The organism is Streptococcus sp. 20925_1_77 (genome assembly GCF_041432125.1).
GTDB lineage: Bacteria > Bacillota > Bacilli > Lactobacillales > Streptococcaceae > Streptococcus.
On sequence record NZ_JAPVZB010000018.1, the window covers coordinates 1 to 41,709 of the forward strand.

At 41.8% G+C, this 41,709-nt stretch carries 40 protein-coding genes, 1 tRNA gene and 1 rRNA gene; 3 read left to right on the forward strand and 39 right to left on the reverse strand.

The annotated features are described in order from the left end of the window. From O3626_RS08860 to O3626_RS08885, 6 genes are all read right to left on the reverse strand, one after another. Positions 1-204 (reverse strand): 16S ribosomal RNA (locus O3626_RS08860); the annotation flags it as partial. Between the two features lie 251 nt (positions 205-455). Further along, positions 456-1,382, reverse strand: coding sequence for an ATP-binding cassette domain-containing protein (locus tag O3626_RS08865; protein ID WP_003010296.1), 927 nt, complete (start codon positions 1,380-1,382; stop codon positions 456-458). Positions 1,383-1,392: 10 nt separating this feature from the next. After that, a complete protein-coding gene (locus O3626_RS08870) occupies positions 1,393-2,460 on the reverse strand; it encodes an ABC transporter ATP-binding protein (protein ID WP_003004369.1) in 1,068 nt (355 codons plus the stop codon). 11 nt (positions 2,461-2,471) lie between these two features. Then, entirely contained in the window at positions 2,472-3,398 is a 927-nt protein-coding gene (gene oppC, locus O3626_RS08875; RefSeq protein WP_049488657.1) for an oligopeptide ABC transporter permease OppC, read from the reverse strand. Then, positions 3,398-4,897 carry an ABC transporter permease gene (locus O3626_RS08880; RefSeq protein WP_021154493.1) on the reverse strand — a complete coding sequence of 500 codons (1,500 nt, stop codon included), beginning with the start codon at positions 4,895-4,897 and terminating at the stop codon, positions 3,398-3,400. The genes oppC and O3626_RS08880 overlap by 1 nt, the downstream gene beginning before the upstream one ends. Before the next feature lie 73 nt (positions 4,898-4,970). Next, on the reverse strand, positions 4,971-6,956 hold the full coding sequence (locus O3626_RS08885; protein ID WP_061590699.1) for a peptide ABC transporter substrate-binding protein: 1,986 nt from the start codon (positions 6,954-6,956) through the stop codon (positions 4,971-4,973). A 205-nt stretch (positions 6,957-7,161) separates the two neighbouring features. Between O3626_RS08885 and O3626_RS08890 the strand changes: the two genes are divergently transcribed. Next, positions 7,162-8,403 (forward strand): serine hydrolase, encoded by a 1,242-nt coding sequence (locus O3626_RS08890; protein WP_371496467.1) that lies wholly within the window; start codon positions 7,162-7,164, stop codon positions 8,401-8,403. A gap of 56 nt (positions 8,404-8,459) precedes the next feature. On the opposite strand, the gene sufB is transcribed toward O3626_RS08890, so the two are convergent. The 9 genes from sufB to O3626_RS08935 form a co-directional block, all read right to left on the reverse strand. Beyond that, positions 8,460-9,872 (reverse strand): Fe-S cluster assembly protein SufB, encoded by a 1,413-nt coding sequence (gene sufB, locus O3626_RS08895; protein WP_003010279.1) that lies wholly within the window; start codon positions 9,870-9,872, stop codon positions 8,460-8,462. Between the two features lie 32 nt (positions 9,873-9,904). Beyond that, positions 9,905-10,339, reverse strand: coding sequence for a Fe-S cluster assembly sulfur transfer protein SufU (gene sufU, locus O3626_RS08900; protein WP_371496469.1), 435 nt, complete (start codon positions 10,337-10,339; stop codon positions 9,905-9,907). Beyond that, complete coding sequence (locus tag O3626_RS08905) at positions 10,326-11,552, reverse strand: cysteine desulfurase (protein WP_371496471.1); 1,227 nt, start codon at positions 11,550-11,552, stop codon at positions 10,326-10,328. The genes sufU and O3626_RS08905 overlap by 14 nt, the downstream gene beginning before the upstream one ends. Before the next feature lie 9 nt (positions 11,553-11,561). After that, positions 11,562-12,824: a Fe-S cluster assembly protein SufD gene (sufD, locus tag O3626_RS08910; protein WP_049485794.1), complete on the reverse strand. Its 1,263-nt coding sequence runs from the start codon at positions 12,822-12,824 to the stop codon at positions 11,562-11,564. 66 nt (positions 12,825-12,890) lie between these two features. After that, entirely contained in the window at positions 12,891-13,661 is a 771-nt protein-coding gene (sufC, locus tag O3626_RS08915) for a Fe-S cluster assembly ATPase SufC (protein ID WP_003004238.1), read from the reverse strand. Between the two features lie 135 nt (positions 13,662-13,796). Continuing rightward, positions 13,797-14,954 (reverse strand): glycosyltransferase family 4 protein, encoded by a 1,158-nt coding sequence (locus O3626_RS08920; RefSeq protein WP_023919310.1) that lies wholly within the window; start codon positions 14,952-14,954, stop codon positions 13,797-13,799. Next, complete coding sequence (gene mecA, locus O3626_RS08925; protein WP_003004768.1) at positions 14,951-15,688, reverse strand: adaptor protein MecA; 738 nt, start codon at positions 15,686-15,688, stop codon at positions 14,951-14,953. Before mecA ends, O3626_RS08920 begins: the two co-directional genes overlap by 4 nt. A gap of 135 nt (positions 15,689-15,823) precedes the next feature. Next, the gene (locus O3626_RS08930) at positions 15,824-16,660 is read right to left on the reverse strand and encodes an undecaprenyl-diphosphate phosphatase (protein ID WP_254733163.1); all 837 of its coding nucleotides are present in this window, start codon (positions 16,658-16,660) and stop codon (positions 15,824-15,826) included. 108 nt (positions 16,661-16,768) lie between these two features. Further along, positions 16,769-18,676 carry a DUF2207 domain-containing protein gene (locus O3626_RS08935; RefSeq protein ID WP_371496474.1) on the reverse strand — a complete coding sequence of 636 codons (1,908 nt, stop codon included), beginning with the start codon at positions 18,674-18,676 and terminating at the stop codon, positions 16,769-16,771. Between the two features lie 117 nt (positions 18,677-18,793). Between O3626_RS08935 and O3626_RS08940 the strand changes: the two genes are divergently transcribed. After that, on the forward strand, positions 18,794-20,356 hold the full coding sequence (locus tag O3626_RS08940; RefSeq protein ID WP_315377520.1) for an ABC transporter substrate-binding protein/permease: 1,563 nt from the start codon (positions 18,794-18,796) through the stop codon (positions 20,354-20,356). Beyond that, a complete protein-coding gene (locus O3626_RS08945; protein WP_049498720.1) occupies positions 20,356-21,096 on the forward strand; it encodes an amino acid ABC transporter ATP-binding protein in 741 nt (246 codons plus the stop codon). The genes O3626_RS08940 and O3626_RS08945 overlap by 1 nt, the downstream gene beginning before the upstream one ends. Positions 21,097-21,215: 119 nt before the next feature. On the opposite strand, the gene O3626_RS08950 is transcribed toward O3626_RS08945, so the two are convergent. The 24 genes from O3626_RS08950 to O3626_RS09065 form a co-directional block, all read right to left on the reverse strand. Next, positions 21,216-21,431, reverse strand: a complete 216-nt coding sequence (locus tag O3626_RS08950; protein WP_003004771.1) for a hypothetical protein — start codon at positions 21,429-21,431, stop codon at positions 21,216-21,218. 108 nt (positions 21,432-21,539) lie between these two features. After that, complete coding sequence (locus tag O3626_RS08955; protein WP_049490463.1) at positions 21,540-22,433, reverse strand: SPFH domain-containing protein; 894 nt, start codon at positions 22,431-22,433, stop codon at positions 21,540-21,542. Positions 22,434-22,543: 110 nt separating this feature from the next. Next, on the reverse strand, positions 22,544-23,794 hold the full coding sequence (gene ilvA / locus O3626_RS08960; RefSeq protein ID WP_049490461.1) for a threonine ammonia-lyase IlvA: 1,251 nt from the start codon (positions 23,792-23,794) through the stop codon (positions 22,544-22,546). Positions 23,795-23,870: 76 nt separating this feature from the next. Then, the gene (ilvC, locus tag O3626_RS08965; RefSeq protein WP_003004157.1) at positions 23,871-24,893 is read right to left on the reverse strand and encodes a ketol-acid reductoisomerase; all 1,023 of its coding nucleotides are present in this window, start codon (positions 24,891-24,893) and stop codon (positions 23,871-23,873) included. A 68-nt stretch (positions 24,894-24,961) separates the two neighbouring features. Beyond that, positions 24,962-25,438, reverse strand: coding sequence for an acetolactate synthase small subunit (gene ilvN, locus O3626_RS08970; protein ID WP_003010242.1), 477 nt, complete (start codon positions 25,436-25,438; stop codon positions 24,962-24,964). After that, positions 25,431-27,131, reverse strand: coding sequence for an acetolactate synthase large subunit (locus O3626_RS08975; RefSeq protein ID WP_049490459.1), 1,701 nt, complete (start codon positions 27,129-27,131; stop codon positions 25,431-25,433). The genes ilvN and O3626_RS08975 overlap by 8 nt, the downstream gene beginning before the upstream one ends. Positions 27,132-27,319: 188 nt before the next feature. Beyond that, positions 27,320-27,919 (reverse strand): response regulator transcription factor, encoded by a 600-nt coding sequence (locus O3626_RS08980; protein WP_049485788.1) that lies wholly within the window; start codon positions 27,917-27,919, stop codon positions 27,320-27,322. 1 nt (position 27,920) lies between these two features. Next, entirely contained in the window at positions 27,921-29,018 is a 1,098-nt protein-coding gene (locus tag O3626_RS08985; RefSeq protein WP_049490457.1) for a sensor histidine kinase, read from the reverse strand. Beyond that, positions 29,015-29,755: an ABC transporter permease gene (locus O3626_RS08990; protein ID WP_371496478.1), complete on the reverse strand. Its 741-nt coding sequence runs from the start codon at positions 29,753-29,755 to the stop codon at positions 29,015-29,017. The genes O3626_RS08985 and O3626_RS08990 overlap by 4 nt, the downstream gene beginning before the upstream one ends. Next, the gene (locus tag O3626_RS08995; RefSeq protein ID WP_371496480.1) at positions 29,724-30,641 is read right to left on the reverse strand and encodes an ABC transporter ATP-binding protein; all 918 of its coding nucleotides are present in this window, start codon (positions 30,639-30,641) and stop codon (positions 29,724-29,726) included. The genes O3626_RS08990 and O3626_RS08995 overlap by 32 nt, the downstream gene beginning before the upstream one ends. A gap of 72 nt (positions 30,642-30,713) precedes the next feature. Then, positions 30,714-30,905: a hypothetical protein gene (locus O3626_RS09000; RefSeq protein WP_014712940.1), complete on the reverse strand. Its 192-nt coding sequence runs from the start codon at positions 30,903-30,905 to the stop codon at positions 30,714-30,716. Positions 30,906-31,040: 135 nt separating this feature from the next. Continuing rightward, a complete protein-coding gene (locus tag O3626_RS09005) occupies positions 31,041-31,595 on the reverse strand; it encodes an SP0191 family lipoprotein (RefSeq protein ID WP_049471754.1) in 555 nt (184 codons plus the stop codon). Between the two features lie 284 nt (positions 31,596-31,879). Further along, on the reverse strand, positions 31,880-33,544 hold the full coding sequence (locus O3626_RS09010) for a DAK2 domain-containing protein (protein WP_014712937.1): 1,665 nt from the start codon (positions 33,542-33,544) through the stop codon (positions 31,880-31,882). A gap of 2 nt (positions 33,545-33,546) precedes the next feature. Further along, complete coding sequence (locus tag O3626_RS09015) at positions 33,547-33,912, reverse strand: Asp23/Gls24 family envelope stress response protein (RefSeq protein ID WP_003004393.1); 366 nt, start codon at positions 33,910-33,912, stop codon at positions 33,547-33,549. Positions 33,913-34,224: 312 nt separating this feature from the next. Continuing rightward, a complete protein-coding gene (gene rpmB / locus O3626_RS09020; protein ID WP_001140948.1) occupies positions 34,225-34,413 on the reverse strand; it encodes a 50S ribosomal protein L28 in 189 nt (62 codons plus the stop codon). 118 nt (positions 34,414-34,531) lie between these two features. After that, positions 34,532-35,227, reverse strand: a complete 696-nt coding sequence (locus O3626_RS09025) for a hypothetical protein (protein WP_371496483.1) — start codon at positions 35,225-35,227, stop codon at positions 34,532-34,534. 4 nt (positions 35,228-35,231) lie between these two features. Next, complete coding sequence (locus O3626_RS09030; RefSeq protein ID WP_003004160.1) at positions 35,232-35,678, reverse strand: LytTR family DNA-binding domain-containing protein; 447 nt, start codon at positions 35,676-35,678, stop codon at positions 35,232-35,234. 299 nt (positions 35,679-35,977) lie between these two features. Continuing rightward, positions 35,978-36,289 (reverse strand): hypothetical protein, encoded by a 312-nt coding sequence (locus O3626_RS09035; protein ID WP_371496490.1) that lies wholly within the window; start codon positions 36,287-36,289, stop codon positions 35,978-35,980. A 199-nt stretch (positions 36,290-36,488) separates the two neighbouring features. After that, a tRNA-Thr gene (locus O3626_RS09040) sits at positions 36,489-36,561 on the reverse strand. A 100-nt stretch (positions 36,562-36,661) separates the two neighbouring features. Continuing rightward, entirely contained in the window at positions 36,662-37,447 is a 786-nt protein-coding gene (locus tag O3626_RS09045; protein WP_371496486.1) for an ABC transporter permease, read from the reverse strand. 1 nt (position 37,448) lies between these two features. Next, complete coding sequence (locus O3626_RS09050) at positions 37,449-38,267, reverse strand: ABC transporter permease (protein ID WP_371496488.1); 819 nt, start codon at positions 38,265-38,267, stop codon at positions 37,449-37,451. A 1-nt stretch (position 38,268) separates the two neighbouring features. Further along, on the reverse strand, positions 38,269-39,261 hold the full coding sequence (locus tag O3626_RS09055; RefSeq protein ID WP_347113104.1) for an ATP-binding cassette domain-containing protein: 993 nt from the start codon (positions 39,259-39,261) through the stop codon (positions 38,269-38,271). Positions 39,262-39,620: 359 nt separating this feature from the next. Continuing rightward, positions 39,621-40,559 (reverse strand): alpha/beta fold hydrolase, encoded by a 939-nt coding sequence (locus O3626_RS09060; protein ID WP_371496492.1) that lies wholly within the window; start codon positions 40,557-40,559, stop codon positions 39,621-39,623. Between the two features lie 84 nt (positions 40,560-40,643). Beyond that, a complete protein-coding gene (locus tag O3626_RS09065) occupies positions 40,644-41,525 on the reverse strand; it encodes a class II fructose-bisphosphate aldolase (protein WP_003004573.1) in 882 nt (293 codons plus the stop codon). Positions 41,526-41,709: the final 184 nt, after the last annotated feature.

The window sequence follows — 41,709 nt, forward strand, 5'->3', positions numbered from 1 at the left end:
CAAATGTCATGCAACATCTACTGTTATGCGGTATTAGCTATCGTTTCCAATAGTTATCCCCCGCTACCAGGCAGGTTACCTACGCGTTACTCACCCGTTCGCAACTCATCCGCTCGGTGCAAGCACCAAGCTTCAGCGTTCTACTTGCATGTATTAGGCACGCCGCCAGCGTTCATCCTGAGCCAGGATCAAACTCTCATTAAAATAATTGTTTGTCTTAAACTCATTCTGTCACTGACAGATTTATTGTTTTTTTATTGTTCAGTTACTATAACCTTAGTTATAGTGCCCTGCACATTGGTTCGTCTTGTTCAGTTTTCAAAGGTCTTTGTCGCTCTCGCGCGACAACTATATTAGTATATCATGACCTACCCTTACTGTCAACACTTTTTTAAAAAATTTTTTATTTTTTTGAAAGTTTTTTTGAAATAAAGAAAATAGAGAGGATATCCTCTCTATTTATATTCTTGTCTGTATTTGTTTTCTTCAGCTTTGTTAGCCCATACATAATGACCTGGTTTAATTTCAACCATTTGTGGTTTATCTTCAGAGTAATCATGTTGTTCTGGATCGTAGATTTTTAGAACTTTTTTACGTTCTAGAATTGGATCTGGAATTGGGACCGCTGAAAGTAGGGATTGTGTGTACGGATGGATTGGGTGGTTAAATAGCTCTTCAGTTTCTGCTACTTCTACAATAACCCCTTTATAGATAACTGCAATACGGTCAGAAATGAAGCGCACAACTGACAAGTCATGGGCGATAAAGAGATAGGTCAAGCCTAATTCTCTTTGGAATTTTTTCAACAGGTTCAAGACCTGTGCACGTACTGAAACGTCAAGGGCTGAGATTGGTTCATCCGCAATGACAAATTCTGGTTCCATAACAAGTGCACGGGCAATACCGATCCGTTGACGTTGACCACCTGAGAATTCGTGAGGGTAGCGTGTCAAATGTTCTGCAAGAAGCCCAACTTCATGCATAATATTTTTTACTTTTTCCTGACGTTCTTCTTCACTGTTGAACAAATGGTGGTTGATCAAACCTTCAGAGATAATATAATCAACTGTTGCACGTTCATTCAAACTTGCTGCTGGGTCTTGGAAGATCATTTGAATCTTACGGATCAACTCTGATTTTTCACTGTGAGAGTTTTTTCCGTTGATCTTGCGACCGTCATAAATAATTTCTCCAGCACTTGTATCATTCAGACCGATGATCGCACGTCCAATTGTTGTCTTCCCACTTCCTGATTCACCAACAAGAGAGAACGTTTCTCCCTTATTAATGAAGAAGTTGGCGTTCTTTACAGCAACGAATTTTTTACTTCCTTCACCGAAGGAAATTTCTAAATCTTTAATTTCAACTAATTTTTCAGTCATTTCCTTCCTCCTATTCTGTAATGTGAGTGAAGCCCATTTTTGAGCCAATCTTTTCGTGAAGGTTTTCGATTACTTCTGGTTTATGAACTGTTGGTGCATCTGGATGGAGCAACCATGTCTTAGCCCAGTGAGTATCGGTTACTTTGAAAGCAGGTGCCTCTTCTTCAAAATCAATTTGCATCGCATAGTCTGAACGAAGTGCGAAGGCATCTCCTTTAATTGGAGCATACAATGATGGTGGAGTCCCTGGAATAGAGTAAAGATCACCATCTGAGGTTGACAATTGAGGCAAGCTTGAAAGCAAGCTCCATGTGTATGGATGTTTTGGATCGTAGAAAATTTCTTCTACTTTACCAAACTCAACAATTTCTCCAGCATACATAACGGCTACTTTATCTGCAATACTTGCAACCACACCTAAGTCGTGGGTGATAAAGATAACTGTAAATTGGTATTCTTTTTGAAGGGATTTCAACAAATCAATGATTTGCGCTTGAATGGTTACGTCAAGGGCTGTTGTTGGTTCGTCACAGATTAAGATATCTGGACGGCAGGCCAAGGCGATGGCAATAACGATCCGTTGACGCATCCCACCTGAATATTGGAATGGATACTCATCAAAACGACGTTCAGCATCTGGAATTCCAACTTTCTCCATATAGTCCAAAGCCATTTCTTTGGCTTCTTTAGCTGTTTTCCCTTGGTGTTTGATAATGACTTCTGTAATTTGTGAACCAATTGTGTTGATTGGATCCAAACTTGTCATTGGGTCTTGGAAAATTGTAGCGATCTTAGATCCACGAATATTTTCCCAATCTTTATTCGATTTCAAATCTGTCAATTCTTGACCACGGTATTTAATCGAACCTTGGGCAATACGGCCATTATCTTCTAACATTCCGGTGAACGTCTTTGTCAAAACTGATTTCCCTGAACCTGACTCACCAACCAAGGCAAGCACTTCACCTTCTACTAGCTCAAGCGATACGCCACGAATAGCTGTCAGTACGCGATCGCGCACGTCAAATTCCACTACGATATCTTGAGCAGATAAAATAATATTGTTATTTGATGTCATATCTACTCCTCCTATCTATGTGTACGTGGGTCGCTGGCATCGGCCAAGTTTTGTCCGACGATAAAGAATGACAAGGATACTAAAATCAAAACAGTAAGCGGAATCCAGAATAGGTAGGCATTTGTAGTTACGTTTTGAGAATAGTCAGAAATCAACCGTCCTAAACTTGGAACTGTAATTGGAAGACCCAGTCCGAAGAAGGAAAGGAAGGCTTCGTAAGAAATAAAGCTTGGAAGCAACTGTGATGTTTGTGTCACGATAACAGATACCAATTGAGGTAAAATATTTTTCGTAACAATTTTCATTGTTGGTGTTCCTAATGTTCGGCTGGCAAGGTTGTACTCCAAATCACGGTAACGCATGATTTGGACACGAATGGTATAAGCAATTCCGATCCATCCTGTTAAGGACATGGCAAGAATCAAGTTCCAGAAACCAGATCCCATTGAGTAAGTCAAGACGATAACGATCAACATAAATGGAATGTTTGAAATAACGTTATAAACTTCCATCATGATACGGTCGATAGATTTTGAGATCCCCCAAATTCCACCAACGATAACTCCGACTACCACGTTAATAACAGTGGCGATGAAGGAAATGATAATTGAATTCCGAGCACCAAACCAAACTCCATCAAAGAGGGATTTACCGTTATTATCTGTACCAAAGAAAGCTTTGGCACTTGGTGGATTCAAACGTGCTGAAAAGTCATTTACCTTACTTACGTCGTTGTAATCAAAATTTGAAAACATCGGGTAGACAAAACTCATCAAGAGAATCCCAATCAAAATAGCAAGCATAATGATCGTGGTTCTTTTTTTCAAGAATTGTCTGAATACAGATTTCCAGTATGAATACGCTGGAGCATCGATTACTTCAGAGGCAAAGTCATCGCGTTTTACAAACTGAAATTTATTTTTATCGATTGTAGCCATTATTTGCCTCCTTTCGTATTCGTTAATTTAATTCGTGGATCAAGCACTGTCATCAAGATATCACCTAACATGGCAGCAAAGATACCAAGTGATGTGAAGATGAAGACAAGTCCGATGACCATGGTGTTGTTTGATGCTTTAATAGAGTCAATCAACATTTTACCCATACCTGGGAAAGCGAAGACTGTTTCAGTAAGTGTCGCACCTGAGATAACTCCAATGATAGAACCTGGAATACCAGATACCAATGGAACCATCGCATTTTTGAAGATGTGTTTTCTCGAGATCTCACGTTCTGACAATCCTTTTGAACGAGCAAAACGGACGAAATCTTGCGAATGGATATCGATCATGTAACGACGAATCCAAACTGCGATAAATGGCGCACTCAACAAACCAAGAATCAGAGACGGCAATACATATGAACGCCAGTCCTGTGCTCCAAGTACTGGGAATGAGTCTGGAAGTCCAACAAATGAACCTGCTAGACGCACAATGTAAACAAGGGCAATAGTTGGAAGAGACATCATAAATGTCAAGGTTGCTGTTGAGATGCTATCAAACCATGAGTTCTTGAACAGAGCCATGTAAGACCCTAATGGGATCGCAATCAAGTAAGCAATCGCAATACCAATCAAACCAATGATTGAAGAAGATGCAATCATGGATGGATTCTCATAGTTGCTCAACGTTGCTGTATAAGCGTCCCCTTTACCAAATCGACTGATGTCTTGTGAGTCTGCCTTACTTGGTGATTTGTAGGTACGTGAGTAGATATCAATTGAAGATGTCTTTTTACCTGTCGGGAAGTTCACTTCACTCTTCTTAGTCGTTCCTTGTCCTTGTGTAATAACTTGAAGAACTGGGGTATTAGAATAAGTTGGATATGAATTTCCAAGGTTTAAGGTCACAAAGTTTTGGTGTACATATGGGAATTGACCATTAAAGTACAAGAGGTATTTGTGTTTCGTACCAGAACCTACAACTGACCAACCAATAGATGGATCATTTTCAATACGGATATAGCGTTTGAGGTTTGGATTTGAGGCATCTTTCACCCAACCTGGATGATCAAACTGAATCAAATTTGCATAGAAGCTGATGACACGTTCAAAAACCGGAATTTCACGCACCGCATAAAAAGACTTACTTTCTGGGAAACGTTTCAACTGCCAACCATGACCTAATTTGTTAATGTATTCTTTATAGATCTTTTCATTAGCAGTAGTCGCATCAACTGTTACAGAAGAATCTTCTTTACTTGCTTTTTGTTGCAAGCTCTTTGAATCCATGTATTCCAAATAACCCATGCGATCATAGACTGTATTTTCGTAGTTGATCTTCGAATCTTTTGTCTTCGCTACTTTATTGTAGTTGGGGTCATTTTTAAAGATGAGATTTCTCGGTGTTAGCGTATAGATAATCATGTAGGTTAATGTCGTGACGAGAAAGATCGACACTAACGAACGCAAAATACGCATAAAAACATATTTTTTCATATTTCATTCCTTTAATGTCCAAAAGAACTTTCTCCCCTAGAAGAGAAAGTTCTAATGAAAATCAATAATTTAATTATTTAACGTGTTTTTCAAGATCTTGTTGAGCTTTTTTGTTTGACTCAGCTTTTTCTTTTTGCCATTTCTTAAGGGCTTCATCGTATTGTTTCTTAGTAACCGGCTCATCTTGAACTTCAACGTATTTCAAGTATGTTGAACCTTTGTTACCTGTTTGTGATGATGGTTCAGAGAATGGAACTACCTTAGAAACAACTGTTGCAGCACCTGTACTTGACATCGTTGGAATAACAATCGCACTATCTGTCAACCAAGCTTGAGCTGCTGCGTATTTTTCATAACGTTTCACAACATCTTGTGTTTCGTTGTTTGCATCGTCAAGAAGTTTTGCAAACTCATCCAAACCTACAGCTTTTGCTGATGGGTTATCTACACCACCTGCAAAACCAAGGTAAACTTTTGTTTGGTCCTCAGAAGCTGGTTGAAGAGTATCAAGGTAAGTTGATGGATCATCATAGTCTGGGTTCCATCCTACCATTCCTTGAAGATCCCAGTCTGCGTCTGCAGCTGATGGCACATTCAAAGTAATATTCAACACTTCGTCTGAGTCCATCATTTGAAGATCAAGAACGACATTGTCTTTACCAAGAGTATCTTCCACAGTTTGTTTCAGAGATTGCATCCGTGAAACAAAGTTTGTAGAATTTTGTGCTACCGGTACATCAATATGAATTGGGAATTGAACACCATCTTTTTGAAGTTCAGCTTTGGCTTTTTCAAGTTGTGCTTTCGCTTTATCTTTGTTGTAAAGACCATCTTGACCATCTGCAAGGTTGATACCCTTCCATTGGTCTCCATAAGTAGTCAACTTATCTGCAACTACATTTCCGAAGTCTTTTCCATCTACTTGTACGAACGCAGGTGCAACATATGTATTACGGATAGCTGGTTTAGCAAATTCTTTACCATTGACTTGTGCTGAGTAGCTTTCACGGTTCAAGGCAAAAGTGACGGCCTGACGGAAATCTTTGTTCAAAATTGCTTTCTTAGTAGAAGATTTTTCAGCATCGGATTTCTTTGCAGTGTGTTTGTAAGATTGACGATCAAGGTTAAAGCCAAGAACTGCTACACCTGATCCTGCTGGTGTAGTAAAGATATCGTCTTTATATTTTTTCTCTACAGTTGCAAAGTTTGAACTTGCAGGGAAAAGGCGAGCTTTTGTATAAGCACCATCAGAGAATCCACGTGCCAATGAATCTTGGTCTGATCCATCGTAATAAGTATATTTTACTTCTTTCAGGTGAACGTTTTTCTTATCCCAGTAGTTGTCATTCTTTTCAAATACAACAGATGATTTTGAAGTGATTGATTTAAGAAGGAAAGGTCCGTTTGCAAGGATTGACTTCACATCGTTTGGTTGACCAAAATCATCTCCCTTACTCTTCAAGAACTCTGTGCTTATTGGGAACAAAATTCCGTTAGTCGTTTTAGAGTTCCAGAAAGTTTCAGGTTTGTTCAATGTGTATTGAAGTGTGTAATCATCAACCGCTTTGACACCAACTTGGCTGAAGTCTGTAGTTTTTCCTTGCACATAATCATCCAAGCCTTTGATTGAGCCTTGAACTAGTGGAAGTTCTTCTGATTTTTTATCAGCAGCGTGTTTCAAACCAGTCACGAAGTCTTTGGCAGTCACTTCGCCGTGTTCTTCACCATCCGCATCATACCATTTGACACCTTTACGAATCTTGTAGGTATAAGTCAAACCGTCTTTAGAAACAGACCAGTCTTCCGCAAGTGAAGGTACAAGGTTACCGTATTTATCATTTTCTAACAAACCGTCTACCACATTTGTAGTGATGTCATGGGTAGCAGCTTTAGAAGAAATTGTATAGTCCAAAGTTGTTGGATCTGAAGTGTAGACATAACCATAGTTTTTGTCTTCGCCTGAGCTTGCTTTACTAGTATTAGAACCAGAACATGCAGCTAACAATCCAGCTGCAAGGAGTGTTACTCCGGCAACTGCGAATACTTTACCTTTTTTCATAGGAATTCTCCAATAGTTTTTTTAGATTTGTTTAAGATTATATCACAAGTAGAAAAAAAAGTAAACTAAATTTTCTGAATATTTGCTTCAACACCAGCCAAAAACCTTGCTATGATTGACTTTTTAGCCTAATTGATGATTTTACGATTTTCCATTGATCATTTGTATGATACAATAGAGAGGACTAAGCAACGAGGAAACAACTGTGAAAAAATTCTTTCTTTCTTTTTTTACCTTCATGCTGCTGTTATGCAGTTTACCTTATCAAGTCGTTCTAGCAGATGATCTGGATCTTCCTGCTCAAAGCGCTATTGCTGTTGAAGCTGATACAGGTAAAATCTTATATGAAAAGGATTCAGAGAAAAAGCGAGATGTGGGGGGACTATCTACACTCTTGACCACTTATCTGATTTTCGAAGCCATTCATGAAAAAAAACTTTCTCTAAAAGATCCTATCAAATTGTCTGAGAAAGCTCTGGCCTTAAATGATATCGAAGGTGCTGGTACTCTTCCTATGGAAGCGAACCAATATACAGTTGAACAGTTATTGACTGCTCTTTTAGTTGGAAATTCTAGCACTGCTGCCTTGGCCTTAGCTGAGAAAGTGGGGGGCTCCGAAAAAAGCTTCGTTGAAAAAATGAAGCAAAAACTTGCTGAATGGGGCATTCAATCTCCTCATTTAATCAATGCTACCGGGTTAAATACTCAAACCATCAGCGGAGATTCCGACGGGAAAGAAGACGAAAATCAATTGAGTGCTTATGATATTGCTGTTATTGCCAAGCACTTACTCCAGGATTTTCCTGAAGTGACCAAATATACTTCAAAGCCCACTGCTCTTTTTTCAAACACGCAGATTGAAAACCCCAACCTGATGCTAGAAGGCATGCCAAATTACCGTTCGGGCGTTGACGGCCTTCGGGTCAGCAACTCTACCAAAGGAGGCATCACCTTTGCTGCATCGACGACGCAAAATGGCATCCATATGATCACAGTTGTCCTAGGAGTGGAGGCAGTTGACGGTGATCCATATGCACGCTTTGTGGCTACTTCTTCTCTGATGAACTACGTGGTACGAACCTTTGTTTCTTCCATTGTCGTCAAAGAAGGAGATCCCTACGGAAAAAGTAAGGCAACTGTCATGGATGGGAAATCCGAGACTGTTTTAGCTGTTGCAAAAAAAGACTTCTATATCGTCGAAAAGCAAGGCAGTCAAGCGGAACCAAAAATTCAATTCAAAAGTAACCAAGAATCATTCCGAGCACCTGTCAAATCAGGCACAAGTCTTGGAAAATTACACTACACTGATCCAGATAAAATCGGACGTGGCTACTTAGAAGATCAAGAACCAACAGTCGATATGGTAGCAGGAAGAACCATTGAGAAAAGCTTTTTCTTAAAGGTTTGGTGGAATGAATTTGTTCGTTATGTCAACGAAAAATTATAAGTAAAAAAATCACAATGGAGTCAAATCCATTGTGATTTTTGATTGATGAAAATGAATTATCCTACAGATCCTTCCATTTCGTAGCTAATGAGTCGGTTTAACTCAACGGCGTATTCCATTGGAAGTTCTTTTGTAAAGGGCTCTACAAATCCCATGACAATCATTTCTGTCGCTTCTGATTCAGACAAACCACGACTCATCAAATAATAAAGTTGTTCTTCTGAAATTTTTGAAACCTTGGCCTCGTGCTCCAAAGCAACTTGTGAGTTGTGGATTTCATTAAATGGAATCGTGTCTGATGCAGATAAATCATCCATGATAATAGTGTCACACTCAATGTGAGAAACTGATTTCTTAGAGTTCTTGTTGAAAGTCACTTGTCCACGGTAGTCTACCTTTCCGCCACCCTTCGCGATGGATTTGGATACGATAGACGAGCTAGTGTGAGGGGCATTGTGGATCATCTTGGCACCTGTATCTTGGTGTTGACCTGCATTCGCAAAGGCAATGGACAACATGGTCCCACGCGCTCCTTCTCCATCCAGATAAACAGATGGGTACTTCATGGTTGTCTTGGCTCCTAAGTTCCCGTCGATCCACTCAACTGTGGCATCTTTTTGAGCTTTGGCCCGCTTGGTGACCAAGTTGTAGACATTGTCAGACCAGTTTTGGATGGTCGTGTAACGCATATAAGCTCCATCCAAGGCAAAGATCTCAACAATTGCAGCATGCAAGCTATTGCTTGAATAGGTCGGTGCTGTACAGCCTTCTACGTAGTGAACGCTTGCTCCCTCATCCACGATAATCAAGGTACGCTCAAACTGACCTGTATTTTCATTGTTGATACGGAAGTAAGTTTGAAGGGGAACATCTACTTTTACGCCTTTTGGTACATAAATGAAGGTTCCACCAGACCAGACTGCTGAGTTGAGGGCAGCCAATTTGTTATCCGTTGGTGGTACTAACTTCGCAAAATACTGTTTGAAAAGGTCTGGGTATTCTTTTAGGGCAGAATCCGTATCGGTAAAGATAATCCCCAACTTTTCAAACTCTTCTTTCATATTGTGGTAAACCACTTCTGATTCATACTGAGCAGAAGCCCCCGCTAAGTAAGCACGTTCCGCTTCAGGAATCCCGATACGCTCAAAGGTTTCCTTGATTTTCTCTGGAACTTCGTCCCATGAACGGGCAGGTTTATCCGAAGGTTTTTGATAATAGATCAAATCATCAAAGTCAATTTCTGATAGATCGGCTCCCCAGGTTTGCATGGGCATCTTTTTGAAGGTTTCAAAAGATTTCAAACGGAATTCGAGCATCCATTCTGGTTCATTTTTTGCTGCAGACAATTCACGAATAACCGCTTCATTCAATCCCTTCCCGGTAGAGAGAATGGGTTGAACGTCATCGTGAAATCCAAATTTATATTCACCGAGATCAATTGGTTTCGGTTCGACTCTTTCTTCAGCCATAATTTCCTTTCTTTCTCTGTTTCTTCTTTTAATTATTTGCTACGTTCGATCGCTTTTTTGAGAGCATTCCAGGAGAGGGTCGCACATTTAATCCGCTGTGGGAATTTTGAGACTCCAGATAAGAAGGCTGCATCTCCCAACTCCTCTTGCCGAGGATCTGATTGGCCTTGGACCATTTCTGAAAAGACCTGTGCCAATTCTTCAACTTCCTCTTTTGTTTTTCCCATTACAGCATCCGTCATCATACTAGCTGAAGCGGTTGAGATCGTACAGCCTGAATTCACAAAGGAAATATCTTCCACCCTGTCATTCTCATCAAATTTCACACTTAACTGGATCACATCTCCACAAGTTGGATTGTTGAGTTGGATCTGATCAACATCTTCAATCTGTCCTTGGTGGTGGGGGTGTTTTGAATGGTCAGCTACGACCGCCATGTACAGCGAATCTAATTTAGAAAGTGCCATTGAAAAACTCCTTTGCTTTGATCAATGCCTCAATTAATTTATCACAGTCCGCTTTGGTGTTGTAGAGATAAAAACTTGCTCTCGTTGTCGCTGGGACTTGTAGGTATTGAAGGAGCGGTTGTGCACAGTGGTGACCTGCACGAACAGCAATCCCTTCATAATCTAATGCTGTTGCTAAGTCATGCGGATGGAGATCTCCTAGATTGAAGGAAATGACGCCAGAACGTTGGGCTAAGTCTTGGGAACCATAGATGGTCAAGCCTTCGATAGCCTGTAATTTTGGAAACACATAGGCAATCAATTCTTGCTCATGCGCTTCTACCTGGTCCATCCCCAGCTCTTCTAAGTAATCGATCGCTGCACCAAGACCAATTGCGCCCGCCATATTAGGTGTTCCAGCTTCAAATTTCCAAGGCAATTCCTTCCAAGAGGCAGATTGCTCGTAAACAAAGTCAATCATCTCGCCCCCAAACTCGATCGGAGACATTTGCTCTAAGATTTCTTCTTTCCCATAGAGGACACCAATCCCTGTTGGTGCAGCCATCTTGTGGCCAGAAAAAGCAAAGAAATCCGCATCTAAGTCTTGTACATCAATGGCCATATGAGGGGTTGATTGAGCCCCGTCTACAACCATGATCGCTCCAACTTCATGAGCTAATCGAGCAATTTCCTTGATCGGATTGACCACCCCTAAGACATTCGAAGCATGGGTGATGGAGACAAATTTTGTCTTCTCACTAAGCTTGCTCTTTAAGTCCTGCATATCCAGTAAGCCATCTTTTAGATAGACATAGACCAGTTTCGCTCCCGTCTTCTTGCAGGCTTGCTGCCAAGGAATGATGTTGGAGTGATGTTCCATGATGGAAATTAGGACTTCATCCCCTTCCTTTAGGACTTCTTCTGCATAGCGGGCTACCCAGTTGAGTCCAGTCGTTGTCCCTCTTGTAAAGAGCACTTCCTTGGTTGATGAAGCATTGATAAATTTTCTGACTTTCTCACGCGCTGCCTCATAGGCTGCTGTCGCTCGTTCAGCCAAAGTATGGACTCCACGATGAACATTGGCGTTATCTTGCAAATAATAGTGATTAACTGCTTCAAGAACACGTTTAGGTTTTTGCGTCGTCGCTGCATTATCTAGATAAACCAAAGGCTCATCGTGAACTAGTTGATCGAGAATGGGAAAATCTTGAGCAATCGTATTTTTATCTAGCATTGTTTCTCCTTAGCGTTGAGATAACTTTTCTTCAATGGTGGCAATCATTTCATCACGTACTTCTTTAACTGGGATTTCAACAATAACAGATCCCAAGAAACCACGCACCACTAATCGTTCCGCTGTGTGTTGATCCAGACCACGACTCATGAGGTAATACATGTCTTCTGGGTCCACTTGACCGATCGATGCAGCATGGCCTGCTGTGACATCATTTTCATCAATCAAAAGGATTGGATTGGCATCTGAACGCGCTTGATCCGATAACATCAAGACACGGCTTTCTTGCTGAGCATCTGCTCCTTTAGCCCCCTTGATAATATGACCAATTCCGTTGAAGGTCAAGGTTCCTTTTTCAAGAATAACCCCGTGTTGCAAGATATTTCCGATCGAGTTGCAACCAAAGTTGGTCACGCGGGTGTCAATTCCTTGAACCTGACGACCGCTTGATAAAGCAACGACTTTCAAATCTGCATGACTTCCGTTTCCAACCAAGTCACTGTCAAAGTCTGCAACCACGTTACCTTCGTTCATAACACCGATAGCCCAATCAATGCTGGCATCCTGACCTAGTTTCCCACGTCGACTGATGTAGGCTGTGACATTTTCACCCAGACGGTCAATCGCCGCAAATTTCACTTGGGCACCTGAGCGGGCAATCACCTCAACCGTCACATTAGCAGTTGCTGTTGCTGAGCCATCACCTTTTGATTCTAGGCGTTCCAAATAGCTGAACTTGCTGTTTTTGCCTGCAATAATCAAAATGTGTTTATTGAAAGGTACATCACTGTCGCTATCCTGGTAGAAAATGCCTTCGATTGGTTCTGAAATTTCGACGTTATCTGGAATATAGAGGACAGCCCCACTATTAAAATAAGCTGTGTGGTATGCTGCTAGTTTATCATCATCGTATTTAACCGAAGACATAAAGTAGTCTTCTACCACCTGCGGAATTTCTTCTAGGGCAGAATGGAAATCTGTAAAAAGGACTCCTTGGTCTGCCAAGGCTTGTGGCACCTGTTCAAAAACAGTCTGAGTTCCAACTTGGACCAATTTTAAGTTTGAATCGAGGGCTGTAAAATCGGGAACATTGGCAGAAGCCTCACTTTCTGTGATCGTCCCATCCCCAAGATTCCAGCGGTGGAATTTGACGCGTTCAATGGCTGGCAATTCCAACTGATCGATCTTGTCAAAAGCTTTTTTTCGTAAATCTTGCAGCCAGCTTGGCTCAGCATGCAATTCCGAAAAGAGGGTAATATTTTCAATACTCATTTTTTTCTCCTAATAAAGATACTATCTGTTTGATTTTATGACAACATTAGATCACTTGTCATCAGGTTATAGTTCTTCTTTATAGTCGTAACCGAGTTCTTCTGCAAGTTGTGCATAGCCTTCACGTTCCAAGCGTGCAGCCAATTCTGGCCCACCTGAAAGCACAACACGGCCTTCCATCATCACATGAACGACGTCAGGAGTAATATAGTTCAACAAACGTTGGTAGTGGGTGATGATCATCGCTCCAAAACCTTCACCCCGCATTGCATTAACCCCTTTAGATACGACCTTAAGAGCATCAATATCCAAACCAGAGTCAATTTCGTCCAAAAGGGCAAATGTTGGTTCCAACATCAACAATTGAAGGATTTCATTGCGTTTTTTCTCACCACCTGAAAAGCCTTCATTCAAATAGCGTTCTGCCATTTCTTCTTTCATGTTGAGCAGTTCCATCTTTTCATCCAATTTTTTGATGAAATCACGAATAGAGATCTTCTCGTCCTCTTCTTTACCAGCATTCATGGCTGCACGTAAAAATTCTGCATTCGTAATTCCTGGGATTTCTGAAGGGTATTGCATGGCAAGGAACAAGCCCATCCGTGCACGTTCGTCTACTTCCAATTCCAAGATGTTGACACCATCAAACAGAATCTCCCCTTTGGTTACTTCATAATTTGGGTTTCCCATAATGGCAGCTGACAGAGTAGATTTCCCTGTTCCGTTTGGTCCCATGATGGCTGCGATCTCACCAGTTTTTAGGGTCAGGTTTACACCTTTTAAAATTTCTTTGCCTTCAATTTCAACGTGAAGGTCTTTAATTTCTAATGTCGACATTGCATTCCCTTTCTTTTTACTTTGAAGTCTGGAAGGTTTCTCAAAGCAAAGATTCCTTCATCACAAAGTATTTTTTTACCTTTCAAGTATATCAAAAAAAAGCCTAAATGGCTTTTCTTTTGATTAGAACTATTCTTATTTAGTTTTTTCTTTTCGTTTTTGACGAACTTCCTCCCGATAGGAAGAATTCCCTATATAGCGCAGAACATTTAACAAAGGACTATGATGTGGCCCCAGAACCCCAATCAATTCTGCTAACAACTCTACCCCAAACAAGAGCCCGATCACAAGTAGGACGCCCCCAATGCGACTCGAGATGTTGAGCAAGAGAGAAATCAAGGAGAAAATCATCGAGATTCCATAGATCACCAATACAGTTCCCCGATGTGTCAAGCCCAGAGACAGAAGTCGGTGGTGCAAGTGATTGCGATCCGGTTTATAGAATTTTTGACCAGACAGGGTCCGACGGATAATGGCTAAAAAGGTATCTGTAATCGGTACACCAAGGATAATCATTGGGGTGACTACTGCAACAGCTGTCGCATTTTTCAAACCTTGCAAGGACAAAACAGAAATCATGAATCCGATAAACAAGGCACCGGTGTCTCCCAAATAGAGAATAGCTGGATGGTAGTTAAAGGGAAAGAAACCTGCGATGGACGCAACCAAGACAAAGATCGTCATGGTCAGAAAGAGATTGGGTACTGGTAGAAAGAAATAGGACACAATCCCCATTGTTACTAGGGAAATAATAGAGACTCCACTCACCAATCCATCTAATCCATCAATCAGATTGACCGCATTGGTAATAGCAACAATCCAAATCACTGTCAAAAGATAAGAAAGCCATGGTTCAAAATGAAGTAAGGGCCCACCGAACGGAATCTTAAAATCATTTAGACGAAAATCTGTCAAAAACCAGACCAGACTCGCTGCCAGCAGGATGCCGATCATCTTTTTCTTGGCAGACAACTCTTTTACATCATCGATCAAGCCTGTGAGAGCGATAATCCATCCTGCGCCCACGACCGGCAAGGTATAAGATAGGTAACTTTTGATTGGTGCGGTAGTGGATGTCAGCATAGGAATAAACACAAGAGTCGCAATTGAAAAAGCAATCACAATAGACAGTCCACCCGCGCTTGGCATGGGCTTGGTATTGATCCGACGCGCATTCGGATAATCTACGGCATCAATCTTAAAGGAGAATAGGCGAACCAAGGGCGTCAATACCAAGGCAATCATAAAAGTTCCAATCAGCACCAGAACAAATTGCAAGGAAAAGGACATCATAAGCTAGCAACTTTCTTCAAATTCTCAATCGCACCAGACACCATTAATAAATGACCATGTTCCTGCAGAACGGCCCGTGTCACTTCTGAATCATCCGCATACTCCCGAATGATAGCAAGTAACCAGGTTGGATATTGATTTGGTTGATCCTCTGTATCGATCAAGACAGTTAAATAATAATCAGACCCCATTTTGTATAATTCAGAAGTATCCACTGGAAAGCTGACCGTTTTTGAAAAGGCAACTGCTTGTTGGATATTTGAAAAACGCAAAATGTAATAAATATACTGACTTACTGGTGCTTCAGATGTAGGATCTTGTTCTTGATTGTCCCGCAACTCTTCTTGTTCCAAATGGTGGATAGCTTCTGCATCCCCTTTTGTCTTATCAGAGATTGTTTTTTCCAAGGTTTTGATAAATTCATCTGGCGTCATGCGTGACAACTCTTCCATATCAGGAAGATCTGACAAATCCTCAAAATCCAATTGTTGGTCAATTTTTGATTTGGTAACAAAAACATCCAGTTTATCTGGTTTTGGTGTCACACGAAAACTCAGCATCCCGCTATCCAGGAAGCTTTCTGGCATTTCGAGCTCATCCAAAATAGCGTAGAAAAATTCTTCTGTTTTTTCTTGTGGGACAAGGAAATCAGCAATTTCCATCCCACGTTCTTCTAAGTCTTCTAGTTGGATCGTGATCTTAATTGTTGAATCACTAATTTGCTTCATCTTCATAGCATAACCTCATACTTCTAGTCTTACTATTATACTAAAAAAATGGATAGAATTCAAAAAAAGGATGCATAGAAAAGAGGTCAGGACAAAAGTCTCCAACCTCAATAAACAATTTGATCGAGTTCAACCGTTCTCTTAGAAAATAACACGGAAGAGGCCATACAATAACAAGATGGAACCAAGAACAATACGGTATTTCCCAAAGACGGTGAAATCATGATTTTTCACATAATCTGTCAAGAAGCGGATGGCGTACATGCTGACTACGAATGCCACTCCCATCGCTACCAGTAGAATAAAAAGTTGCCCTAGTGCAAGTGAATGCCCGCCAAGAGCGAATTTCCCAACCTTTAAGAGACTAGCCCCAAACATAGCCGGGATACCCAGATAAAAGGTAAACTCTGTCACCACTGGACGGCTAACACCATTGATCAAGCCCCCTACAATCGTAGCACCTGAACGGCTTGTACCTGGAAATAGCGATAAGACTTGGAAAAGTCCGATATAAAGAGCTGTTCGATAAGGTAACTTATGCAACTCTGTCACTGCAGGTTCGACCTGTTCCCGTCTTTCCAAATAGATAAAGGCAATCCCGTAGGTAATCAACATAATTGCAACGGAAATCGAATTGTGGAAATGCGCCTCAAACCAATCATCTAATTTAAAAACAAAGACAAGCGGGAGGGTTGCAACTGCAACTTTTGCCCATAACTGCCAGGTCCGACGCACTTCTACTGCTGATTTCCCTGGTTTAAACGGATATAATTTATCAAAATAAATTACCACAACCGCTAGGATCGCACCCAATTGGATCACAACATTGAACATCTCCATAAAGGCTGGATCTTGGTTTTTAAACTGCACAAAATCCTGTAGTAGAATCAAGTGACCTGTACTTGAGATCGGTAGCCATTCTGTAATCCCCTCGACAATCCCAAAAAGGATCGCTTTGATTAATTCGATCAGAAACATCTTTTTCTCCTAAACTTACATTTGCTCTATTATATCATAAATCTATGGACCGGACCAGGCCTTCCAAACTAGAAGGGTAAGAGAGACTAAGACCATTCTTAGTGCTGCTTAGAAGGCACCAAAGCCTCCTCCGCCTCCTCCGCCAGAGAAGCCTCCTCCACTACCAGAAGAAACTGTGAAATGACTAGCTGTCGATGCTGTCGATCCATAAGTAGACATGGCATGACTTGAGTGGGTCACATCATGATAGAATGGGGTGTAAACGAAAGCATTTAAGGCTTGATTTTCTAACTGAATATTCCGAAGTTTCATGACCTTTGTGACCTGATCGGCTACACCATACAAGGCCGCATAGACCAATAAGCGGTTCCATAGGACAAGAGACTGCAACTCTGCATCGTTGAGGTGAGCAATCTCTTTTAACATCCGACCAAAACTATCCCAGTAATAGCGTTGCTCAGCACCCGCAAGATTGACAACCCCATCTCGTAAGCATGCTTTAAAGACACCATTGAAGCGCACTGGCATAAACCAAAGTATGAGGATCCCTATCAAACAAGGAACCGAGAACCAACCCATCCCAAAGATGGCAAAGATTTCTGCTCCAAGGGCGATAAACCAAGCAGCCCAACCAAAGAAGAGGCTTCGTCTAGCTTGCGCTTCTTCATTTGCCTCTAAAGGGCGATAGTAGCTTGGCAAATGGAGATCTTCCACCTTGCGATGAACATCTCTGGCTACCTGGTTGACAGCCGTATCAAAGTGAGCCTGAGCCCTACTTCCTAGCGAACGAATAGCATCTTGATCTGCTTTTTTGGCATGTTTGTATACGTCATCACTAAATTCATAATTCTTAAAGATATCTTTAACGGTACAGGAAACCTGATCCCCAAAAGCCATATTCATAAAAGAGCGTTCAAAATCATCCACATGTCCATGAGACTTCCTGGTCAAAACGACTTCATTTCCTTGTTGCTCGTAGACAATCACTCCACGATCCATCAAATCTAGCAATGTAGCTTGAAGCATTTTTTCAAATGTGAATACTGGCGGAGTTGCCTTCTCTTTATTGGTCGGGGAGGCCTCGTCTAATTCAGCTGAATAAACAACCGAACTCATGACAAGAGGTGCAATATCCTGTGGAATTTCATAAAGACGAGTATCGGTCGGATAGGTCACACCAGGCCAAATCATTTTTTTGAACCGATTGTGACCCAAGAGAGAAAGAAGCCAGAGTGCAATAAATAAGGCTGGTAAGATCCAGTTCCAAAACATGCGTGTCCAGTATTTTTCCTGTTCAATTTTAGCTTGGTTCTTGTGAAATTCATCCAATTTGGTCAATCCTGTATTTCGACCAGAATCATACAAAGTAGTTAGGTCTGACTTCAACCAGTAACCATACAACTCCACAGCCTTTCCTTTGCCTAGGTTATAGAAAGTAGCAGAATAGATTCCATCTTCTTTTTTTACAGTCACATCTGGTCCCATAAAGGCTGTATGGATATACAGTTCCGATTGGGCATTGGCTGGTGCGAACTTAGGAATGACACGAAATTGAACTTCATCCACCTTCTGATCGCCATCTGTGATTGGTTTCCAGTTTAACTGCAAGATATCCTTGTGTGAATAAAGAAGATTTTTTAATTTCCATGTGACTTTAATTTTGACTGTATCTGTCGCCACACCACTGTTATAAATTTTCACTCGGTAGCCATCACCTAGATTCGTAATCTCGGGTTCTCTTTGAAGATCACGGCCTTCCACCTCAACCTTTGGCGGCATCTCAATTGCGAAGCCTTGTGGCATATTCCCCGCCGTTCCTAGACTAACATACTGCCCTCTGTATGAATCTTTGAAATAATAGACCAACTCCTCCTCATAGGTGGCATCGTCCCAGGTATCCAAGGTCAAGGTTCCACCATAGTACAATACATCATAAGAGGGGCTAGATGCATGGACGTTCTGACTGACAAAAAGGCAGGCCAGAAAGGCGAAAAAAACATACAAATACTTTTTCATTTGATCACGCTCCTTTGTATTATTATAGCATTTTTTAAATAAAAAGAGGAGCATGCTTGAAATGCAACCTATTTTACCGTACAATAGGAAGAGTTAAAATAAGGAAGAGGAGAAAAAATGAAAAAAACATTATTCGCGCTCTTAACAGGGCTTTTCATTTGCCTAGGTATCACACAGGTTGCTCATGCAGATGACTATTTACGAATCGGAATGGAAGCGGCCTACGCTCCCTTTAACTGGACACAGGAAGATGATTCAAATGGAGCCGTGAAGATTGATGGTACCAACCAATATGCCAATGGGTACGATGTCCAAATCGCCAAAAAAGTTGCTGAGGATTTAGGTAAAAAACCTTTGATCGTGAAAACATCTTGGAACGGTTTAATTCCAGCACTCACATCTGGTAAAATCGATATGATTATCGCCGGGATGAGTCCCACTGCTGAACGTAAAAAAGAGGTCGCCTTCTCTAATAGCTACTATACCAGCGAGCCGGTCATGCTGGTCCGCAAAGACGGAAACTATGCGAATGCCACTAGTCTAGATGACTTTAAAGATGCAAAGGTTACCTCTCAACAAGGGGTCTACCTCTACTCTCTTATCTCCCAACTCAAGGGTGCAAAACAAGAAACCGCCATGGGAGACTTTGCCCAAATGCGTCAAGCGCTTGAATCCGGCGTCATCGATGCTTATGTTTCCGAACGACCAGAAGCCCTAACCGCTGAGTCCGCTAATTCAAAATTTAAGATGATCCAATTCAAAAAAGGATTTGAAGTTGGAGAAGAAGATGCGACCATCGCTATCGGGATGAAGAAGGGTGATACTAGACTTGACCAAGTCAATGCCGCACTAGCTAAGATTTCGTCTGAAGACCAAGTCAAACTCATGGATGATATGATTAAGAAGCAACCAGCTTCCAGTGATGCTAGTGATGATAAGCAGACATTCTTTAGCCAAATGATGAAGATTTTAAAGGATAATGGCCCACAGTTCTTACGGGGAACTGGAATGACCCTCTTAATCTCTATGACTGGAACTATCGCTGGGTTGATTATCGGTTTGTTAATCGGTGTCTTCCGAACAGCTCCGAAGGCTAAAAATAAATTCCTTGCTGGATGTCAAACTGCCTTTGGTTGGTTCCTCAATGTCTACATTGAAATCTTCCGTGGAACTCCGATGATCGTTCAATCCATGGTCATTTTCTATGGTTCCGCCCAAGCCTTCAACATTTCCTTGGATCGTACCTGGGCCGCCATCTTTATCGTATCAATCAATACCGGAGCTTATATGAGTGAGATTGTTCGTGGTGGGATCTTAGCAGTGGATCCAGGTCAGTTTGAAGCAGCGACTGCTCTAGGAATGACCCATGGACAAACCATGCGCAAGGTCGTCCTTCCACAGGTTGTTCGCAATATCTTGCCAGCAACAGGGAATGAATTTGTTATTAACATCAAGGATACATCTGTTTTAAATGTTATCTCTGTAGTTGAACTGTACTTTACAGGAAATACGGTCGCAACTCAAAATTACCAATACTTCCCAACCTTTACGATCATCGCTGTGATTTACTTCGTTCTCACCTTTACTATCACACGAATCCTTCGCTACATCGAACGTCGCTTAGATTCTGATACTTATACTACAGGTGCAAATCAAATGCAAGTCAATGAGGTGAAATAATGTCAGAAAAAATTCTTGAAATTCAACATTTAAAAAAATCTTATGGTCAAAATGAGGTTTTGAAAGATATTTCGCTCACGGTTGAAAAAGGAGAGGTGATCTCCATCATCGGGAGCTCAGGTAGCGGAAAATCAACCTTTCTTCGCTCCATCAATCTTCTAGAGACTCCTACTGCTGGAGAGATTCTCTATCGTGGGCAAAATGTTCTTGATCCTGAGTATGATCTTACCCACTACCGCGAGAAATTGGGAATGGTTTTCCAAAGCTTTAATCTTTTTGAAAATTTAAATGTCTTGGAAAATACCATTGTGGCACAAACGACCGTCCTCAAGCGTGATCGTGAAACCGCAGAAAAAGTTGCCAAAGAAAACCTTGAAAAAGTCGGTATGGGATCTCAATATTGGGCTGCCCGTCCGAAACAACTTTCAGGAGGCCAAAAACAACGGGTTGCTATCGCGCGTGCCCTTTCCATGGATCCTGATGCCATCCTCTTTGATGAACCAACTTCCGCCCTGGACCCTGAAATGGTTGGGGAAGTTTTGAAAATCATGCAGGACCTCGCTAAAGAAGGTTTGACCATGATCGTCGTAACCCACGAAATGGAATTTGCCCGCGATGTCTCTAGTCGTGTCATCTTCATGGACAAGGGGGTCATTGCTGAGCAGGGAGATCCAAAAGAAATCTTTAGTAATCCCAAAGAAGAACGGACCAAGGAATTCCTTCAACGCTTCTTACACTAATCTCTTGAAACAGTTTGCTTACCAATATGGAAGCAAGCTGTTTTTTGTACCTCCTCTTCTTTTAAGGCATAGAAAAAACCAGAGAGGAAGCCTCTCTGGTTTTTAATTGGAACAACAAATTAATCTTCGAATTTTTGATGATTTTTGTCATAAAAATCAATCAATCCGAGTGCAGTTTCAAACGAGATGTTCTTCACTTTTGCACGTCCTTGAGCCAAGGCAATGATAGACATTTCACGGGCATTTGTTTCTTTACTGATACGATATCCCGTAATTTTCTTATCGCGTACCCATCCAACAACTGATTCTACTTTTTCAAAGTTCGATTTAGCCATGATCTTTCTCCTATATTATTATTTCCAATACTAATATAAATTGTTTTGCACATTTTGTCAACTAAAATCGCTGAAAATACGAACCTTTTTTAAAAAATGAGAAAAAATTTACTTTGCTTTCAGGGCTGATAATATTTGTGTACGAATGTTTTCGACGCCATCTGGGTTAGCTGGTAGGAAAATCGTATTATTCCCTTCCTTATCTGCAAAATTATTTAAGGTATCTAAGTACTGATTGGTTAACAGAATAGACATGATTTGCTCTTCGGTCAAGTCTACATTGGCTCCTTTTAACTCTTTAATAGAGTCTGCCAATCCATCGACAATAGCCTTCCGTTGCTCGGCAATACCGACCCCGTGCAAGCGGTCTTTTTCCGCCTCAGCTTCGGCAGCAGTAACGATCTTGATCTTGTCTGCTTCTGCCAATTCCTGAGCTGCCACGCGTTTTCTTTGCGCCGCATTGATCTCGTTCATGGATTGTTTCACTTCGGCATCTGGCTCAACTTTGGTGATCAAGGTTTTTACAATAATATATCCATAAGTTGACATTTCTTCTGCCACTTGTTTTTGAACTTCAAGGGCGATTTCATCTTTTTTCTCAAATAATTCATCCAAGGTCAACTTGGGAACAGAAGAACGCAAAGCATCTTCAATGTATGATTTAATCTGTGATTCTGGACGCATCAACTTGTAGTAGGCATCCTTTACGTTGCTTTCGTTCACTCGGTATTGCGTCGCCACATTCATGGTAACGAATACGTTATCCTGAGTTTTTGTTTCAACCACGATCTCACTCTGCAAGACGCGCAATTGAACTCGTGCTGCAATTTTATCGATACCAAAAGGCGCTCGCATATGAATGCCACTATCGCTAATTTTTTGATAACGTCCGAAGCGCTCGATGATGGCAACGGATTGTTGCTTGACCACATATAGTGAGCTAATCACAATTAATCCTGCAACCAGTAGCAAGAATAAAACAAAGATAATAAATCCAGGCATAAAAAGTTCCTCCTTTTAATTTACGCATATCATATCACAAGTATTGATAAAAAAGCAATATATTCCTTAAAAATATATTGCTTAAATGGTCGATTGTTTCTGTATAATACTCAGACGAGCATATTATAGAGTGTTTCATTGCCGTTCAAGTTAATGAAAGACGGATCAAAACGCTCGATACGGTTGACCAAGCCTGCATAGTCATGTTTATTGGCTAAAGTAACCCCAATCAAGACAGGGCCTGTTCCCTTACTAGCGCGCTTGATGTATTCAAAACGTGTGATATCATCATTTGGCCCTAAGATATCATTTACAAACTCGCGAAGGGCCCCTGGACGTTGTGGAAAGTTTACGATAAAGTAGTGTTTCACTCCATCGTAGATCAAGGCACGTTCTTCCATTTCAGGCATGCGGTTAATATCATTATTCCCACCTGAGATAATACAACAGATCGTTTTACCCTTGATGTATTCGCGCAAGATCTCTAGAGATGCCACACTAGCAGCTCCCGCTGGTTCGGCAACAATTCCTTGCTTAGAATAAAGATCAATCAAAGTCTCTGAAATCAAACCTTCATCGACCCCAACCAGTGTTTCCACATGCTGACGGGTTACTTCATAGGTTAATTGTCCTACTTTTTGCACGGCAATCCCATCTGCAAATTTATCAATTTCTGGTAATTTGACTGGGCCCCCTGCTTCAAAAGCAGCCTTCATGGAGCGTGCCCCTTCGGCCTCTACCCCAATGACCTCAATCCTAGGCTCTGTTTCTTTGATGTAGGTAGAAACACCTGAAATGAGGCCACCACCTCCTACAGGAACAAGGACTGCATCAAAAGCAATCGATTCTTTTCGAGCTTCTTCAAGGATTTCGTAGGCCACTGTTCCTTGACCAGCCTGTACGTTTGGATCATCAAACGGGTCAATAAAGGTCCGTTTTTCTGCAAGAGTAAATTCTTGGGCCGCCTTAGCTGACGCGTCAAAGGTATCCCCAACCAACTTGATTGTTACATAATCCCCACCAAAGAAGCGGACTTGGCCAATCTTTTGTTGCGGTGTCGTAATCGGCATGAAGATGGTCGCTGGAATCTTCATTTCATTACAAGTATAAGCAACCCCTTGCGCATGGTTCCCCGCAGAAGCACACACTACCCCACGCTCACGTTCTTCTTTTGAAAGTTGAGAAATTGCAAAATACGCTCCACGAATCTTGAACGAACGAACGCGTTGGGCATTTTCTTTTTTCAAATAAATCTTTGCCCCATATTTTTCAGATAAATAGTGGTCGTATTCAAGAGGCGTATTAACAACGACCCCTCTTAATATTTTATAGGCCTTGGCCACATCTTTTGCTGTTATCATTTCATACCTCTGTTGCTGTGTATTGATCAAAAAAGCAAGCCAGGGTGTCCCAACTTGCTTAGTCTTCTACAGACAATTAGTTGTAGATTTTGAAGGCGTCATCGTCGTTTTGACCAACGAATGGCATTGCTTTACGCAATTCAGCACCAACTTTTTCAATTTCAAGTTCTTCAGCTTGTTTGCGGAAGGCTTTCAAACGTGGGAAACCAGCATCGTGGTCTTCAACGAATTCACGCGCAAACTTACCTGATTGGATATCAGCAAGGGCAGCTTTCATGTTTTCTTTTACTTCTGGACCGATGACACGTGGACCAGTTACGAAATCACCAAATTCCGCAGTATTTGAACATGATTGACGCATTTTCTTGAAGCCACCTTCGTAGATCAAGTCAACGATCAATTTCATTTCGTGAAGTACTTCGAAGTAAGCCAATTCAGGGGCATAACCAGCTTCTGTCAAAACTTCAAATCCAGCTTCGATCAAGCTTGTCAAACCACCCATAAGAACGGCTTGTTCACCAAACAAATCTTCTTCTGTTTCTTCTTTGAAGGTTGTTGAAAGAAGACCAACGCGTGCTGAACCAACACCTTTTGCCCAGTCCATTGCGATGTCTTTGGCGTTACCAGTAGCATCTTGGTAGACAGCGTAAAGTGCTGGTACACCAAATCCTTCAGTGTAAGTACGACGTACCAAGTGACCTGGTCCTTTTGGTGCAACCATGAAGACATCTACGTCTTCAGGAGCTTTGATGTAACCAAAGTGGATATTGAAACCATGAGCAAATCCGAGAGCTTTACCAGCGCTCAAGTTTGGAGCGATTTCATCTTTGTAGATATCTTTTTGGATTTCGTCTGGTGCCAAGATCATGATGATATCAGCCAATTTAGTTGCTTCTGCAACTGGGTAAGCTTCAAAACCATCTTCTTTTGCTTTATCGAATGATTTACCAGGACGCACACCGATGATCACATCATGACCAGAATCACGCAAGTTTTGTGCGTGGGCATGACCTTGTGAACCATAACCGATAACGGCGATCTTTTTACCATCAAGTGCTGGTACTTTAACGTCTTTTTCGTATTCCATTTGAACTGCCATAAGTAAAATCTCTTTTCTATTTTATTATTTGCCTTTTTAAGGCGGGGTTAACAATGTTAAGGTGAGAATTAATCTCGAGTAAATCCGGTTGCACCGGTGCGCGCGATGTTTTTAATCCCATACGGGCGAATGACACGAATGAGGGCCTCGCTCTTTTCTGCATTTCCCGTCATTTGAACGGTAATCGAGCTCGGAGCTACATCGACCACTGTCGCACGGAACGGTTGGATGATGGCCAAGATCTCTGCCCGTTTCTCAGCTGGTGCAGAAACTTTCACCAAGATCACTTCGCGCTCCAAGTGTGGTTTATCCGTGATATCCCGTACACGGATCACATCCACCTGGCGGTTGAGCTGTTTGATGATTTGCTCCACTTCATCGTGCGAAGCAACATCAATGATGATGGTAATCCGCGATACGTTAGGATTTTCTGTTGCGCCAACAGAGATACTTTCGATATTGACTTGACGTCTCGATAGAACTCCTGTAAAGCGGTTCAGAACACCTGAGCGGTTTTGAAGTTTGGCTGTTAACATTCTACGCATTAAACTTCACCCCCAACATCTCATGATTACTCTTACCAGCTGGTACCATCGGTAAGACATGCTCTTTCCGAGAAATGTCTACTTCGATGAACATTGGTACATCTTCTGTGATGACTTCCAAATCCTTCTCTAGGGTTTCAGGATTATCAAATTTATAATTCTTGATCCCGTAGGCTTGCGCCATCAATTGGAAATCTGGAAGGCTATCAAAGACTGACTCTGATGTCCGACCATCATAGAAGGCTTCTTGCCATTGACGGACCATCCCAAGCGAGTGGTTGTTGAGCATAACGACCTTGATGGGAATTTTATAAATATTTAAGATCGCCAATTCCTGGTTGGTCATTTGGAAACCACCATCTCCGACAAAGAGAACAACTTCTTTATCTGGATTGGCAATTTTCGCTCCGATAGCTGCAGGAACACCGAATCCCATCGTTCCTAGACCACCTGAAGTCACCAATTGGCGCTCATTTTGGTAAGGATAGTATTGAGCTGCCCACATTTGGTGTTGTCCAACGTCTGTGACGACAATAGCGTCACCCTTGGTCAACTCTCCAATGCGTTCGATCACAGCTTGTGGCTGTACAACCCGTTCTTTCTTATCGTAAGAACGAACCCGGTTCTTATCTTGGGTTACCTTTTCGATCCATTTTTCTGTATTGTTATGAACCGTTGGCTCTGCTAGTAACTGCTGCAAGGCCTTCTTCGCATCGCCGACAACTGGAATGTCAATTGCAATGATTTTGCCAATCTCTGCAGGATCAATATCGATGTGGGCAACCTTAGCATTCTTAGCGAAAGTTTTTGGATTACCTGTTAAACGGTCATCAAATCGACAACCAACACTAATCATGAAATCCGTCTCTGTCATGGCAATATTAGCAGCGAAGGATCCGTGCATTCCTCCCATTCCTAGGAAAAGAGGATGACTGGTCGCAATCGTTCCTTGACCTAAAAGACTGGTCACTACTGGAATCTGATAGCGCTCTGCAAAAGCAATCAACTCTTTTGCAGCCCCAGCGTAACTTACCCCACCACCAGCAAGAAGAACTGGTTTTTTAGCCTTACTCAATTGCTTCAAAATCTTTTTGATTTGCAATTCATTTGGTTCAATGGTTGGCTGGTAGCTTGGAAGCTTCACACTTGGTTCATAGATGAAATCTGTCTCTATAGCAGAGACGTCTTTCGGTAGGTCAATCACCACCGGACCAGGACGTCCGGTCGTCGCGATATGGACAGCTTCTGTAATAATCCGCGGAAGGTCTGCCGTCTCACGTACTTGATAATTGTACTTGGTAATGGGCATGGTAATTCCCACAATATCCGCTTCTTGGAAGGCGTCTTTCCCGATTCCAGCGCGATTAACTTGTCCAGTAAAGACTAATAAAGGCACACTGTCGCTCATGGCATCTGCAATCCCTGTAATGGCATTTGTAGCCCCCGGTCCACTCGTGACGACTGCGACACCCAGCTTTCCAGTTGATTTAGCGTAGCCTTCAGCCTCATGCAAGCATCCTTGTTCATGACGACCCAAGATATGCTGGATACCCTCAAAGCTATAGATGGCATCGTATAAAGGCAAAACCGCTCCACCAGGATAACCAAAAATCGTGTCAATGCCCAAATCACGCAGGGTTTCAAGAACGAGCTCTGAACCGGTTTTTGCAGTTTCTAAGGTAATTTTCTCCATGTCTCTCCTTTCCAGTACTTTGTATATCAAATTAGCATGCTACTATCATACCATTTTTAGAAAATATTTCAAGGAAAAATAGTAAATTTTCTGAATTTTCTATCCAAATCCGAAGAATGAGAGTTTTTCTAAAAATGCTAGGTCTATCAGAAAAAAAGTCCCTAGGAACTCCTAGAAACTTTTCTTCCTTATAACCAACCCTTTTCTTGGGCAATTTTTGCTGCCTCAGTCCGGTTTTCCGCATCCAATTTGGTCAGAATGGTTGACATATAATTGCGGATGGTCCCGTTTGAGAGGAATAAGCGATCAGCAATTTCTTGGTTAGAAGCCCCTTTTGCGACTTCTTTTAAAACTGCCTTTTCTTGAGGGCTTAGAGGATTGGGATGGGTCAAAATCCCTTCCATTAATTCAGGCGAATATTCTTTTTGCCCTGCTAATACTGCATGAAGAGTCGCCATTAAATCTGTGATGCGACGTTCTTTCAAGACATAGGCATCAACTCCAGCCTTGAGGGCCCGCTCGAAATAGCCCGGCCGCTTAAAGGTGGTAACGATGACAACCTTGAGCTGGGGTTGTTGGCTTTTGGCCCATTCCAACACTTCTAGCCCTGTTTTGATGGGCATCTCAATATCTAGGATAGCAATATCAACTGGATGGGTTTCGAGTAAGCGAATAGCTTCTTGTCCATCGCCAGCCTGCAAGACATCTTCCACATCCTCTTGCAGGAGCAAGAGCTGGCAGAGCGCATCGCGCAACATACTTTGGTCTTCAGCAACTAATAAGCGCATCTTATTTCCTTTCTTGATAGGGGATCCGTATTTCTATCCGGGTCGGCTTGTGTTGATGACTGATCTCCAGCTCTCCTCCCAACAAGGCAATCCGTTCGCGAATCGAGTGCAGGTCTTTATCGGAGACTGTGGCAAAGCCGATGCCATTATCTTCTGCGACCATTTCCACACCTGTCTCGGTGGAGCGATAAGAGAGAAGAGCTTGCGTCGCTTTGGCATGTTTGATCATATTGGTAGCTAATTCCAGAGATACCATAGCCAGAGCAGATTCTAGGATCGGCGAGATGCTAGCAGTATCAAGCTCGTTTTGAATCTCCACTTTGATTTGAGCCACTTCCAGCATTTGCTTGACGGTTTCTAGCTCTCTTGCCAGGGTTCGCTGCTTCAAATTCTCGATAATCTCTCGGACTTGGTGCATGGACTCTTGACTGATGGCTTGAATCTCTTGCACCTGCTCCTGGGCCTTCTCAATCTGACCCAATGCTAAGAATTGATCAGCTAGGTCCGCCTTGACACTGAGCATGGCAAAGGTGTGTCCTAGACTGTCATGCAGATCACGGCCAATCCGATGGCGCTCGTTTTCTGCCAGCAAAAGATTGATTTGGGCATTTTGCTTGGCATGGTCAGCTTTCAACTCTTCCATCATCTCCATCCGGACCATACTAAAGGTCATGATCGCGATAAACAAAGAGACGATCAGGACAAAAAGCCAATCATTTTCTCTCATCTCCCTATTAAATAACAGGGCTCCAAAAAGGATCAGTAGTGATCCAACAGCCGTCCAAAGAAAGGGCGAGCGAAAATCGCGAATCCCTAAACGATAGAGCAAAATATTGCTCAGATAATAGTAAAACCAACAAAAGCTAGTTCCAACAAAAAAGGTATTTCCTGCAATATAAAGTAGAAGATAAATCCAAAAAAGCCAGGTCAGTTTCTTATTTTCAGTAATGAGGATTCCTAGATAGCTTATCATAAAGAAGATGGCTAAAAAGAAATGCCACCAGGGAATCTGCCCTAAGAAAATAGAAGCAAAGGGAAAGGCCATAAAGATTAAGCCTACGTAAAACATATGGTGAATATGTTTGAGTTTTTCAATCATGAACGAACCTCAGAATGACGACGATAGACGATAACAAGGGCAAACAAGACCAGGGTAAACAAAGCTAAATAAAGACTAGCAAAGCCATTAACCTGTCCCTTGTTTAAAAAGGTCTTGATCAGTTCCATCAATTGATAGGTTGGTAGGCATTTGCCGATGGCTTGCATCCATTCTGGAAAGAGACTAATCGGCATCCATAGCCCACCCATGACAGCCAGTCCCATGTAAAGGAGATTGCCCACAACAGACATCAATTGACTGGAAGGAAGCAGGGTCAAGACCAGACCAATCGCTACAAAAGCTAGACTTCCTAAGATGAGAAGGAAGGCTCCTAAGACCCAATCCTGCAGGGGCATATTCACATGCCGCACCACATGTCCCACGGTAAAGACAACTCCAATCGATAGGAGAAAATCGACAAAGAGACCCACAACCTTTATTAAATAATATTCTACCATAGATACCGGAGTATGGCGCAATACTTTTTGCCAATTGTTGAGTCGATCGGTTTCAAGAACGGTTGGAAAAGAAAAGATAGCCGTAGACATCATGGAAAAAGCCGTCATGGAGAGAAGATAATCCCTCATAAAGTGAGCAGGTGCTCCTGGTGTTTCCTGGTACATCCCTGAAAAGAAGAGATAAAAGGCCGTGGGCATCCCAATTGATAACAAGTAATAAATAGCTTGGCGACTGGTCAAATGCCACTCAACCACGCCGAGAGCTTTCATGCGTTTCATCTTCTCTACCTACTTCCTTTGTATTTTCAAAAATAGAATCCAATAAACTTCGATTGGTTACTTCGATTTCTTGGATCGAACATCCTTCTTCTTGTAATCGACTCCACAAACGATTAGCATCCCGTGTCACAACCTGAAGGGCATCGGGTTTAGCGACCACTTCACCAATGTCTTCCATTTCTGCCACTAGAGCTTGGTAGCGCAAGGGCAGGGTGAAATGTTTTTCTACCTCTTCGCTTCTCATAGCGAGAGGTGTCGTATCCCGAAGCAAATGCCCCTGATGCAAGACCAAAATTCGATCTGCCGTGTGCTCTACTTCCTCGATGTAATGCGAAGAATAGACAATGGTCACACCTTCTTCCTTTAAATGCCCGACGATCTCCCAAAAGCGTTGGCGAGTGGACGTATCCATGGCAGCCGTTGGCTCATCCAAAAATAGGAGACTGGGACGACCAATCAAGGTCAACACAAAGGATAAAAGACGCTTTTGCCCACCAGACAGCTTACTGGCTAATTGCTTCTTTTGTTCTGGAGTAAAACGCAATAAATCATCGATGGCATTGACCGTTAAAGGGTTGGGATAAATGGAGCGAAAGAAACTGATCAGTTCCTGCACGGTTAGCTTTTGCACGATGGCATTCTCTTGAGGGAGATAAGAGACACTAGCCTTTAACTGAGGATGACCAGGAGCTTTTCCCTCTACTTCAATAGTTCCAGAAGTCGCCTTCATATCTCCCAGCAGACAGTTCATCAAGGTTGTTTTCCCAGCTCCGTTTGGTCCAATCAAGGCCAGACAATCCCCTCTCTCCACTGTGAAAGAAAGATCTTCTAGGATCACCTTTCCTTTGATACTTTTGTTCAAGTTCTCTACTCTAATGACGCTCATGATACTCTCCTTTCAAGCATACTTGGCTAGCTGGAATGATGACAAAAACGACTAAGATCACTCCCGTTTTTTTCATTGCTCCATCTCCTTTTTAACAGCCTTGATCATTTTCAATCCTTCTTGAACCGCCCAGCTCATGATGCCAATCCCAGCAAATAATTCCCAAGGAAAATGGTAATAGAGACTATCATCCTTTGAAAAGATCAAATAGACGACCATCCCCACCACTGTTAACGTAAACACTTTATAGAACCATTGTTTCATTTTTCCTTACCTCTTACTTTCTGACTATATTATAGCGAAAGAAAATAACAGCCACTAGATAATTTTGTCACTCGCTAACATGACAAAAGTCACTAAAAAAAGCCAAGTGACTTCACTCGACTTTTTCTATTCTTCTTACCGACCTTCTTCTTTCATGCCATGAAGTTTCAAGGCCTTGACCAAGGCATCTGCCTTCATGTTTTTCAAATCATTGAGACCAGCATCTTTGAAGTAAGAAATTTCTTCAAGAGACTTGGCGTCAATTTGGTTGAGGTCAATCACACTGGTTGAGAGCAATTTTTTCTCTGGTGTGACTGTGTATTCCAAACTAAAACCGGGAACAGTTTTTAGCTTCTTATAGTCTTCATTTTGCTCCAGCAAAGCTTGAATGGCTGCTGTGAGCTCTTCAGGTGACTTTTCTGCTGCGATGGTCCCAAGTTGTTGGGGCAGATCGGCCGTCACTTCGATGCGAAGGTTTTCAACCTTATCTCCCTTAGACTTGATGATATCCCGGTGTTTTGTTCCATTGATATCTCCTACTAAGGTTGTGGTTTTTTCTTCATTTTTTACTTCTTTTTTAACAGAGGAACTGCTAGATGAGCTAGCGGTTGTAGTTTTCTTCGTTTGGGATTGCGAACAACCAGTCAATACCAAAATGGCTAGCCCAAGGGTTACAAAAAATTTCTTCATTTTTATAACTCTCCTTTCACATACTGATACCAGTATAACATATCGCGTCTTTCTTGTCTAAAAACTCCACTGCTCAAACCATTTCCCCCTCTTTTCAAGCTCTTCAATTTGAATAAAAAACTGATGAATTTGAGACTTTTTGCAGAAACCCCTTTTTCTCACGAATAAAGCCTCAGTGGAGGGTTCACTTCAGTCTCAATCCCTCTGAATCACGCTGATTTCATAGGGAATCTCCTCGTTTTTCTATATACAAAAAAAGGTTCCGAAAGGAACCTTCTGTTCAATTATTCTACACTAAACAAGTATGGGTAGACAGGTTGGCCACCTTGGTGGATTTCTACTTCTACATCTTCGTATTTTTCAGCAAGGGCTTGGGCCAATTCATTTGCCAACTCCTCACTGCCGTCTTCACCGACATAGATGGTCACAATTTCACTGTCTTCATCCAACATATGAGCGAATGTTTCTTCCAAGGTTTCCATCATATCTGGATTTGAAACAACGATTTTGCCATCGACCATTCCAAGATTATCATTTTCATGGATTTCAAGCCCATCAATAGTGGTATCGCGAACCGCTGTTGTCACACTACCAGACGCAACATCACCCAATGAAGCGCTCATGCGTTCGTAGTTTTCTTCGATCGATTTGCTTTCATCAAAGGCAAGAAGACTAGTCAATCCTTGAGGGATAGTCTTGGTCTCAACAACTGCTGCAGGTTGATCAATCACTTCTGCTGCAGATTGAGCCGCCATCAAGATATTTTTGTTGTTTGGCAAGATAATGATGTTGCGCGCATTCAACTCTTCAACCGCTTTGACAAAGTCTTCTGTTGATGGGTTCATGGTTTGACCCCCAGAGATGATGTAATCAACTCCTTGCGCTTTAAAGATATCAGCCAATCCGTCACCAGCAACTACTGCGATGATGGCATATTCTTTTTCTTCAACTGGCTTCGCTTGACGCTCTTCTTTTTCAACTTGCGCTTCGTGTTGGTTGCGCATGTTGTCGACTTTCACCTTGACCAAGCTTCCGTACTTAAGACCTTCTTGCATGACAAGACCTGGATCTTCTGTATGGACGTGAACTTTGACAATCTCATCGTCATTCACCACCAATAGGGAATCCCCAAGGTTGTTCAAATAGTTACGGAATTCATCGTAATCGAAGTCTTTGACATAGGTTGGACCTTGTTTCAAAGCGACCATGATTTCTGTGCAGTAACCAAACTTGATGTCTTCAGTTGCGACATGGCCAGCGACTGACTTGTGGTGTTCTGCATTGATCATTTCTGACATGGTTGCAGGTGTTGCTTGGAACTCTTCAGAAGCGATGAATTCTCCTGTCAAGGCTGATAAGAATCCTTCATAGATAAAGACCAAACCTTGACCACCAGAGTCTACCACACCAACTTCTTTCAAGACCGGCAACATATCTGGAGTCTTGGCAAGAGCTGTTTTAGCCCCTTCAAGAGCTGCACGCATGACTTCTACTGCATCATTGGTAGATTCTGCTTTTTTCTTGGCACCGATGGCTGCCCCACGAGAAACCGTCAAAATGGTACCTTCAACCGGCTTCATAACGGCTTTATAAGCGACTTCTACACCAGACTGGAAGGCTGCTGCAAGTGCTGCTCCATCCAATTCTTCTTTGTCTTTGACACTTTGAGAAAATCCACGGAACAATTGAGAAGTGATGACTCCTGAGTTCCCACGCGCGCCCATCAAGAGTCCTTTAGCGAAGATCCCTGCTGCTTCACCAACAGTTGAAGCAGAACGGTCCGATACTTCTTTGGCCCCATTTTCGATGGTCATTCCCATATTGGTTCCTGTGTCCCCGTCTGGTACAGGAAAGACGTTCAAAGAGTTTACATATTCCGCTTGTTTATTTAAGCGCGTAGCCCCCGCTTGAACCATTTCTTGAAATAAACTTGTAGTAATATTAGCCACGATTATTCTCCCACAATCTTGATATTTTGAATATAGACATTCACAGTATCCGTAGTGATTCCAAGTTGATTTTCCAAACTAAATTTCACACGTTCTTGAATATTTTTTGAGACTTCGCTAATTTTTGTTCCATAGCTCAAAACAGTGTAAACATCAACTGCGATAGTTCCTGCTTCCGTTGTTTTGACAACAACACCTTTAGAGAAGTTTTCTTTCCCTAGGAGGGCTTGGAAATTATCTTTGATCGCATTTTTGCTGGCCATTCCAACCACACCGAAGATCTCAGTAGCAGCACCGCCTACAACAGTTGCGATAACCTCATCAGTCAATTCAATTTGACCGTCCTTTGTATTGATTTTTACTGTCATAATTTCTACCTCAAAAGTATTTTATATTCTATTTTACCATAAAAGAGGTCAACTGTAAAAGGGTAGGGACTATTCTTCTCCCGCTGTGACAGCTGTCTCTGGAGAAAAAGAAAAGGGAGTGGGAAAGAACTCCGTAAAATAAAAAAAGTTGAAAAGGTTCCCCAAACCTTTTCAATTTTCCCACCCCCGCACAAGTTGATTAGGAAGTACGAATGTTTCAAACATGAGTAGTTCCAATCAACCACTGCGTCATGCTACTATTCCTATCAAAAAGCGAAGGCTGAACACTTTATGCCCAGCCTTCTTTCTTTATTAAACGCGTTCTACTTTACCAGATTTCAATGCACGAGCTGAAGCCCAAACTTTTTTAGGTTTACCATCGATAAGGACAGTTACTTTTTGAAGGTTTGGTTTTACGGCACGTTTTGTTTGGTTCATAGCGTGTGAACGGTTGTTACCTGATACAGTCTTACGACCTGTGAAATAACATACTTTAGCCATTTCTGTGTTTCCTCCTATTAGATCTAATATAACGGATGTGCTAGCACCACATACCGTACTATATTACCAAAAAAAATCTCTCTTGGCAAGCTTTTGGACAAAGTTTTTCATTTCAGACTTAAGAAAATGAATTCGCTCCTACATAGATAATTTCTAGATTTCCTAAGGAAACATCGCCCGTAATATAGAAATCCTTGCTTGTCAGAGCACTTGGATTTTCCTGATGTTGGATAGCTGAGAGGGAATTATCCACATTAACATGGACGCGCCAATCGCTTGGTACATAGAGGCTCAGACTCCCAAGGGAAACATCGACAACAAACTGGGCAGACGGCCCTTCAATGCGGCAATTGTCAAAATAAACCGATGCTTCGCCCATACTCACATCAGCACTTCCGTGAGTAAAGTGTTGATCATTGAGATACTTGGTTACTGTGGAAAAAGTGACATCAATGTTGTTGCCATCCGCTCTGCTCATCGAGCCAGTGGAATAAGATCCAAAACGTTCCTTTATCTTCTTAGAGGGGCTGAATAAAATATTGAGACCGATCACTGCTAGTATTGAAGAAAGGATAACCACCGAATTGGACACCGGAAGGAAATGGTATTGCCCATTGAGACAAAAGAGGGCTAAAAGTCCATAGATGAAGCCCCAACCAAAATGGCGTTTCAAGAAACTAGATAGGGACAGGACTGCAAGCAAGATGACCCAAGCTAAGGTCCAGATGCTGATGTCCCATTTTACAAAATAGCCTTGTAAGAGGAGTAAGGCTGCTAATAGGATTAAGAATACCCCAATTAATTTTTTTCTCATAATATTACCTCATTTCATTTAGTCGTTCTTTTAAGAGTTGATAGTAGCGTCTAGATACGTGGACCTGCTTATGGGTCTGGTAGAAATTGACCGTGCTGGTCCCTGAAAAAGACTTTTCCAAAGAGTAGATCTGCTTTGCGTTGACAATGGTGGATTTGGAAATCCGACAAAAGGCGATGGGAAGCAGCTCCTCCAACTCATAGAGCTTCTGCTTGACCTCATAGGCCTCATCCTTGGTGTGTCCAAAAATCTTCTCCCCATCCGTCTCAAAAAAGAGGATCGATGCTACATCTAGAAAATACTCACTTCGATCCTTGTAGAAGGCTAATGGAGCGACTTTTTGTTCTAGGATTCTCTCTTGCAGCTGGGTCAACTCCGGGGTCAAGCGCGGGGCTCGAATCAAGATCTCAGGCTCGTCCATTGATGGATCCAATTCGATTCTAACTTTCATAAAACTCCTTTCCCAACGTTTTGATAGTACCATTATAACAGCTGTTGAAAACAAAACAAGGACTTTTCAGTAAGTGGCACGTTTTACCCATCAAGAGGTAGTTTTTGAGAAGTAAAGAGAGAGTGGGACAGAAATCGGTCATTCGTTAGAATTCGATTTCGTCGTCCCACCTCCGCACAGTTGAGTAGGGCTGTAAAAGCTGATGAAATCAGCGTAGTAGAGCCCACTCAACCACTGCGTCTTGCTCGACAATCCAAAAATAATTGAGAGGCTAGGACTTTTGTCCCAGTCTCCTTCCTTTATTTGTTGCTTTCCTTATCCGGCAAAAGAAAACTAAGACCCACGCAAGCAAGGACACCCGCTATGATCACTAAGCCATTTGAAACCGGCAAGAGATCGTAGATCGCGTTTGCAATCATCAGAGCAATTAAAGCACAGATGACACTTGCCTTGTAGTCCTGTTTCATCAGATTTTCAAGAGTAAAGAAAGCAAATAAGAGAACGGGGAATAAAGGCCAGATATTCACATCAAGCTTTGGAAAGCCAACCATTCCCATTGTGACAACCGCAAGAGCTGCCAGAATAAATCCAAATCCAAGTAGTTTTTTCATCATCGTATACCTCTTTTTTATTAATTGGAAGTATTGCTTCCTTTGATGATTCTATGATAGCAGAGAGCCCCTATGGAGACAAGGACTTTTGACTAAGCGGTCAAAAATGGCGCCTATGCGGTCAAAAAAAGAGCGAGACAGAACGAATCGGTTATCACCATCATTCGTCGTCTCGCTCCTTCAAAGCCGTTTCTTCCTATGCCGATTGCAGGGATCGAACCTGTGACCTACGCGTTACGAGTGCGTTGCTCTACCAACTGAGCTAAATCGGCGATTACCTTCTTAGTATAGCACTCTGAGAATAGATGTCAAGAAATTTTCATCTCCATTAGAAAAAGCCTTTCCTGAGACAAGGCTTTGAGATTCTTCCTTTTACGAACCCGCACTTTCGTAGGCATCTAAGCCCTTGTCCCATAGTTTCAAAGAAATGACAAAGAAGACAAGGGAAATTAGAATCAAACCACCAATGTTGAAGAGCCCGTTTTTGTCCTGCAAGAAATAGCTGGCAGGATAGTAGGCCGTAAAGGCGAAAGGTACAATAAAGCTAATTAACCAACGAAGGAGGGAATTGTAAATGGAAATCGGGTACTTGGCAAAATCATTAAACATATAGAAAATGTAAATCATGGCACCTGACTGCTTGGTCCAAAAAGCGATGCTGGCTGTCGCGATTTTTAAAGAAGTGTAAATCAAGGTCGCAAAAGGAATACAAACTAGAAAAATCAGGAATTTGGGAAGAGTCCAAGCAATACTAGTCGCCGTTGTCGTTAGTAAGATGCCACCGACCAAAAGTTCACCCAAGGCATCAATCTGAAAGGTCTCAACGAGGATGTGAAAGAGAGGATTGATAGGACGAGTCAGATACTTGTCAAACTCCCCTTTTCGAACTAGCCGTTGACCTAAAGCCCAGAGATTGTCAAAAAAGAGATGATCTAATCCCTTTGGAATTAAGGAAAATCCATAGATAAAGGCAATCTCTTGAAAGGTCCAACCTTCTAGCGAGGGGATGTGTTGAAAGATGACATTGAGAAACAAGAGGTTTAGGCCTTGAGTCAGAAAGACTCCCAACACACCTACCACAAAATCCACCTTGTATTCCATGATTTGCTTGATGTATTGTCTGATAAAAATCAGATGCATGCGTTGATATTTTTTCATACTAACCTCCCTGAATGGTGATAAATGACTGGACTCGTTTCCAAATCAACTGAGACAAGCTCACCATCACTATAAGCCAGAAAAACTGAAGCAAAAGTGCTTGAAGAATCTGACTGGCATCGTATTTCCCAACAATAATCATGACCGGAGTGTAAATCAAGGATGAAAATGGCAATAAGGAGAGAATATCTGAAACCACCTTTGGAAAAAACGTTAAGGGAATCAAACTGCCAGACATAAAGGCCACTATTGAAGTCTTGAGTAGATTGGAACCCCATAAATTTTTAAATACAAAGGCTGAAAATCCAAAGCAGATATTAAAGAAAAAGTTAATCAGATAAGCCAGAGTTAAGCTAAAGAGATAAAGGACAGTTAATCCCAGCACTTCTACAATCCCTTGCCCAGATAAGATTTTCATCAAAACAATGACACTTAAAAATGGCAGTCCAACAGAGATAAAAATCAACCACTTGGAGCCAAGTTCGGTGAAAAGGTAGGAGGCCGCAAAATGCACTGGTCTCAGCAAACGCATGATAATGGAGCCATCCTTAACCTCATCTCCAATCATAAAGGAGCTATCAGACCTGGTCAACAGATTGGTCACAAAACTCATGATGATGTAGAGGGTGATATCCGCCATACTGAAGCCCTGAATCAAAGGCTCCTGGGAGGAATCAAAGACTGCCTTCCAGAGATAAAAGGCCACAAAAGCCCCCATGACATCACCAATCCGATAGAGAATAAAGTTGACTCGATAGGAAATCAACTCCTGAATCCCTGCATTGATAAAGGGTTTATAACGTCTCCACAATTTGACCATCTTAGAGCTCCTTTCGATAGAAGCGACGGATAATATCTTCAATATCCGTATCTACCATCTTCAAATCACGGACTTCAAAATCAGACAAGGTTTGCTTGATAATATCGGCCGACTGGTAGCGAGAACTATCGAATTCAATATTGAGAGTATTTCCTTGTCTATCAATGGACATATCAGGCAAGCCCTCATAATGAGAGAGGAGATGATTTTGACCTGGCGTCAGGTCAAAGGAGAGAGTCTTCATCTTGCCAAAGGTCTCCTTGAGCTGGCTAACCGTTCCATCAAAAATCTCTTGCCCCTTATCAATCATAAAAATCCGATCACAGAGTTGCTCAATATCGCTCAAGTCGTGAGTGGTCAAGAGAATAGTTGTCTCTTCCTCCTGATTAATCTGAGTAATGGCCCGACGAATGTTGTCCTTGACCGACACATCCAAACCAATAGTCGGCTCATCTAAAAAGAGAACCTTGGGATTGTGAAGTAAGGAAGCCGCAATATCCGCCCGCATCCGTTGACCTAGTGAAAGAGTCCGCACAGGATCCTTGATAAATTCCTTCAAATCCAAAACTTCATTCAAAAAGTCCATGCGCTTATGGAAAAGCGAGTCTGGCACATCATAGATCTCTTTCAAAACCGTGTAGGTCTCTTGCAGAGCCAAATCCCACCATAGCTGGGTGCGTTGTCCGAAAACAACTCCAATATCCTTGACATAATCTTGGCGATTATCCTGGGGAATCTTGCCGTTAATCCGACAAAAGCCAGATGTGGGCTTCAAAATTCCTGTCAGCATTTTGATGGTGGTTGACTTCCCAGCACCATTTGCCCCGATAAATCCTAAAATCTGCCCTTTTGGAACTTCAAAAGTTAAATCCTTGACCGCTTCAAAGGTCTGCTTTTCAGGATGAATAAAGGAGCGTAAGGCTCCCTTTAACCCCGGCTCCTTAACTGTCTTCACAAAATTTTTCCGAAGATGTTGCACTTCTATCATTGCCATATCTATCTCCCTATCGTAAGAAGCAACATTGTATTTTTGACTACAAATATTCTAAATCCTTACTTTCTACACTTGCTCAATATTATTACAGAAGGCTTTATACCAACCTATTATAATCTAATAAAAATAGGAATGCAAGCGTTTGCTTATGGATTATGAAATTAGAGATTTCTCTCTTAAAATGAAACTTTTAATCAAAAATTCTGTTAAATAGTTTCCTTAAAACACCAAAAAAACCACCCTCACGGGCAGGTTTATTGTTAAGAAAAAGAATTTTTTTAATCGAGAAAATTAACGATTCTACTGTTAATCCTTCAGCATTTAATTATTACCATCAGTCTCAATGGATTTTTAAGTCCTCAATTATTCTCTAAAAATTCTTTAATGCGAGAAACAATAGCATTGCTTTGATAATGATAGAGGTCGTGAGGCGCATCCATATAGACGACTTGAACATTAGACTGGTCGCTTGCAAATCTCTCTGCATAACGTTGCCACTCTGATTGGCTAAAGGTCGTGCCTTCACCGTTAGAAACCAGGAGTAAGGCTGGAATTTTCGGATTAATGCTAGATGGAACTTTCTTGGCATTTTCCTTTGCCAAACGGGATTCATGAAGCATGGCTTGTGACATCAACTGCTTATATGCTAGTAATTTATATTGTTGTCGTTCAGTTTCAGTCAGAGTTGGATTTTTTATATAAAAGGACTCAGGGAAATAGCGTAATAAGCCAATCTTACTGCTCCAATAAGCCACAGTAAGCAAGGCCTGATTATCCTTTAAATCCTCATAACTTGCTGGTAATGCCCAATCCAGACCAACCAAGGCTTTCACTTCATCAGGATACTTTTCCTGCCAAGCCAGACTTTCAAGACTAGCCATTGAATGAGACAGAATGATAAAAGGACCTGTTACATTTGCTTGTGATAGAGCTTGACGGGTCTCAGACAAAACTTCCATCACATCTCTGGATTGATTGCTATCCTCGCTATAACCATAGCCAGCCCGCTCTACGACGACTACTTTGTATTTTTTGGATAGTGAATCTGTTAGATTCTTAAAGTCTAATATAGGTGAAGCAATACCTGCACCTGAAAGAAATACTATCGTTTCAGATCCTTCACCTTTAATGTATACATTCATTTGATGTCCATTGACCGTGACCTCTTTACCGATAGGAGTCAGAAGCTTACTTTCTTTTTGCAAACTAAGTTGGTGAAAACCAAATGTACCTCCTAGAAAAAGGATAAGAACAACAAAAATGATCCAGCTAAACTGTTTTATTTTTTTCATAGGCATATTGTACAAAAATTAAATCCCGGAATCAACTTTTCCCAAACAAAAAAACAAGATCCACACGGGACCTTGCTTTCCTGTTTTTTATTAAGCTTTGCCTTCTGAACCGAATACGTCGATACGTTCTTCAACAGCTGCTGTAATTGCTTCGAAACCTGGTTTCAAGAATTTACGTGGGTCGAAGAGTTTCTTCTTGTCGTATTCTGCTTCGTTTGCATCGTATTCACGTACGAATTGACGAGTAGCATTTGCAAATGCGATTTGGCATTCAGTATTAACGTTAACTTTCGCAACACCAAGTTTGATCGCTGCTTGGATTTGATCATCAGGGATACCTGATCCACCGTGCAATACGATTGGGAATCCTGGAACAGCTTCAGTCAATTTTTGCAAGTGGTCAAGGTGAAGACCTTTCCAGTTTGCTGGGTAAGGACCGTGGATGTTACCGATACCTGCAGCCAAGAAGTCGATTCCTGTAGCAACCATTGCTTTAGCATCTTCGATTGGTGCCAATTCACCGTCACCGATGATACCGTCTTCTTCACCACCGATAGTACCAACTTCAGCTTCTACTGAGATACCTTTAGCATGAGCTTTTTCAACGACATCTTTCGCCAATTTAAGGTTTTCTTCAACTGGAAGGTGTGAACCGTCAAACATGATTGAAGTGTAACCAGCTTCAATACATTCAAGAGCATCGTCGTAGTGACCATGGTCAAGGTGAATAGCAACTGGTACAGTGATACCCATTGATTCTACAAGGTTTTCAATAAGGGCTTTACATACTTTGTAACCACCCATGTATTTAGCAGCACCCATAGAAGTTTGGATAAGTACTGGAGCTTTCTTAGCTTCTGCTGCACGCAAGATAGCTTGAGTCCACTCAAGGTTGTTTGTGTTAAATCCACCAACTGCATAACCATTGTCACGAGCTGCTTGGACAAATTTTTCTGCTGAAACGATTGCCATGTGTAATAGGCCTCCTATAAATTTTTGTGGGATTGATCCCACTTACATTGTTTATTTTATCACTTTTTAGATGAAATTGCTAGCTTTTCCTGTGTCTTTAAGCACTTTCTTATGATAAATAGGGCGGAATCTCCTATCTTCTAAGGCTTTCATCCTAGCAAATAAGGAAAAGAGAGTGGGACAG

Excerpts from the sequence above, each read along its gene's own strand:
- oppC (WP_049488657.1), bottom strand. The coding sequence starts at position 3,398 with ATGGCTACAATCGATAAAAATAAATTTCAGTTTGTAAAACGCGATGAC.
- O3626_RS08950 (WP_003004771.1), bottom strand. The coding sequence starts at position 21,431 with ATGGCTAAATCGAACTTTGAAAAAGTAGAATCAGTTGTTGGATGGGTA.
- O3626_RS09000 (WP_014712940.1), bottom strand. The coding sequence starts at position 30,905 with ATGAAACAATGGTTCTATAAAGTGTTTACGTTAACAGTGGTGGGGATG.
- O3626_RS09035 (WP_371496490.1), bottom strand. The coding sequence starts at position 36,289 with ATGAAAAAACTACTTGGATTTGGATTTATTCTGGCAGCTCTTGCGGTT.
- O3626_RS09030 (WP_003004160.1), bottom strand. The coding sequence starts at position 35,678 with ATGAAAGTTAGAATCGAATTGGATCCATCAATGGACGAGCCTGAGATC.
- O3626_RS08995 (WP_371496480.1), bottom strand. The coding sequence starts at position 30,641 with ATGAGCGTCATTAGAGTAGAGAACTTGAACAAAAGTATCAAAGGAAAG.
- O3626_RS09015 (WP_003004393.1), bottom strand. The coding sequence starts at position 33,912 with ATGACAGTAAAAATCAATACAAAGGACGGTCAAATTGAATTGACTGAT.
- O3626_RS08975 (WP_049490459.1), bottom strand. The coding sequence starts at position 27,131 with ATGGAGAAAATTACCTTAGAAACTGCAAAAACCGGTTCAGAGCTCGTT.
- sufB (WP_003010279.1), bottom strand. The coding sequence starts at position 9,872 with ATGGCTGAAGAAAGAGTCGAACCGAAACCAATTGATCTCGGTGAATAT.
- sufU (WP_371496469.1), bottom strand. The coding sequence starts at position 10,339 with ATGGCACTTTCTAAATTAGATTCGCTGTACATGGCGGTCGTAGCTGAC.
- O3626_RS09060 (WP_371496492.1), bottom strand. The coding sequence starts at position 40,559 with ATGCCTATGAAAAAAATAAAACAGTTTAGCTGGATCATTTTTGTTGTT.
- O3626_RS08945 (WP_049498720.1), top strand. The coding sequence starts at position 20,356 with ATGTCAGAAAAAATTCTTGAAATTCAACATTTAAAAAAATCTTATGGT.
- O3626_RS08865 (WP_003010296.1), bottom strand. The coding sequence starts at position 1,382 with ATGACTGAAAAATTAGTTGAAATTAAAGATTTAGAAATTTCCTTCGGT.
- O3626_RS09005 (WP_049471754.1), bottom strand. The coding sequence starts at position 31,595 with ATGAAGAAATTTTTTGTAACCCTTGGGCTAGCCATTTTGGTATTGACT.
- O3626_RS09045 (WP_371496486.1), bottom strand. The coding sequence starts at position 37,447 with ATGAAAAAATATCAACGCATGCATCTGATTTTTATCAGACAATACATC.
- O3626_RS09025 (WP_371496483.1), bottom strand. The coding sequence starts at position 35,227 with ATGAGAAAAAAATTAATTGGGGTATTCTTAATCCTATTAGCAGCCTTA.
- O3626_RS09050 (WP_371496488.1), bottom strand. The coding sequence starts at position 38,267 with ATGGTCAAATTGTGGAGACGTTATAAACCCTTTATCAATGCAGGGATT.
- rpmB (WP_001140948.1), bottom strand. The coding sequence starts at position 34,413 with ATGGCTAAAGTATGTTATTTCACAGGTCGTAAGACTGTATCAGGTAAC.
- O3626_RS08940 (WP_315377520.1), top strand. The coding sequence starts at position 18,794 with ATGAAAAAAACATTATTCGCGCTCTTAACAGGGCTTTTCATTTGCCTA.
- O3626_RS08905 (WP_371496471.1), bottom strand. The coding sequence starts at position 11,552 with ATGCTAGATAAAAATACGATTGCTCAAGATTTTCCCATTCTCGATCAA.
- O3626_RS08920 (WP_023919310.1), bottom strand. The coding sequence starts at position 14,954 with ATGATGTCCTTTTCCTTGCAATTTGTTCTGGTGCTGATTGGAACTTTT.
- sufC (WP_003004238.1), bottom strand. The coding sequence starts at position 13,661 with ATGTCGACATTAGAAATTAAAGACCTTCACGTTGAAATTGAAGGCAAA.
- O3626_RS08955 (WP_049490463.1), bottom strand. The coding sequence starts at position 22,433 with ATGCCTGGATTTATTATCTTTGTTTTATTCTTGCTACTGGTTGCAGGA.
- O3626_RS08990 (WP_371496478.1), bottom strand. The coding sequence starts at position 29,755 with ATGAAACGCATGAAAGCTCTCGGCGTGGTTGAGTGGCATTTGACCAGT.
- O3626_RS08980 (WP_049485788.1), bottom strand. The coding sequence starts at position 27,919 with ATGCGCTTATTAGTTGCTGAAGACCAAAGTATGTTGCGCGATGCGCTC.
- O3626_RS08885 (WP_061590699.1), bottom strand. The coding sequence starts at position 6,956 with ATGAAAAAAGGTAAAGTATTCGCAGTTGCCGGAGTAACACTCCTTGCA.
- O3626_RS09055 (WP_347113104.1), bottom strand. The coding sequence starts at position 39,261 with ATGGCAATGATAGAAGTGCAACATCTTCGGAAAAATTTTGTGAAGACA.
- O3626_RS08935 (WP_371496474.1), bottom strand. The coding sequence starts at position 18,676 with ATGAAAAAGTATTTGTATGTTTTTTTCGCCTTTCTGGCCTGCCTTTTT.
- sufD (WP_049485794.1), bottom strand. The coding sequence starts at position 12,824 with ATGAGTATTGAAAATATTACCCTCTTTTCGGAATTGCATGCTGAGCCA.
- ilvN (WP_003010242.1), bottom strand. The coding sequence starts at position 25,438 with ATGCGTAGAATGTTAACAGCCAAACTTCAAAACCGCTCAGGTGTTCTG.
- O3626_RS08985 (WP_049490457.1), bottom strand. The coding sequence starts at position 29,018 with ATGATTGAAAAACTCAAACATATTCACCATATGTTTTACGTAGGCTTA.
- mecA (WP_003004768.1), bottom strand. The coding sequence starts at position 15,688 with ATGAAGATGAAGCAAATTAGTGATTCAACAATTAAGATCACGATCCAA.
- ilvC (WP_003004157.1), bottom strand. The coding sequence starts at position 24,893 with ATGGCAGTTCAAATGGAATACGAAAAAGACGTTAAAGTACCAGCACTT.
- O3626_RS08880 (WP_021154493.1), bottom strand. The coding sequence starts at position 4,897 with ATGAAAAAATATGTTTTTATGCGTATTTTGCGTTCGTTAGTGTCGATC.
- O3626_RS08870 (WP_003004369.1), bottom strand. The coding sequence starts at position 2,460 with ATGACATCAAATAACAATATTATTTTATCTGCTCAAGATATCGTAGTG.
- O3626_RS09065 (WP_003004573.1), bottom strand. The coding sequence starts at position 41,525 with ATGGCAATCGTTTCAGCAGAAAAATTTGTCCAAGCAGCTCGTGACAAT.
- ilvA (WP_049490461.1), bottom strand. The coding sequence starts at position 23,794 with ATGATAACAGCAAAAGATGTGGCCAAGGCCTATAAAATATTAAGAGGG.
- O3626_RS08930 (WP_254733163.1), bottom strand. The coding sequence starts at position 16,660 with ATGTTTCTGATCGAATTAATCAAAGCGATCCTTTTTGGGATTGTCGAG.